Origin of the sequence: Beijerinckia sp. 28-YEA-48 (assembly GCF_900104955.1) — a bacterium.
Taxonomy (GTDB): Bacteria; Pseudomonadota; Alphaproteobacteria; order Rhizobiales; family Beijerinckiaceae; genus Terripilifer.
Map to the genome: position 1 here is coordinate 115,344 of NZ_FNSI01000001.1, position 57,671 is coordinate 173,014.

At 61.5% G+C, this 57,671-nt stretch carries 52 protein-coding genes, 1 other RNA gene and 1 pseudogene (2 of these 54 cut by a window edge); 29 read left to right on the forward strand and 25 right to left on the reverse strand.

Features of this window, described 5'->3' with window-relative positions; translation table 11 throughout:
• Nucleotides 1-312: the 5' end (the start) of a 50S ribosomal protein L11 methyltransferase gene (locus tag BLW50_RS00510; protein ID WP_090696153.1), read on the reverse strand. Its footprint begins 657 nt before the window's first position; 312 of the gene's 969 nt are visible here — the first part of the coding sequence; its start codon is at nt 310-312; its stop codon lies off the left edge, out of view.
• Nucleotides 313-471: 159 nt separating this feature from the next.
• Between BLW50_RS00510 and BLW50_RS00515 the strand changes: the two genes are divergently transcribed.
• The gene (locus BLW50_RS00515) at nt 472-1,146 is read left to right on the forward strand and encodes a dienelactone hydrolase family protein (protein ID WP_090696154.1); all 675 of its coding nucleotides are present in this window, start codon (nt 472-474) and stop codon (nt 1,144-1,146) included.
• Between the two features lie 37 nt (nt 1,147-1,183).
• The gene (locus BLW50_RS00520; protein WP_090696155.1) at nt 1,184-1,444 is read left to right on the forward strand and encodes a hypothetical protein; all 261 of its coding nucleotides are present in this window, start codon (nt 1,184-1,186) and stop codon (nt 1,442-1,444) included.
• A gap of 238 nt (nt 1,445-1,682) precedes the next feature.
• Here BLW50_RS00520 and BLW50_RS00525 read toward each other — a convergent pair whose 3' ends face one another.
• Together BLW50_RS00525 and BLW50_RS00530 are read right to left on the reverse strand one after the other, a co-directional pair.
• Nucleotides 1,683-4,010 carry an ATP-dependent helicase gene (locus BLW50_RS00525; RefSeq protein ID WP_244544425.1) on the reverse strand — a complete coding sequence of 776 codons (2,328 nt, stop codon included), beginning with the start codon at nt 4,008-4,010 and terminating at the stop codon, nt 1,683-1,685.
• Between the two features lie 198 nt (nt 4,011-4,208).
• Nucleotides 4,209-4,814 carry a hypothetical protein gene (locus tag BLW50_RS00530; RefSeq protein ID WP_090696157.1) on the reverse strand — a complete coding sequence of 202 codons (606 nt, stop codon included), beginning with the start codon at nt 4,812-4,814 and terminating at the stop codon, nt 4,209-4,211.
• 66 nt (nt 4,815-4,880) lie between these two features.
• On the opposite strand from BLW50_RS00530, the gene BLW50_RS00535 reads away from it, so the two are divergent.
• Nucleotides 4,881-5,423 (forward strand): DUF924 family protein, encoded by a 543-nt coding sequence (locus BLW50_RS00535; protein WP_348272760.1) that lies wholly within the window; start codon nt 4,881-4,883, stop codon nt 5,421-5,423.
• Here the strand turns inward: BLW50_RS00535 and BLW50_RS00540 are convergent.
• Nucleotides 5,403-6,170 (reverse strand): IclR family transcriptional regulator, encoded by a 768-nt coding sequence (locus tag BLW50_RS00540; RefSeq protein ID WP_139267403.1) that lies wholly within the window; start codon nt 6,168-6,170, stop codon nt 5,403-5,405. The genes BLW50_RS00535 and BLW50_RS00540 overlap by 21 nt on opposite strands.
• 260 nt (nt 6,171-6,430) lie before the next feature.
• On the opposite strand from BLW50_RS00540, the gene BLW50_RS00545 reads away from it, so the two are divergent.
• Genes BLW50_RS00545 through BLW50_RS00555 form a run of 3 tightly spaced genes read left to right on the forward strand, consistent with a single transcriptional unit; the run spans nt 6,431 to nt 9,955 of the window.
• Entirely contained in the window at nt 6,431-7,774 is a 1,344-nt protein-coding gene (locus BLW50_RS00545) for an MFS transporter (protein WP_210186008.1), read from the forward strand.
• Between the two features lie 25 nt (nt 7,775-7,799).
• The gene (locus BLW50_RS00550) at nt 7,800-8,855 is read left to right on the forward strand and encodes an aromatic ring-hydroxylating dioxygenase subunit alpha (RefSeq protein WP_170849906.1); all 1,056 of its coding nucleotides are present in this window, start codon (nt 7,800-7,802) and stop codon (nt 8,853-8,855) included.
• A gap of 50 nt (nt 8,856-8,905) precedes the next feature.
• Nucleotides 8,906-9,955 (forward strand): aromatic ring-hydroxylating dioxygenase subunit alpha, encoded by a 1,050-nt coding sequence (locus BLW50_RS00555; RefSeq protein ID WP_090696162.1) that lies wholly within the window; start codon nt 8,906-8,908, stop codon nt 9,953-9,955.
• A gap of 103 nt (nt 9,956-10,058) precedes the next feature.
• On the opposite strand, the gene BLW50_RS00560 is transcribed toward BLW50_RS00555, so the two are convergent.
• A complete protein-coding gene (locus BLW50_RS00560) occupies nt 10,059-11,735 on the reverse strand; it encodes an amidohydrolase (protein WP_170849907.1) in 1,677 nt (558 codons plus the stop codon).
• Nucleotides 11,736-11,765: 30 nt separating this feature from the next.
• Nucleotides 11,766-12,212 carry a hypothetical protein gene (locus BLW50_RS00565; protein WP_090696164.1) on the reverse strand — a complete coding sequence of 149 codons (447 nt, stop codon included), beginning with the start codon at nt 12,210-12,212 and terminating at the stop codon, nt 11,766-11,768.
• Nucleotides 12,213-12,354: 142 nt separating this feature from the next.
• Between BLW50_RS00565 and BLW50_RS00570 the strand changes: the two genes are divergently transcribed.
• On the forward strand, nt 12,355-13,209 hold the full coding sequence (locus BLW50_RS00570; protein ID WP_090696165.1) for a hypothetical protein: 855 nt from the start codon (nt 12,355-12,357) through the stop codon (nt 13,207-13,209).
• A gap of 29 nt (nt 13,210-13,238) precedes the next feature.
• On the opposite strand, the gene miaA is transcribed toward BLW50_RS00570, so the two are convergent.
• Entirely contained in the window at nt 13,239-14,162 is a 924-nt protein-coding gene (miaA, locus tag BLW50_RS00575) for a tRNA (adenosine(37)-N6)-dimethylallyltransferase MiaA (protein ID WP_090696166.1), read from the reverse strand.
• Nucleotides 14,163-14,221: 59 nt separating this feature from the next.
• On the opposite strand from miaA, the gene serB reads away from it, so the two are divergent.
• Complete coding sequence (gene serB / locus BLW50_RS00580; RefSeq protein ID WP_090696167.1) at nt 14,222-15,163, forward strand: phosphoserine phosphatase SerB; 942 nt, start codon at nt 14,222-14,224, stop codon at nt 15,161-15,163.
• Nucleotides 15,164-15,235: 72 nt separating this feature from the next.
• Here serB and BLW50_RS00585 read toward each other — a convergent pair whose 3' ends face one another.
• From BLW50_RS00585 to BLW50_RS00605, 5 genes are all read right to left on the reverse strand, one after another.
• Entirely contained in the window at nt 15,236-16,792 is a 1,557-nt protein-coding gene (locus BLW50_RS00585; protein WP_090708501.1) for a Do family serine endopeptidase, read from the reverse strand.
• A 193-nt stretch (nt 16,793-16,985) separates the two neighbouring features.
• Nucleotides 16,986-17,900 (reverse strand): protease modulator HflC, encoded by a 915-nt coding sequence (gene hflC, locus BLW50_RS00590; RefSeq protein ID WP_090696168.1) that lies wholly within the window; start codon nt 17,898-17,900, stop codon nt 16,986-16,988.
• Complete coding sequence (gene hflK, locus BLW50_RS00595) at nt 17,897-19,084, reverse strand: FtsH protease activity modulator HflK (RefSeq protein ID WP_090708502.1); 1,188 nt, start codon at nt 19,082-19,084, stop codon at nt 17,897-17,899. The genes hflC and hflK overlap by 4 nt, the downstream gene beginning before the upstream one ends.
• A 99-nt stretch (nt 19,085-19,183) precedes the next feature.
• On the reverse strand, nt 19,184-19,726 hold the full coding sequence (locus BLW50_RS00600; protein WP_090696169.1) for a dihydrofolate reductase: 543 nt from the start codon (nt 19,724-19,726) through the stop codon (nt 19,184-19,186).
• Complete coding sequence (locus tag BLW50_RS00605; protein ID WP_090696170.1) at nt 19,723-20,517, reverse strand: thymidylate synthase; 795 nt, start codon at nt 20,515-20,517, stop codon at nt 19,723-19,725. The genes BLW50_RS00600 and BLW50_RS00605 overlap by 4 nt, the downstream gene beginning before the upstream one ends.
• A gap of 285 nt (nt 20,518-20,802) precedes the next feature.
• Between BLW50_RS00605 and BLW50_RS00610 the strand changes: the two genes are divergently transcribed.
• The 8 genes from BLW50_RS00610 (at nt 20,803) to BLW50_RS00645 (ending at nt 31,823) form a co-directional block, all read left to right on the forward strand.
• Complete coding sequence (locus BLW50_RS00610; RefSeq protein WP_090696171.1) at nt 20,803-21,984, forward strand: ABC transporter substrate-binding protein; 1,182 nt, start codon at nt 20,803-20,805, stop codon at nt 21,982-21,984.
• Nucleotides 21,985-22,077: 93 nt separating this feature from the next.
• Nucleotides 22,078-23,259, forward strand: coding sequence for an ABC transporter substrate-binding protein (locus BLW50_RS00615; RefSeq protein WP_170849908.1), 1,182 nt, complete (start codon nt 22,078-22,080; stop codon nt 23,257-23,259).
• A 99-nt stretch (nt 23,260-23,358) separates the two neighbouring features.
• Complete coding sequence (locus BLW50_RS00620) at nt 23,359-24,228, forward strand: branched-chain amino acid ABC transporter permease (protein ID WP_210186009.1); 870 nt, start codon at nt 23,359-23,361, stop codon at nt 24,226-24,228.
• The gene (locus tag BLW50_RS00625; RefSeq protein ID WP_090696173.1) at nt 24,225-25,235 is read left to right on the forward strand and encodes a branched-chain amino acid ABC transporter permease; all 1,011 of its coding nucleotides are present in this window, start codon (nt 24,225-24,227) and stop codon (nt 25,233-25,235) included. Before BLW50_RS00620 ends, BLW50_RS00625 begins: the two co-directional genes overlap by 4 nt.
• The gene (locus BLW50_RS00630) at nt 25,232-25,990 is read left to right on the forward strand and encodes an ABC transporter ATP-binding protein (RefSeq protein ID WP_090696174.1); all 759 of its coding nucleotides are present in this window, start codon (nt 25,232-25,234) and stop codon (nt 25,988-25,990) included. The genes BLW50_RS00625 and BLW50_RS00630 overlap by 4 nt, the downstream gene beginning before the upstream one ends.
• A complete protein-coding gene (locus tag BLW50_RS00635; protein WP_090696175.1) occupies nt 25,987-26,691 on the forward strand; it encodes an ABC transporter ATP-binding protein in 705 nt (234 codons plus the stop codon). Before BLW50_RS00630 ends, BLW50_RS00635 begins: the two co-directional genes overlap by 4 nt.
• A gap of 216 nt (nt 26,692-26,907) precedes the next feature.
• Nucleotides 26,908-27,858: a sulfurtransferase gene (locus tag BLW50_RS00640; RefSeq protein WP_170849909.1), complete on the forward strand. Its 951-nt coding sequence runs from the start codon at nt 26,908-26,910 to the stop codon at nt 27,856-27,858.
• Between the two features lie 296 nt (nt 27,859-28,154).
• Nucleotides 28,155-31,823 carry an AsmA family protein gene (locus BLW50_RS00645; RefSeq protein WP_139267404.1) on the forward strand — a complete coding sequence of 1,223 codons (3,669 nt, stop codon included), beginning with the start codon at nt 28,155-28,157 and terminating at the stop codon, nt 31,821-31,823.
• On the opposite strand, the gene BLW50_RS00650 is transcribed toward BLW50_RS00645, so the two are convergent.
• From BLW50_RS00650 to BLW50_RS00700, 11 genes and pseudogenes are all read right to left on the reverse strand, one after another.
• A complete protein-coding gene (locus BLW50_RS00650; protein WP_090696178.1) occupies nt 31,817-32,095 on the reverse strand; it encodes a ribbon-helix-helix domain-containing protein in 279 nt (92 codons plus the stop codon). The genes BLW50_RS00645 and BLW50_RS00650 overlap by 7 nt on opposite strands.
• Nucleotides 32,088-32,285: a DUF4169 family protein gene (locus BLW50_RS00655; RefSeq protein WP_090696179.1), complete on the reverse strand. Its 198-nt coding sequence runs from the start codon at nt 32,283-32,285 to the stop codon at nt 32,088-32,090. Before BLW50_RS00655 ends, BLW50_RS00650 begins: the two co-directional genes overlap by 8 nt.
• A 111-nt stretch (nt 32,286-32,396) precedes the next feature.
• Nucleotides 32,397-32,999, reverse strand: a complete 603-nt coding sequence (locus BLW50_RS00660; protein WP_090696180.1) for an SspB family protein — start codon at nt 32,997-32,999, stop codon at nt 32,397-32,399.
• Between the two features lie 53 nt (nt 33,000-33,052).
• Nucleotides 33,053-33,407: a transfer-messenger RNA gene (gene ssrA, locus BLW50_RS00665) on the reverse strand.
• A 293-nt stretch (nt 33,408-33,700) separates the two neighbouring features.
• Nucleotides 33,701-34,303: pseudogene (locus tag BLW50_RS00670) on the reverse strand (TerC family protein); the annotation flags it as partial.
• Nucleotides 34,304-34,349: 46 nt separating this feature from the next.
• Nucleotides 34,350-34,667, reverse strand: coding sequence for a hypothetical protein (locus tag BLW50_RS00675; protein WP_090696181.1), 318 nt, complete (start codon nt 34,665-34,667; stop codon nt 34,350-34,352).
• Between the two features lie 346 nt (nt 34,668-35,013).
• Nucleotides 35,014-35,628, reverse strand: coding sequence for a response regulator transcription factor (locus BLW50_RS00680; protein ID WP_090696182.1), 615 nt, complete (start codon nt 35,626-35,628; stop codon nt 35,014-35,016).
• The gene (locus BLW50_RS00685; RefSeq protein WP_170849910.1) at nt 35,625-37,280 is read right to left on the reverse strand and encodes an ATP-binding protein; all 1,656 of its coding nucleotides are present in this window, start codon (nt 37,278-37,280) and stop codon (nt 35,625-35,627) included. The genes BLW50_RS00680 and BLW50_RS00685 overlap by 4 nt, the downstream gene beginning before the upstream one ends.
• A gap of 19 nt (nt 37,281-37,299) precedes the next feature.
• Complete coding sequence (locus BLW50_RS00690; RefSeq protein WP_090696184.1) at nt 37,300-38,286, reverse strand: Bug family tripartite tricarboxylate transporter substrate binding protein; 987 nt, start codon at nt 38,284-38,286, stop codon at nt 37,300-37,302.
• Between the two features lie 96 nt (nt 38,287-38,382).
• Nucleotides 38,383-39,798, reverse strand: a complete 1,416-nt coding sequence (locus tag BLW50_RS00695; RefSeq protein ID WP_090696185.1) for an FAD-binding oxidoreductase — start codon at nt 39,796-39,798, stop codon at nt 38,383-38,385.
• Nucleotides 39,799-39,894: 96 nt separating this feature from the next.
• Complete coding sequence (locus BLW50_RS00700) at nt 39,895-40,830, reverse strand: helix-turn-helix domain-containing protein (RefSeq protein ID WP_170849911.1); 936 nt, start codon at nt 40,828-40,830, stop codon at nt 39,895-39,897.
• A gap of 192 nt (nt 40,831-41,022) precedes the next feature.
• Here BLW50_RS00700 and glcF point away from each other — a divergent pair, with 192 nt between their 5' ends.
• From glcF to BLW50_RS00715, 3 genes are all read left to right on the forward strand, one after another.
• Nucleotides 41,023-42,381, forward strand: coding sequence for a glycolate oxidase subunit GlcF (glcF, locus tag BLW50_RS00705; protein WP_090696187.1), 1,359 nt, complete (start codon nt 41,023-41,025; stop codon nt 42,379-42,381).
• 19 nt (nt 42,382-42,400) lie between these two features.
• Complete coding sequence (locus tag BLW50_RS00710; RefSeq protein WP_090696188.1) at nt 42,401-43,924, forward strand: FAD-binding oxidoreductase; 1,524 nt, start codon at nt 42,401-42,403, stop codon at nt 43,922-43,924.
• Nucleotides 43,925-44,068: 144 nt separating this feature from the next.
• Nucleotides 44,069-44,362 carry a GIY-YIG nuclease family protein gene (locus BLW50_RS00715; protein ID WP_090696189.1) on the forward strand — a complete coding sequence of 98 codons (294 nt, stop codon included), beginning with the start codon at nt 44,069-44,071 and terminating at the stop codon, nt 44,360-44,362.
• Between the two features lie 254 nt (nt 44,363-44,616).
• Here the strand turns inward: BLW50_RS00715 and BLW50_RS30950 are convergent, their stop codons facing one another.
• Together BLW50_RS30950 and BLW50_RS00725 are read right to left on the reverse strand one after the other, a co-directional pair.
• A complete protein-coding gene (locus BLW50_RS30950) occupies nt 44,617-44,937 on the reverse strand; it encodes a hypothetical protein (RefSeq protein WP_244544090.1) in 321 nt (106 codons plus the stop codon).
• A 73-nt stretch (nt 44,938-45,010) separates the two neighbouring features.
• Nucleotides 45,011-47,278, reverse strand: a complete 2,268-nt coding sequence (locus BLW50_RS00725) for a KAP family P-loop NTPase fold protein (protein ID WP_090696191.1) — start codon at nt 47,276-47,278, stop codon at nt 45,011-45,013.
• Between the two features lie 325 nt (nt 47,279-47,603).
• Between BLW50_RS00725 and BLW50_RS00730 the strand changes: the two genes are divergently transcribed.
• The 10 genes from BLW50_RS00730 to BLW50_RS00775 all read left to right on the forward strand — a co-directional run.
• On the forward strand, nt 47,604-49,364 hold the full coding sequence (locus BLW50_RS00730; protein ID WP_090696192.1) for an acetolactate synthase 3 large subunit: 1,761 nt from the start codon (nt 47,604-47,606) through the stop codon (nt 49,362-49,364).
• 99 nt (nt 49,365-49,463) lie between these two features.
• Complete coding sequence (gene ilvN, locus BLW50_RS00735) at nt 49,464-50,012, forward strand: acetolactate synthase small subunit (RefSeq protein WP_090696193.1); 549 nt, start codon at nt 49,464-49,466, stop codon at nt 50,010-50,012.
• 1 nt (nt 50,013) lies between these two features.
• Entirely contained in the window at nt 50,014-50,619 is a 606-nt protein-coding gene (locus BLW50_RS00740) for a LysE family translocator (RefSeq protein ID WP_090696194.1), read from the forward strand.
• 181 nt (nt 50,620-50,800) lie between these two features.
• Complete coding sequence (gene ilvC, locus BLW50_RS00745) at nt 50,801-51,820, forward strand: ketol-acid reductoisomerase (RefSeq protein WP_090696195.1); 1,020 nt, start codon at nt 50,801-50,803, stop codon at nt 51,818-51,820.
• Between the two features lie 134 nt (nt 51,821-51,954).
• A complete protein-coding gene (locus BLW50_RS00750) occupies nt 51,955-52,812 on the forward strand; it encodes an ABC transporter ATP-binding protein (protein ID WP_090696196.1) in 858 nt (285 codons plus the stop codon).
• Complete coding sequence (locus BLW50_RS00755) at nt 52,809-53,597, forward strand: ABC transporter permease (RefSeq protein WP_090696197.1); 789 nt, start codon at nt 52,809-52,811, stop codon at nt 53,595-53,597. Before BLW50_RS00750 ends, BLW50_RS00755 begins: the two co-directional genes overlap by 4 nt.
• Before the next feature lie 30 nt (nt 53,598-53,627).
• On the forward strand, nt 53,628-54,605 hold the full coding sequence (locus BLW50_RS00760; RefSeq protein ID WP_090696198.1) for a Bug family tripartite tricarboxylate transporter substrate binding protein: 978 nt from the start codon (nt 53,628-53,630) through the stop codon (nt 54,603-54,605).
• Between the two features lie 65 nt (nt 54,606-54,670).
• Entirely contained in the window at nt 54,671-55,705 is a 1,035-nt protein-coding gene (locus BLW50_RS00765; protein ID WP_090708515.1) for an ABC transporter substrate-binding protein, read from the forward strand.
• 148 nt (nt 55,706-55,853) lie between these two features.
• Nucleotides 55,854-56,816, forward strand: a complete 963-nt coding sequence (locus BLW50_RS00770) for a fatty acid desaturase family protein (RefSeq protein ID WP_090696200.1) — start codon at nt 55,854-55,856, stop codon at nt 56,814-56,816.
• Between the two features lie 3 nt (nt 56,817-56,819).
• On the forward strand, nt 56,820-57,671 hold the 5' portion of the coding sequence (locus BLW50_RS00775; protein WP_090696202.1) for a class I SAM-dependent methyltransferase. 75 nt of this gene lie beyond the right edge of the window; 852 of the gene's 927 nt are visible here — the first part of the coding sequence; it begins with the start codon at nt 56,820-56,822; its stop codon lies off the right edge, out of view.

Sequence of the window (57,671 nt, forward strand, 5' to 3'; positions counted from 1 at the left end):
CAAGGAGGTGGCGATCCAGTCGCGCTGTTCGACGCGGGAGAAAGCCACGGTCTTGGCCGCTTCGGCGCCCACCACGCTCTCAACGAGCGAGCGGACATAATCCTCATCCGGAGGGTCGCCAAAATAGGCTTCGACGATCCAGTCGCCGCTTTTCCAGTCCTTGGTGTTGTCTTGCAGCTCGAAGGCCGATGCGGCGACATCGGCGGGATCGAACATCTCGACAATCAGGTCGGCGATGGCGCGGGCGCGCGTCTCGTCACAGACAAGTCGCATGCGGTGGGCAGCATTATTGGGGGGCAGTCCTTCGAGCATTGCGCTGTCTAGCACAGGGACTTTGCGCAGGGAACGTCCTGCCATGGCAAGGATGGAGATCAGGCAGGGGCTGGCGCGTCTCGACGGCTGGCGCGGGCCGATGCTATGTCATTTGTGACACTGGCGCGCGCGTCGGCAGGAAACACCAAGGGAGTAGCTATGGGGACGAAGATCAGTTGGAAACGACCGGACGGCAAGGAGGCCTCGGGCTATTTCGTTGCCGCCGGGGCGCCGAATGCGCCCAGCGTTGTCGTGATCCAGGAATGGTGGGGTCTGCAGGATCAGATTACCGGGATCGCCGACCGTTACGCCCGCGCCGGCTACAATGCGCTGGCGCCCGACCTCTATGGCGGCGTGGTCGTGCCCTATCATGACCGGGAAGCGGCCGGAAAACAGATGGGCTCGCTGAACTTTCTCGATGCGGTCGACCAAAGCGTGCGCGGCGCGGCGCAGTTTCTGCAAGGGTTCGGCTCAAAAGTCGCCATCACCGGCTTTTGCATGGGTGGGGCTGTGAGCATCATCGCAGCCAGCCGCGTGCCGGAATTTGCCTGCGCGGTGCCTTATTATGGGGTTCCGCCCGAGGCGGTGGTGAAGCCCGCCGATATCAAAATCCCGCTGCAATGCCATTTCGCCAACACGGACGATTGGTGCACGCCGGCGCTTGTCAACGGTTTCGAGGCCGGGTTGAAAGCGGCCGGTAAACCCTTCGAACTTTATCGATATGATGCCGAGCATGGTTTCGTGAACGAGCAGCGCACGTCGGCGCATGCGCGCGAGGAGACCGAATTGGCCTGGAGCCGCACCCTGGCCTTTTTGAAGACGCACATCGGCTGAATTGAGATCGGGACAGAGCAGGGGCTGCGCGACTATCATGGGCATCATGATTCGCGCGGCCCTTTTTCTTGTCCTGTTCGCGGTTCCGGCCTTGGCCGACGCGCCGAAGCTCGCGCCCATGCCCAAACCGTCCCTTGCGCCCATCGAGGCCTGGGGCGTGCGCAATGCCTCGTGCCTTGAATGGACCGATGCCTGCCAGACCTGCGCGCGCAGCGCGAGCGGCAAGCCGCAATGTTCAACAGTGGGCATTGCTTGCGTGCGCAAGGCGGCGACCTGCACGAAACAGGCGCCGCGCTAAAGTTCTTTCTGAGATTAGAAGGCTGTCGAAACACCCTCGGTGTCATCCCCGACAGCCGCGCAGCGGCTGAGCGGGGATCCAGAGCGAGTGGTAAAGTGCTACTTGCAGTGATGATGCAACGCTTTACTGCGGGCTCTGGATTCTCGCTCGCGCTTCGCGCGTCGGGAATGACACTGAGAGCAGTACCGCGCGCTCCTGGATTGCTTCACTGCGTTCGCAATGACGGTGTGGTGTCTGCTCACGCCGCCTGAACGAAGCCTTCCAGCACCATCTTGCGGCCGGCCTTGTCGAAGTCGACGGTCAGTTTGTTGCCGTCGACAGCCGAGACCGTGCCTGAGCCGAACTTTTGGTGGAAGACGCGGGTGCCTTTGGCATAGGCCGACGAGGCACTCGATTTGGCGACGAGTTCGCCTTCGATCGTCTGCGGCCCGCGCTTGGATGGCGTGTTCCAGTTGGATTTGCCGCGCTCGCTGAAGCCGCCGCTTTTTTGGGCGCGCTGCCAGCCGGGCGTGTTGTAGGACGAGCCGAAGGTGTCGACCGCGTTGAAGCGCGATGCGGCATAGCCGCCATAGCTTGTCTGGCCACCCTCCACCACGTCGACATGGGCTGCCGGCAGTTCATCGAGAAAGCGCGATGGAATCGTCGATTGCCAGAGGCCGCGAATGCGGCGGTTGGTGGCGAAATAGATCTTGGCGCGCAAGCGGGCGCGGGTGATGCCGACATAGGCGAGCCGGCGTTCTTCCTCGAGGCCGGCGCGGCCCTGTTCGTCGAGCGAACGCTGATGCGGGAAGAGGCCTTCTTCCCAGCCGGGTAGATAGACGGTTTCGAATTCGAGGCCCTTGGCGGCATGGAGTGTCATGATCGACACGCGCTCGCCGCCCTCCTTGTTCTCCGCATCCATGACCAGGGAGATATGCTCGAGGAAGCCGCCGAGGTCGGGAAACTCCTCCATCGAGCGCACGAGTTCCTTGAGGTTTTCCAGGCGTCCAGCGGCATCGGCCGAACGGTCCTTCTGCCACATGTCGGTGTAGCCGGATTCCTCGAGGATTTGTTCGGCCAGTTCGTGGTGCGGTTTGCCCTCGATGAGCGCCGACCAGCGGGTGAAATCATCCATCAGCGCGCGAATGGTCTGGCGCGGCTTTGGCTTCAGTTCTTCGGTCTCGATCAGCTCGCGTGCTGATTGCATCAGCGGGATTTTCTGTCGACGCGCGTGATCGTGCAGGATCTGCAAAGTAGCGTCGCCGAGGCCGCGCTTGGGCACGTTGAAGATGCGCTCGAAGGCGAGATCGTCGGCGGGCTGCGCGACGCAGCGCAGATAGGCGAGCGCGTCGCGAATTTCGGCGCGCTCATAGAAGCGTGGGCCGCCGATTACACGATAGGGCAGGCCGAGCGTGACGAAGCGCTCTTCGAATTCGCGCATCTGAAAGGAAGCGCGCACCAGGATCGCCACTTCGTCCAGCGATTGACCCTTGCGCTGCAACTGCTCGATGTCTTCGCCGATGTTGCGGGCTTCTTCTTCCGAATCCCACACGCCGGTGACCGTCGGCTTCTCGCCATCGTCGCCATCGGTGAAGAGCGTCTTGCCAAGCCGGCCTTGGTTCTGGGCGATGAGATGAGCTGCGGCGGCGAGGATATGCGCGGTCGAGCGGTAATTGCGCTCGAGGCGGATGACGGTCGCGCCGGGAAAGTCTTTCTCGAAACGCAGGATGTTGTCGACGTCGGCACCGCGCCAGCCATAGATCGACTGATCGTCGTCGCCGACGCAGCAGATGTTGCGCGGGCGATCCGGCGTGCCCTGCGCCAGCAGGCGCAGCCACAGATATTGGACCGTGTTGGTGTCCTGATATTCGTCGACCAGAATGTAGCGGAAGCGGCGCTGATAATCGGCCAGCACGTCGGCGTTCTCGCGCAACAGGCGCAGGCCTTCGAGCAGCAGATCGCCGAAGTCAGCGGCGTTGAGGATTTTCAGCCGCTCCTGATAGAGCGCATAGAGATGGCGGCCCTTGCCATTGGCGAAGGCTTCCGCCTCGCCGGCAGGCACTTGCGCGGGACCGAGGCCGCGGTTCTTCCAATTGTCGAGCTGGATGGCGAGCGCGCGCGGCGTCCAGCGCTTGTCGTCGATATTCTCCGACTGGATGACCTGGCGCAGCAGGCGAATTTGATCGTCGGTATCGAGAATGGTGAAGCCGGATTTGAGGCCGACGAGTTCGGCGTGGCGGCGCAGGATTTTCGTGCCGATGGCGTGGAAGGTGCCGAGCCAGGGCATGCCTTCGGCGACTGGGCCGGCGAGGCCGGCGATGCGTTCCTTCATCTCGCGCGCCGCCTTGTTGGTGAAGGTGACGGCGAGGATTTCATGGGCGCGGGCGCGGCCGGTGGCGATGATATGGGCGATGCGTGTGGTCAGCACCCGGGTCTTGCCGGTGCCGGCGCCTGCCAGCACCAGGACGGGGCCGTCCATGGCTTCGACGGCGGCGCGCTGTTCGGGATTGAGCGCTTCGACATAGCGCGGCACGCCCATGGCGGCTTGAAGATTGGCTTGAACGTTGGCTTGGGCGCGTGCGGCGATGCCCCCGGCGCGCGGGGTGGGCGCGCGGGTGAAATCAGGTTCGTCGGCATCGTCAAAGGAAAAGGGTTCGGCCAAGGTCCAAGCTCTGTGCAAATTCTACGGAAGGCCGGAATTTCGGCCATTTCTACGAATCAATCAGCCTAAATGTGGGGTGTCGCGGCGGGAATGTCGAATGACGCTTCCGTCGGGTTCCAGCCTTTATAGCCCCATGCGAAAGCGCGCCATGATGACCATGATCGCCACCTGTAGCACCCCCTGGCTGGCGACCAGATAGAAATAGTTGCGGGATATGGCGGCAATATGGGCCGGATCGGGGTTCGGCTTACGCAATTCGCGATAAACGCGGATTTGGCTTGGCAGCAGCATGCCGAGCCCCTGAATGGTCAGGATGGTGATGATGGTCAAAGCCGCCGCCACCCAGCCGAAGGCCGGCCAGGGCGTGTCCAGATAGCCCAGGGCCTTAGCCAGATACCAGCCGGTGGTGCCGGTGACGATCGACAACACGGGCATGATGAAAATCGTGCGTGGCGTCAGCCGCAGGAGCACGGCGCGGCGGGTCTCGAAAGGCGTCCGGCGCAGGATCGGCCCGACGACGAAGCCCATGAACAGGTCGATCCCGGTCCAGATGCCGCCGGCGAAAATATGCAGGAAAATGAGCGGCCAGAGCTGGCCCGAGGCGATGACGCCGACCATGATCACGAGGGCCAGGGCGCACCAGACCAGGTTGAAGAAATTGATCGGCGGCGCTTGCGGCGCCAAAACGCTGTTGGGGATGCCGTTGTTTGGGATGGCGCTGTCGGTCAAGGCTGGCTCCAGTGGTTCCGGGCACCTATAAACCTGCTCTCAAACAGGCACCACTGGAGACGGATGATGGATATGCAGCCGGCGGAGATCATACGGTTTTGGGAAAATGCCGGCCCGGAGAAATGGTTCGCCAAGGACGAGGCTTTCGATGCCGCGATCCGCGCCCGTTTTCTTGGCGCGCATGAAGCGGCTGCCCGGTGCGAATTTGCCGATTGGGCCTCGGATGCGCAGGGCGCGTTGGCGCTGCTGCTGTTGCTCGATCAGTTTCCGCGCAATCTGTTCCGCAATTCCGCCCATGCTTTCGCCACCGATGGTCTGGCTCGTCAGATCGCCCGCGCGGCGGTGGCGCAGGGATTTGACCGGCAGGTGGCGGAGCCGTTGCAGGCGTTTTTCTACCTGCCGTTCATGCATTCCGAATTGGCTGAGGATCAGGTGTTGTGTGCGAAGCTGTGCGACCGGCCGGGCCTCGAGGACAATCACAAGTTCGCCCTCGTGCATCTGGAGATCATCGAGCGCTTCGGTCACTTTCCCCATCGCAACGCGATCATGGGCCGCGTAACGACAGCGGAAGAACAGGCCTTTCTCGATTCAGGCGGCTTTGCCGGATGAGGGTTCCGGCGTCAGGCCATAGGGATTCCGCTCTGAGCGCGAATAGGAGGCGAATTCGCGGTTGACCGCGTCGGCGGCGGCCAAGACAGCTTTTTTCATCTCCTCGATATCGGCGCCATCGCTCACGGTGGCGATGCCGATGCTGGATTCCAGGCGCATCCACGGTTGCGCATGCAGGGAGGCCGCCACGCCGACAGCGCCACGATGCAGTTGGCCGGCGGTGACGGCCACGCCCGTGCGCCGCGCGTCCCGCACATCGTCGGTTTCCAACGGGCCTGGCTCGCGTGTCGCGAGAATGGCCACGCCGCCGGCGCCGCGATTCAACGGATAGCGGGCGCCTTGGCTGAAGGTGAGATGGACATCGGTCGTCTGCGGCGGCGTTAATAGGACCACCACCGCTTCATCGCCCTCGCGCACGAAGAAAAAAGCCGTTGCGCGGCAGGCTTCGGCCAGCGCGCGCATGTGTGGACGGATGACGTCCTGCAGACGCGGGACGAGGGAGCCGGTGAGATTGAGCGTGCCGAAGCCGAGCCGATAGCGCCCCGGGTTCGATTGCACCGCCAAAGCGTGATCCACCAACGTGCCGAGCAGCCGATAGACGGCCTGTCGGTGCAGGCCCGCGGCGCGCGCGATTTCCGCCACCGACAGGTCCTGCTCGCTCGCGGCCAGCAGTTTCAGCACCTGCAAACCGCGATCCAGGGTCATCGCCCGATCATTGGCCGTCGGCGCTGTGTCCAGCTTCGCCATCTGCTTTTCCACGCCTTAGCTTCTTGTTTTGACGCATTTTCTTCACGCGAACACGCATTCGCTTCGCTTGAAAATGCTTCCTGTTGACATTTAGAACGAGTCGAAGACACAATAACAATACATGACGTCCGATATTGTGTCAATCTTCGTTGGGAGACGGGTTGGCGGGCGGCCCTTGGAGGGGGCGCCAGGATCAGAGGTTGTGAGGGAGATGAGGGCCAAGCGCCCGTTGGGCTGGTTGGCCAACAGGGGAGGGAACCTTGAGCAGTTCAGCCACCGTTTTATCCATGGATGCGGATAAGCCGCAGACCGTTTCGGCGTCCGAGCGTCGCCGCATCCTGGCCGCCTGTTTCGTCGGCGCCACCATCGAATGGTACGACTTCTTCATCTACGGGGCGGCGGCCGCCTTGGTTCTCGCGCCGCAGTTTTTTCCGAATGTGTCGCCGCTCGCCGGCACGCTGGCGGCCTTGGCGACGTTCAGCGTCGGCTTCATCGCCCGTCCGCTCGGTGGCGCTGTCATGGGGCATTTCGGCGATCGCATCGGCCGCAAGCCGATGCTGGTGCTGACGCTCGCCATCATGGGCGTCTCGACCCTGCTGATTGGCCTTCTGCCCAATTATGAATCGATCGGCATCGCCGCGCCGATCCTGCTCGTCGTCTTGCGGTTGCTGCAGGGCTTTGGTGTCGGCGGTGAATGGGGCGCGGCCGTGTTGATGGCCGTCGAACATGCGCCACCGCGTCAGCGCGCCGTCTATGGCGCCTTTCCGCAGATGGGTATTCCAGCCGGCATCATCCTCTCCGTTTTGGCTTTCCTCGCCGTCGGTTCGTGGCTGCCAAGCGAGGCCTTCCAGAGCTGGGGATGGCGCATTCCGTTCCTGCTGTCGGCGATCCTCATCGTGGTTGGTTTCGTCGTGCGGATGACGATTTCGGAAAGCCCGGTCTTTCAGAAGCTGGAAAAAAAGCGGGAGATTGCGCGCTCGCCGCTTCTGGCTGTCATCGCCGAGCATCCGATGGCGCTGATCGCGGGAACAGCCACCATCATCGGTTCGACGACGCTGGGCTATCTCGTCCTCGTTTACATGCCGTCCTATGGCACGTCGGTGTTGAAGCTGCCGCGCAATCTGATGCTGGACTTCACGCTGCTGGCGGCGACGATCTGGTTTCTCACGACCATTATCTTCGCACGTTTCTCGGATATTTTTTCCGTGCGGCGTGTCTATCTGACGGCCGCAGCGGTGGGCATTCTCTGGGCCATCCCCTTCTTCATGCTGGTCGATAGCACCAACATCACGGCGATGACGGTGGCTTATTCGGTCACGGCGGTGGTGATCGCCGGCATGTTGGGCGCGCAATCCGCCTTGATCGCATCGCTCTTTCCGCCTGCGATGCGCTTCAGCGGCATCTCCATTGTCGCCAATGTCGGCGCCATCCTTGGCGGCGGCATCGCACCGCTGATCGCGACATCGCTCTATGCCTATTACAACTCATCGATGGCGATCGCGGTCTATGTCGGCGCCATGGTGGTCATCAGTTTTCTGGGCACGCTTTATCGCAACAAGCATCAGGATGAGTTCTTCTCATCGTCTGCTTCAGGTCGTCAGTAAAACAGCGCCTTTGAAAGGGCATCCGATGAATGTCGCTACACCTCATGCCACCAAGCCGGGCTATCCGTTGGAGTTTCCGAAAAACCAATGGTACGTCGCGGGCCATGCGCAGGATTTCGGCCGCGAGCTGATCTCGCGCTGGATCATCGGCGAGCCTGTTTGCTTTTATCGCACGCAGGACAATACGGCCGTGGCCTTGGTGGACCGTTGCATTCATCGGCAAATGCCGCTCAGCAAAGGCATTCTGCAGGGCGATAACGTGCGCTGCTCTTATCACGGCATTCTGTATGGCGATGATGGGCGGGCGCTTGAAATTCCCTCGCAGAACAGCATTCCGGACAAATGCCGTGTCCACCGCTATCCCCTGGTGGAGAGCGGTGGACTGCTCTGGATCTGGATGGGTGACGCGGAAGCGGCGGATCGCAGCCTGATCCCAGGGCATCCCTGGCTCGATGACCCGCAATGGGTTGTCGTGCGCGGCACTCTGCATATGAAGGCGCGGGCGCAATTGCTGAACGAGAATCTTCTCGATCTGTCGCACCTTTCCTATTTGCATCCAGGATCCATCGGCTCCGACGATGTGGTGAGCGCGCCGACGACGATGGAGTTCGACGATCGTTCGGTCCGTGTCACCCGCGATATGAACAACGCCATATCGCCACCGATGTTCATCCGCGCCATGGGGCTCGATGGACGGATCGATCGGCATCAGGTGGCTGAGTTTATCGCGCCCGGCTTTCACATCACCCATCTCGACGCCAAGGCGAGCGGCGTGCCGGAGACCCAGGTGTTCAGCCACAAGGCCATTCATTGCATTACGCCGGAGCGTCGCCATAGCGCCCATTATTTCTGGGCGATCACGCGCAATTATCGCATCGACAATGAGGAGGTCAGCCGGATGTGGCAGGACGGCGCTCCTAAAGTCTTCACGGAAGACATCGATGCGAGCGAGGCGATCGAAGAGATGATCGTGGCCTATGAGCCCGGCTATCCGCCGGAGCTCGATCTCAAGGTCGATGGCGGCCCGCTGCGCGCGCGCCGCATTATCGAGCGTCTGATCGCACGGGAACGCCCGGCTTAGCGCGGGTGCTCTGATCGTGGGGTTTTTTCATCGCTTCTGGGAGGAAGCACATGTATCCGTTCAATTCAGATCGAGCCTATATCCGCAATGCCTGGTATGTGGCGGCCTGGGGGAGTGAGATCACTCGCAAGCCCTTTCAGCGCACCATCATGGAAGAGCCGATCGTCTTCTACCGCACGGAGAGCGGTGAGCCAGTTGCCATGTTTGGATTGTGCCCGCACCGGACCCATCCGCTGGTCGATGGGCGGCTGATCGGCGACGATATCATGTGCCCCTATCATGGCTTTACCTATAGTCCGCAAGGCGCGTGTGTGCGCATTCCGGCTCAGGACAAAGTTCCCCAGCAGTTTCGGCAGCGGATTTATCCGCTGGTGGAACGCGGCGGCGCTGTTTGGATCTGGATGGGCGATGCTTCGGCTGTCGACATGACCAAGATGCCGCAAATTTCCGAAATCGGCATGGATGTGCCGGGCTGGAAGACCGTCGAAAACGGCATGACCAGCATCAAGGCGAGATGGTCGCTTGTCATCGATAATGTGATGGACCTGAGCCATGTCGGCTTCATCCATTTAAAGACGATTGAAGCGCCGGCGGCTGGAGAAGTGGCGCCGCAAGACGATGCGGATCAGCGTATTCAGTGCGCGCGTTGGTTGATCAATCAAAGCCCGGATATGAGCTACGCGCGGAACGCTATTCCCGACAACAGCGAGCCGCTGGACCTGGAATTGGGTTCGGTCTTTTACGGCCCCGGCCTCGTTGCTGCCTATCTGCGTTTCTACACGGCGGCCAGCAAGGGCGAGCGCAAACTGCTGAGTACAACCTATCATCTGCAATGCGTGACGCCGGAAACGCCGCATATGAGCTATAACTTCAGCGGCGTCGTTCGCAATGTTCGGCTGGACGCACCGGACTTCGACCAATGGCTCAAGACCGCCGTGAATAAAACGCGCGAAGAGGATGTCGAAGCGCTGGAAAAAATCGAACCGATGGTCGACCGCTTTGCCAATGCGCGCAGCGAATTGTCTGGCGTCGGTGATGTCAGCGCCATTCGCGTCAGGCGGCAGCTCGCAGCGCTTCTGGCGCTGGAAGAAGCCGCCTAGAGCAAATCACGTTTCGGTAGAAACGTGATTTTGCTTAGGTCCTCTTATTTGGACACGTCTTCACAGCTCGACGATTCCGTCGAGCTGCGAAACGCTATAGCGCTTAGATGCCCGTGCGGTGAACGACCTTGCCGCCCAGCATGGTCATCAGCGCCTTGGTGTCGCGGATTTCCGCCGGCGGGATCGTCAGAATATCCTTCGACAGCACGACGAGATCGGCAAGCTTGCCGGTCTCGATGGAGCCGCGTTCCTTTTCGACGCCCATCAGGATGGCATTGTTGATGGTGTAGAGCGTCAGCGCCTCGCGCGGCGTGATCGCCTGTTCGGGGCCAAGCGCATAGCCGTTCAGGGTCTGGCGCGTCGTCATCCACCACATGGATTGGAAGGGATCGAAGGGCACTACAGGGCCATCCGAACCGCCGCCGGTCATGATCTTGGCATCGAGGATCTTGCGGATCGGGATCGCATAGGCAGCGCGCTCGTCGCCCCACCAGCGGCGCTGATTGTGGCCGAGCAGCACCGCATGATCTTGCACGGTCGCCATGATGCCGATGTCGCTCATCGTCTTGAGCGCCGCGTCACTCGGCAGGAAGATATGCATGATGGCCCAGCGCAGGTCGCGGATCGGTCGCGTGGCATTGACCTTTTCATAGCCGCGCACGACGACATCGATGGTTTCATCGCCGACCGCATGGGTCTGCGCCTGCAAGCCTGCGTCGGCGATGAGCTGCAGGGCTTTCGCCCATTCGTCTTCGCCGCCCGGCGGCAGCAGAAGGAGGCCGCGATAATCCTTGTCCGGCTGTTCGCCGGGGACGATCCGATAGGGCTCGCGCAAGCGCGCGCCTTCGACGCCGCCATCGAGCAGGAATTTGAAGCCGACGAAGCGCAGCATGTCGTCATTCTTCATGCTGCGCATGGCCAGGCCCTTCTGCACCTGTTCCAGCCCGACAGCACGATAGAGCAGGTCGGTGCGCACGGTCATCTCGCCATTGTCGCGCAGGCGCTGATAGAGGCCGGCGATGCGCTCGTCGATGCCGGGTTCGACGACGCCGACGATGCCGAGCGCATTCAATTGCTGCATCTGCGCTTTCAACAGCTCAAGGAAACGCTCGGGCGGCGGTGGCGGCGGCTGCACCTTGCGGGCGAAATAGGCAGCCGATTCCAGCAGCACGCCGGTGGCCTCGCCGGTTGTGGGATCGCGCACGATGACGCCGCCCGCCGGGCTCTTCGTCTCCTTGGTGATGCCCGCGAGTTCCAGCGCCTTGCTGTTGATCGTCACCACATGGCCGCCACGGGGGATGATGACGGGATGATCGGGCGCGGCCTTGTCGAGTTCGAAGCGCGTCGGCAGGCGTCCCTCGGCGAGCAGGCTTTCGTGCCAGCCGGAGGAGGCGACGATCCATTGGCCCGCGGGCGTTTGGGCGGCGCGCTCGGCGATGCGCTTTTGCACATCGGCCACGGAGCGGGCGTCGATCAGTTGCACGGCCGGCAGATTGGTCGCGGCGAAGGATTGATGCAGATGGGTATCGGTGAGGCCTGGAATGACGACACGGCCGGCGAGGTCGATGACCTGTGTCGTCGGGCCCGCTTGTTTCATCACGGTCGCTTCGTCGCCGACGGCGCTGATGCGGCCGTCGCGGATGGCCACGGCCTCAGCCGTTCCGAAGGCCTTGTCGATCGTGTAAATCTTGCCGTTGCGCAGGATCGTGTCGGCGTTTTGCGCCTGCGCGGTGAGAGTGGCGAAGGCGAGCGCGCATACGCCGATGCTCAGATGAGCCATGAAGCGGATCATGTGGTTTGACCTTTGCGATCAGGCGATCGAGGCGGTGGCGGCGATGAGGCGCGGCGGCTCTCCGCTTGCGGCTGCGAGCCTGCCAGTGACCTCGATCAGGCGCGTCATCACGGCCTCGGCGGGCGCATCGGCCTCGATGCTGATGTTGGCGCCGGCATCGTGGATCATGCCGCAGAGTTGGCAGGGCGCGGCTGGGCCTTCGTAGAGATCGAAACGGCCGTCCGTCGTCACCGGCGCATAATAGCCCCGCAGGGTGACGTGCTCGCCATTGGCGGCGAGGGCGTGCGCACTCGCATTGCCTTGGGCGTCGACGAGGTCACCGATCTTGAGGCTGTTCTGATCGGCGGCGCGGACCGGGCGCGCCAACAGCGGCAGTGCCGCTAAGGCGAGGAGGAGATGGCGACGGTCGACCGAGGGGGTGATGGCGTCACAACGGAATGCGGAGTGACCAACGGACTGTTTCATGGCGTTCTCTCCTCGCTATTGAGCGAAGTAGAGCCCCAGGCGACGGGTCCGTCAATGGTCAAGGTCGACTCAGGGGCGGGTTGAAAATGTTTGCAGATGCGAACATGATTTCCCTCGACGTGGCGAAGGTGGGGCTTCAGCGATGGCAGTAATCCGGAATGCGCTTCTGGCGCTGGTGGGGATGATGCTCCTGGCAATGCCAGTGGCGGCGGAAATTCGGATTGCTATGGGTTCTGTCCTGGTGATGAATCCAGGTGATACCGCGCCGGGCCAAGTCGCCAGTTTCGAGAATGCGCTGCGGTCCGCGATCGCCGCAGCCGTGGAGAAGGCGCAGGGGAGCGGACGCTGTGACGTCAAGGCCGTCGATGTCAGCGAGCAGGCGATCAAAGGACGCCAGACAGAGGAAATGCTGCAGAGAAAAGGCTATTCGCAGAAGAATGGACTTTCGGACAGCAAGGTCGTCGTATCCGACGCGGTGAATGGCGCTGCCGGTTTCGATAACGATGGCGGTCTCGACTATGTACTCGAAGTCACCAATCTTGTGACCAACAAGACGGTCGCGTGGCTCGAGGGCAACGTCAAGAACAGCCGTCTCATTGAAACCGCGGACAAGATCGCGGCCGATCTCGTCGATCAGATGTGCAAGAAGAAGGTCTATCACTACACCGTGCAGGCCCACGATCTAGTGATCGATCATATGATCTGTGATCTGACCAAGCCTTTCACTCTGAGTCCGAAGGGCAAGATGTCGGGCCTGCGTTACACGTTCACGCCGTCGGGGGAGAACGGCGGCGGTTACTCGCTTGGGGGCTCGGCGGGTGGCGTGCCCTGGTCGGGGGGCGGCACCTATACGCAGGCGGTATCCGATACGGGCGGTACACTCACCATGAATGGAACGTGGAAAGTCTCGTCGCCGGTTGGCGGCTTCAGCCGCAATGCTTCGATCCCAGGCCGCTTGGAGGCCGTAACCTCGACCCAATGCGCGAGCGTGGACTGACGACAGGACAGGCGCGCGTCAATCGCGCTCTAGGAAAATCGCGTTTCGATAGAAACGTTCCGCACGAGCCCTTGCGCCGCTTCGACACTCATCCATTCGAACTCAGGCAATTGGTGGCGGAACCAGGTGAACTGGCGTTTGGCATAATGGCGCGTGTCGAGCTTGCCTTTGGCGATCGCGTCTTCGCGGGTCATCGTACCATTGAGAGAGGCAATGAGACCCGGCACGCCATGGGCGCGCATGGCGGGCAAAGCTGGATCCAGCGCGCGGGCCGCCAGCGCTTCGACCTCGTCGAGCGCCCCCGCCGCCATCATCGTATCGAAGCGACGGTCGATGCGGTCGAAGAGTTCGGTGCGTTCGGGCGCCAGGAAGAGGCAGCGACATTGGGTGGCGTCGAGCAATGGCGCGGCGCGTTTCTCCTGAAAACTCTTCAGAGGCTGGCCGGTCGCCTCGAACACTTCGAGCGCGCGCAGGATGCGTTGCGGATCGCTCGGGCGCAGGCCCGCCGCTGTCAGCGGATCGAGGGCTTTGAGGCGCTCGTGCAAGACGGCCGGCGGCAGACCCTCGGCTTGCGCCCGCACGCGGGCGCGCACCTCGTCGGGCACTTTCGGGATGTCCGAGAGCCCGCGCAGCAGCGCCTTGAAATACAGGCCGGTGCCGCCGCACAGGATCGGCAGGCGACCTTCTGCGCGCACTGCCTCAAGGGCTGCAACCGCGTCGGCGATCCAGAAGCCGGTTGAATAATTGGTGGCGGCATCGACATGGCCGAACAGGCGGTGGGGGAGGGCTGCTTCCTCCTCGACCGTCGGGCGGGCGGTGATGATGCGCAGATCCCGGTAAACCTGCATGGAATCGGCGTTAATGACCGTCCCGCCCAGGCGTTGGCCGAGCGAAATCGCCAGGGCGGACTTGCCGCTTGCCGTCGGGCCTGCGATGAGAACAGCCGAAACCAAATCTTTGCTCCGTAGCGGCCTAGGCACCTGCGTCCTGCCGCCTCTCTGATGGATGCCCTGTGGAACCCTATATCGCAACCCTGATCGCCAAACCCGGTAGCAAGGCCCTCAGCGCCGACATCGTGCGCAAGGCCGCCCGCATCGTGCCGCATGGCACCGTCGCGGCCTGGCTCGCGCCCGACGAGGCTGTGGATATCACCTTCGACCTGGGCGGCACCCGCATCGAGCCGAATTCCGATATCGAGCACGAACTGATCTCGTCCTATGCCGAGGATATCGCGCATGAGGTCAAGGCGCTGCCGGTTGACGTGGTGTGCCAGCGCAATGGTCATCGGCGCAAGAAATTGTTCCTGGCCGATATGGATTCGACCATGATCGGCCAGGAATGTATCGACGAACTCGCGGCGTTCGTTGGCATGAAAGAGCATGTGGCGGCGATCACCGAGCGCGCCATGCGCGGCGAGATCGATTTCGAGCCGGCTTTGCGTGAGCGTGTCGCCCTGCTCAAGGGGCTTTCCGCCAACGTGGTCGACAAGGTCATCGCCGAGCGCATTACTTTGACGCCCGGCGGGCGCGAATTGGTGATGACCATGCGCGCCAACGGCGCCTATACGGCGCTGGTCTCCGGTGGCTTCACTTTGTTCACCGGTCGCATCGGCAAGATGATCGGCTTCCATGAAGACAGGTCGAACGAGCTGATCGTTGAGGATGGCAAACTGGCCGGTCTGGTGCGTGAGCCGATCCTCGGGCGGGAGGCGAAACTGGCCTCGCTGATCGAACTGCGCGACGCACGCGCGATCGCGCGCGAAGACACTCTGGCGGTGGGCGACGGCGCCAACGATCTGGCCATGCTCGGCGAGGCGGGGTTGGGCGTTGCCTTCCATGCCAAGCCGGCGGTGGCGGAAGCCGCCCATGCACGCATCGACCATGGCGATCTGACGGCGCTGCTCTTCATGCAGGGCTATCGCCGCGATGAGTTTGTCTCCGGCGCCGTGCAATAAAAATGGCAATAAAAAATCGCCCCGCGTGAGGGTCACGCGGGGCGATAAATTTAAGTCAGATGCGGTGGAAGCTTATTCCACCGGCAGGGCGACGAAGCGCACTTCGCCTTGGGAATTGGCGACGAGGAACAGCGCCGATTTACGCCCCTGTTCCTTGGCTGCCTTCATCTTGGTGGCGATGTCGGTGGGCAGATTGACGGCTTCCTGGTTGATTTCCACGATCGTATCGCCGGCCTGGATGCGCTTGTCAGCGGCCGGGGAGTTAGGATCGACATTGGTCACCACGACCCCTTTGATGCCTTCCTTGATCGAGAACTTCGTCCGGTTGGCGTCGTTGAGGTTGGAGAACTCCATGCCGAGCGCCTTCTGCGTGGTCGTGCGCGGCTCGGGTACGGTGTCGTTGCGGCCGGGATTGAGCGCGGCCTGACGTTCGCCATCTTCGAGGCGACCGAGCTTGACCTTCAAGGTCTGCTCCTTGCCGCCACGCACGATCAAGACATCGACATCCTTACCAACCGCGGTGCCGGCAACAATGCGCGGCAGGTCGGCCGAGGTCTTCACTTCGGTGCCGTCGAACTTAACGATCACGTCGCCGGCCTTGATGCCGGCTGGTTTCGCCGGGCCTTTGTCATCGACGCCGGCGACGAGGGCGCCACGCGCCTTGCCGAGGCCAAGGCTGTCAGCGACATCATCATCGACGGACTGGATCTTGACGCCGAGCCAGCCGCGGCGGGTCTCGCCGAATTTCTGCAATTGCTCGACCAGCGGCGCGAGAATGTTGGAGGGCGAGGCGAAGCCGATGCCGACCGAACCGCCCGACGGCGACAGGATGGCCGTGTTGACGCCGATGACTTCGCCATCGACGTTGAACAGCGGGCCGCCTGAGTTGCCGCGATTGATCGAGGCGTCGGTCTGCAGATAGTCGTCGTAGGGGCCGCTGTTGATGTTGCGGTTACGAGCCGAGAGGATGCCGACGGTGACCGTGCCGCCCAGGCCGAACGGGTTGCCGACCGCCATCACCCAGTCGCCGACGCGGGTTTTGTTGCTGTCGCCGAACTTCACCGCCTTCAGCGGCTTCTCCGGCTTGACGCGCAGCACCGCCACGTCGCTCTTGGAATCCTTACCCAGGATTTCCGCCTTCAGGCGGGTGCCGTCGGTGAATATCACCGTCACGTCGGTGGCGTCGCCAACCACATGGTTGTTGGTGACGATGATGCCGGAGGGATCGATGACGAAGCCCGAGCCCAGCGAATTGGAGCGGCGCTGCGGCCGTTGCTGACTATCGTCCTGGCCCTGGCCTTGCCCCTGGCCACGACGGCGGAAGAATTCCTCGAACAGATCGTCGAAGGGGGTGCCGCGCGGAATGTTGGGGCCAATTCCAGGACCGCTGCGGCGATCGGCGACCGCTTGCGATACGGAAATGTTGACGACGGCGTCAGAAACCTGCGCCGCCAGATCGGCGAAGCTGTCCGGCGTGCCGCGGGCCAAGGCCGGCAGCGGCGCCAGAGGAAGGAGGGCGGCCGATCCCGTGCCAAGGGCGATCAGCAGTGCCGCGGACACCCGCCGCAGGCGCGGGGCCAGGGAACGCGAGGCAGGGGCGCCTTTCGCTGGGATCACCGGTTTGGTCATCGACATCATCTCCTCGATTGGCTCATCGCAATTTTGAGCCGATCCTGTTTTAACTTACATTCAGGCGGAAAAACGGATGTGTTTCGGCCTGATCACGGGAATGTCAGTTCCATATAGGACGTTCGGCGCAGACTTGAAGCCAAGTCTGCGCCGAAACGGGTGTCTTACTCAATGAGTGGGGTCAAAGACCTGCTCAATTGCTGGGTTTCGACCCGGAGGCCGGAGCCGCCACGCCGCTGGGGCGGTTGAAATAGCGGAAAAACTCCGTATTCGGGCTGATGACCATGCGGGTCTCACCCGGTTTCAACGCTGCTTCATAGGCTTGCATGGAGCGGTAGAAACCGAAGAAGCCCGGGTCCTTGCCAAAAGCTTCGTTGAAGACACGGTTACGCTCGGCATCGCCTTCGCCTCGGGTCTGGTCGGCTTGGCGCTGCGCCTCGGCGCGGAGGACGACAACGTCGCGATCCGCCTTCGAGGTGATGCGCTGCGCCTGTTCGGCACCCTGGGCGCGGTAGTCGGCCGCTTCCCTGGCGCGTTCCGTCTGCATGCGGCGGAAGACCTGTTCGGAAATCTGTCGCGGCAGGTCGGCGCGGCGGATGCGCACGTCGTTGATCTCGACACCGAACTTGGTCGATTCCTGGTTCACCTGATCGCGGATGCGACGCATCAGGTTGGAGCGGTCGTCGCGGACGAGCTGAACCATGGTCGCTTCGCCCAGCACGCGGCGCACGGCCGAGTTCAGGATCGAGGCGAGTTGGTTGTTGCCGCCGTTGATCGTGCGCACCGAACGATAGAACTGCAGGATGTCGGTGATGCGATAACGCAGGAAGGCGTCGACTTCGATGCGGTTGTTGTCGGAGGCGAGCACTTCCTGTTTCGGCGTTTCGAGATCGAGGATGCGGTTGTCGAAATAGACCACGTTCTCGATAAAGGGCGCCTTGAAGTGCAGGCCCGGCTCCTTGACGACGGCGCGGCCGGGAACCGGCTCGCCGAAGCGCAGCAGCAGGGCATATTCAGTCTGATTGACAGTGAACGTGGCGCTGTAGCCGACGAAAATCAGCGCCACGAGAACGATGAGGCCGGCAAAGCCGAAGACGGACTTGTTCATCGACGGGGCGCTCCCTGCTGCGGTGCAGAGGTCGGCGCGGCCGTGCTTGCCGCCGACGAATCGAGCATTTGGCCGAGCGGCAGAACCGGCACGACGCCGCCCTGACCCTGGCCAGCGCCCTGATCGAGAATGATCTTGTTGGCGCCTGCCAAAACACGCTCCATGGTTTCAAGATACATGCGCTCGCGCGTCACATCGGGCGCAAGGCGATATTGGTCGTAGACCTGGGTGAAGCGCGAGGCCTGACCGCGTGCTTCGGCAACCGTCTGCTCGCGATAAGCTTCGGCTTCCTGAAGAATGCGGGCCGCGCCACCGCGTGCTTCCGGCACGACGCGATTGGCATAGGCTTCGGCTTCGTTGCGCAAGCGATCGAGGTCCTGTTGCGCGGCGGTGACGTCGCGGAAGGCCGCAATGACCTGCTCGGGCGGATCGACCGAGAGCAATTGCACCTGCAGAATCTGCACACCGGCCTTGTAATCGTTCAGCACGCGCTGGGTCAGATCCTGAGCCGCCGGTTCGATCACTTTACGTTCGGCGGTGAGGATCTTCTGGATCTGCGTGCGGCCGACGATCTCGCGCATGGCGCTTTCGGAAACCGCCTTGATGGTCTCGCGCACCTCACGCACGTTGAAGGCATATTCTTCCGGCTTGGTCGGGTCGATCTGCCAGATGACGCGGAATTTCACGTCGGCGATGTTTTCATCGCCGGTGAGCATCAGGCTTTCTTCGGGCACATCGCTCTGGGTCTGATTATTCGGACGACGCGGGTCTTCGCGGGTGCGGAAGCCAATGTCGATGCTGTTACGGTCGGTGACGCGCAGCTTGATGACGTTGCCGATCGGCGCGGGCCAATTATAGCGCAGGCCGTTCTCGGTACGGTTGGTGAAGCGGCCGAAGACGGTTTCGATACCGGCCTCGTTCGGCTGCACCGTATAAATACCACTGGCGAGCCAGATGACCGCGGCGGCCGCCACGACGAGCGCGATACCGGCGCCGCCCATGAAGCCACCCGGGACCACCTGTTTCAGCTTATCCTGGCTACGGCGCAGCAATTCCTCGAGGTCCGGTGTCGGACCGCCGCCGCCGGAGCCACCGCCCGACGGACCTTGTCCCCACGGACCGGGATTATTGTTCGGACGCCAGGGTCCACCCCCACCCCCGCCGCTTTGATTATTCCAGGGCATGAACTTCCCTTCGTTTCCCCAAACCGCCCAGCGCGGCAATTGCGCAAAGCCCAACGCAAATAAGCGCTATCGGGCTAGTTTTCAACGTATAAGCCGGATTTACGATCGTTCGTAGGTGACGAAGGTAAATGGTGCCTGGTCGTTCGGGCCGAGTTCCAGCCCTCCGGGCCCATGGGCGGTGCGTTGGACCAGACGCCAGGCGCCGGCGTCAACCTGGGGGAAGTACGTATCCCCCTCGGGGGCCAGATCGACTTCGGTAATTTCGAGCCGGGAGGCGAGCGGCATGGCCTGGGCGTAGATCTCGCCACCTCCGGCAATGATGATTTCGTTGGCGCCCATGGCCGCGGCGCGCTCGTGCGCGATCTCGAGGGCTGTTTCGAGGGTCGGGGCCGTCAGGACACCGGGCGCGGTAAAGGCGGGATTGCGGGTGATGACAATGGTTTCGCGGCCGGGCAGCGCTTTGCCGATCGACTCGAAGGTCTTGCGGCCCATGACCATCGGCTTGCCCCAGGTCAGCGCCTTATAGCGCTTGAGATCGGTCGACAGCCGCCAGAGCAAGCGGTTGTCGCCGCCGATGACGCGGTTGCTGGCAACCGCGGCGACGAGGACGATGGGAAGTGTACCAAGCTTGCCCGCGTTCACACCGCCACCGGCGCCTTGATCAGCGGATGCGGATCGTAATTCTCGAAAGCAATATCGTCATAGTGGAAGTCGAACAGCGACTTCACGGCCGGATTGAGTTTCAGGCGCGGCAGCGGCCGGGGCTCGCGCGTCAATTGCAGGCGGGCCTGTTCGAAATGGTTGTTGTAGAGATGGGCGTCGCCGAAGGTGTGCACGAAATCGCCAACCTCAAGCCCGCTCACATGCGCGATCATATGGGTGAGCAGGGCATAGCTGGCGATATTGAACGGCACGCCGAGGAACACATCCGCCGAGCGCTGATAGAGCTGGCAGGAGAGGCGGCCGTTGGCGACATAGAACTGGAACAGGCAATGGCACGGCGCCAGTTTCATCGCCGGCAGGTCGGCGACGTTCCAGGCGGAAATGATCAGGCGGCGCGAATCCGGATTGCGCTTGATCTCGCTGAGCAGCGCCTTGAGCTGGTCGTGGGGCTGGCCGTCGGCGCCCGTCCAGGAGCGCCATTGATGGCCATAGACTGGGCCGAGGTCGCCGTTGGCGTCTGCCCACTCGTTCCAGATGCTGACGCCGTGGTCGTGGAGATAGCGGACATTGGTGTCGCCGGCGATGAACCAGAGCAGTTCATGGACGATGGATTTGATATGGACGCGCTTGGTTGTGACCAGCGGAAATCCTTCGCTGAGATCGAAGCGCATCTGATGGCCAAACACCGAGCGGGTGCCAGTGCCGGTCCGGTCGGATTTGTCCGCTCCCGTTTCGAGGATGCGGCGCATGAGATCGAGATAAGGGCGCATGGTGTCCAGGCAAATGGAATTCGGCAAATGGAATTTGCGTCAGTCTAGCGCGAGACAGGCATTTCGTCGCGGCCGATGGTTGGGCAGTTCACAAGGGTTTCGCCGCGACCAAGTGGCACGCCGCCCACTGTGGAAAATGTCAAAGACCGATGAAAACTTGGTCATTTCTGGCGATTGACAGCGCCTAGATAGCCGTTTCAACTGCCCTTGTATTCGTCGGGACGAATTGAGGACGGCTGGTCATCGAGGGGGTGACGGGCTGTTCATCGTCGACGGGAGGGGACTATGAAACGCACTTTGATCGCGTCCGCGGTGGCGGCGCTCGTATCGCTGTCGTCGGCTGCCTATGCCGATGTCGTCAAATTCGGCATCATCGCACCGTTTTCCGGGCCGTTCGCGGTCTGGGGCACGCAATTCAAGGATGCCGTCGATGCTTTTCAGAAATTGAATGGCAAGAGCGTCAACGGCCACGAAATCCAAGTGATCTGGCGCGACGAAGGCGCCGGCGATGCCTCGAAGTCGCGGCAGTTCGCGGAAGAACTGGTCCTGCGTGAAAAGGTCAATGTCCTCGGCGGGTTCGCGCTGACGCCGGACGCCTTGGCGGTCGCCGAAGTGATCTCCGAATCAAAGACGCCGACGATCATCCTCAATGCCGCGACCTCGATCGTCACGCGTAAATCGCCTTATTTCATCCGCGTCAGCATGACGGTGGCGCAATATATCTCGCCGCTCGGTGGCTGGGCGACGCAGAACGGCATCAAGTCCGCCTATGTGATGGTCAGCGACTATGCGCCGGGCCATGATGCGGAAGGCGAGTTCATCAGCGGTTTCGAGAAGGGCGGCGGCAAGATCGTCGGCAAGGACCGTATCCCGCTGAATGTCACCGATTATGCGCCCTATATGGAACGCGCCTTGCAATCGAAGGCCGATGGGCTGTTCATCTTTTCGCCCGCCGGCGCGCCGTCGGTGGCCATGGTGCGTGAGTTCGAGCGTCGTGGTCTGAAGACGGCCGGGATGAAACTGATGGGCTCGGGCGAGATGCAGGAAATCTTCCTGCCGTCGTTCGGCGATTCAATCATAGGCGCGATTTCCTCGACCCACTATACCGAGTCGAACCAGCGGCCGGAGAACGTCGCCTTCCGGAAGGTGTTGAACGAAGTGACCGGCAAGGACACCGTTCCCGACATGGCCTCCATCGCCGCCTGGGACGCCATGGGGCTCGTCTATTCCACGGTGAAATCGCTTGGTCCGAAATTCACGGGCGATCAGGCGATCGACTTCATGAAGAACCAGACGATCAACAGCCCGCGTGGTCCGGTCAAGTTCGATCCGAAGGAACGCGACATCATCCAGAATGTCTATGTCCGCGAGGTCAAGAAAGTCGACGGCAAGTTGATCAATGTCGACATTTCGACGACCGAGGGCGTTCGCGATCCGTGGAAGGACAACAATCCGAACGCCAAATAGCCCCAGCAAGAGCGTTGGCAAATGATCCTGCCTGATCGTTTGCCTCATCGTCTTGCTGCATGGCCTGGTGAAGTCTTGCTGGAGAGGAAGAAGATGAAACGTGCCTTGGTCGCGACGGTTGTCGCGGCGATGATGTTTGGTGTGTCGTCAGCCCATGCCGACGTGATCAAGTTCGGCATCATCGCGCCGTTTTCCGGGCCGTTCGCGGTTCTGGGCAAACAGGCGAAGGAAGCGGTCGAGGCTTTTCAGAAACTCAACGGCAAGACGGTCAACGGCCATGAAATCCAGGTGATCTGGCGTGACGAGGGCGCGGGTGACGCGGCCAAGTCACGGCAGTTCGCCGAGGAGCTGATCCTGCGCGAGAAGGTCAATGTGCTCGGTGGTTTCGCGCTGACGCCGGATGCCATCGCGGTGGCCGAATTGATCACCGAGGCGCAGACGCCGACCGTCATTCTCAACGCGGCGACGTCGATCATCACGCGTAAATCACCTTATTTTATCCGCGTCAGCATGACGGCGGCGCAATATATCTCGCCGCTCGGTGGATGGGCGACGAAGAACGGGGTCAAGACCGCCTATACGATGGTCAGCGATTATGGCCCGGGTCTCGATATGGAAGGTGAATTCACGTCCAGCTTCGAAAAGGGCGGCGGCAAGATCGCCGGCAAAGATCGGGTGCCGCTCAACGTCACCGATTTCGCGCCCTATATGGAGCGCGCTTTGCAATCGAAGGCCGATGCGCTGTTCATCTTCGCGCCGGGCGGCGCGCCTTCGGTGGCGATGGTGCGTGAGTTCGAGCGTCGTGGTCTGAAACAAGCGGGCATGAAGCTGCTCGGCTCGGGCGAGATGCAGGAAATCTTCCTGCCGTCCTTCGGCGATTCCGTGCTCGGGGCGATCTCGTCCAATCATTATACCGAATCGAACCAGCGGCCGGAGAACATCGCTTTCCGCAAAGCGCTCAACGATTCCACCGGACGTGAGGCGGTTCCCGATATCGTCGCCGTGGCCTCGTGGGATGGCATGCAGCTCGTCTACGAGACGGTGAAAGCTCTTGGGCCGAAATTCAGCGGCGACCAGGCGATCGATTTTATGAAGAAGCAGACGATCAAAAGTCCACGCGGTCCGATTTCCTTCGATCCGAAGGAGCGCGACATCATTCAGAATGTCTATGTCCGCGAAGTCAAAAAGGTCGACGGTAAGGTCATCAATGTCGATATCGCCACGTTCGAAAATGTTCGCGATCCGTGGAAGGACAATAATCCGAACGCCAAATAGCGCGTCCATCAGGGGCGCGCCCAGCGGCGATCGCAAGAGTCTTTATCGCATGAGCCTTAGTCGCGTGAGCCTTTATCCGATGCCAGCAGGGGAGTTCCAGTGACGCAGTTCTTGACGATCCTGTTGGACGGGATGTCCTACGGGATGGTGCTCTTCATCATCTCGGTTGGATTGACCGTGACGATGGGACTGATGCGGGTGGTCAATCTTGCCCATGGCGCTTTCGCCATGATTGGCGGCTATATTGCCGCTGTCCTGGTTCTCAAACTGGGCGTCCCGTTTCTCCTCGCGTCGCTGCTCGCTGCTGTCGCCGCAGGTCTTCTCGGCGGCGTCGCGGAATTGACGGTCTACCGTCCGCTCTATCGCAAGGGCGAGCTGCCGCAGGTGTTGCTCACCATCGGCCTGTGCTTCGTGGCGATTGCCGCGCTAACCTTCTTCGTGGGGCCGACGCCGCTGCCGGCCATCGTGCCAGCCTGGCTCGACCAGATGGTCGATATCGGCTTTCGCCTCTATCCCGCCTACCGCTTGTTCCTGATCGCGGTGGGCGCCGTGCTGGCTTTCATCGTCTGGCTGATCATCGAGCGCTCGCTGTTTGGCGCACGTTTGCGCGCGGCGGTGGATGATCCGCAGATGGCGCGGGCGGTGGGCATGGATGTCAATCGCATGTTCACCGTCACGTTCGTTGGCGGCTGCGCCCTGGCAGGCTTCGGCGGCGCGATCGGTGCGGGCGTGCTGCCACTCGAGCCGTTCTATGCGCTGCGCTATCTGGTCTATTTCCTGATCGTCGTGGCTGTTGGCGGCATGGGCAGCTTTCGCGGTTCGCTGCTGGCGGCGCTTTCGATCGGCATCATCGACACGGCCGGCCGCTATATCGTGCCGCAGTTTGGCGGCTTCCTGCTCTATCTCCTGGTGTTCGGTCTGTTGTTGTGGCGGCCGAACGGTCTCTTGCCGCCGAAGTCAGTCGCATGACCCAACTCACGCAAGCTCCCGCCACCACCGCTCCGGCGCACACGTTCAAGCCCAGCATGCTCTGGCATGCTTTGCCCTGGGCGTTCGCCATCGGCATTTATTTCATCGCCGACGGCTATCATGGCCTCGGCACCAATATCATGATTTGGATCCTGTTCGCCGTGTCGCTCGACCTGGCGCTGGGCTATGGCGGCATCATCACGCTGGGCCACGCGGCTTTCTTCGGCGCGGGGGCTTATTGCGCCGGTGTTTTCGCCATTCACGTCAACCCCGATCCGATCCTTGGTCTGTTGGTGGCGACGGTCTTCGCCGGGCTGATCGGCTTTATCACTGGCATGCTGATCCTGCATACGCGCGGCGAGACGCTGCTGATGCTGACCTTGGCTATCGCCGCGATCTTCTACGAGGCGGCCAATCACGCACGCTGGCTGACAGGCGGCGACGATGGCCTGTCGGGCATTCGCGTCGCGCCCGTGCTCGGGTTGTTTCGTTTCGATCTCTGGGGCAAGACGGCCTATCTATATACGCTCTCGGTGTTGTTCGTCTGGTTCATCGTCGCTTTCGTGGTGGTGCGCTCGCCTTTCGGCCGTTCGCTCGATGGCATCCGCCAGAACACCAAGCGCATGCGGGCGATCGGCACGCCGGTGTGGTGGCGGCTTGTCGCCATGTATGCCTTGTCGGCGGCCATGGCTGGCAGTGCCGGCGCGCTGATGGCGCAGACGACACGCATTGTTGGCCTATCGTCGCTGGAACTGCTGACATCGGGCGTCGTCGCGGTGATGCTGGTGCTGGGCGGCGAGCGGCGGCTCTATGGCGCCTTCATCGGCGCGACGATCTATGTGCTCGTGCAGGATCTCGCCGGCGCCATCAGCCCGTTCATCTGGATGTTCGTCATCGGTCTGCTGCTGATCGTGATCGTCCTGTTCTTCGAAGGCGGATTGATGGGCATCATCGATGACATTGTCGGCAAGTTGAAAGGCCGCGAGCGCAAGGATCAGCGCCCGTGAGCGAAGCCGATCCCATCCTCAAAGTGCGCGGCCTGTGCAAGAATTTCGGCGCGTTGGCGGTGACCCAGCACGTCGATCTCGATCTGGCGCGCGGCGCGCGCATCGGCCTCATCGGGCCGAATGGCGCCGGCAAGACCACATTGGTCAATCTGCTCACCGGCATGCTGTCGAACGATGCCGGCACGATCGTCGTCGATGGCCAGAACCTCGAACAGGCTAAGCCTGAAACACGGGTGCGCCACGGTCTGGTGCGCACGCATCAGATCAATACTCTGCTGATGGAGACGAATGCGCGCGACAATGTCGCCATCGCCGTCGCCGAACGCGAGAAATATGCCTGGCGCATGCTGCGCTACGGATCGCAGTGGCGAACCTGTCTGGCTGAAGCGCAGCACTATCTTGAGGAAATGGGCATCGGTCATGTGGGCGATCGTCGCGTGTCGGAAATGCCCTATGGCGAGCAGCGTCTGCTCGAGATCGCCATCGGCCTGTCGCTGAAGCCGCGCATTCTGCTGCTTGACGAACCGGCCGCCGGCATTCCTTCCACCGAAGCGCATGTCATCCACGATGCGCTTGAACGTTTGCCGCGCGACATCGCGATCCTGCTCATCGAACATGACATGGATCTGGTGTTCAAATTCGCCAAAGAGATCGTCGTGCTGGTGATGGGGCGGGTGTTGACCCGGGACGTGCCCGCCAATATTTCCGCTAATGCCGAAGTGCGTTCGGTCTATCTGGGACGGAGCGCGGTATGAGCATCGGTATCTCAGCGCAAAATCTGGTGGCGGGCTACGGGCCGACGATCGTGCTTGATGGCCTGTCTGTTGATGCGCCAGCCGGGACGACACTGGCGGTGCTGGGGCGCAACGGCGTCGGCAAGACGACCTTGCTCTGCACCTTGATGGGGCTGACCAATCGCACCCAGGGCGCGATCCAACTTGGCAAGCGCGATATCACCGCGCTGCCGACCCATCAGCGGGTGCATGCCGGCCTCTGTTATGTGCCGCAGGAACGACGCATTTTTCCTTCGCTCACGGTGGCGGAAAATCTCGCCGTCTCGGTCATTCCGGGCGGCTGGACGCCGGAGGCGGTGTTCGATCTTTTTCCCAGCCTTGCCGCGCGCCGCAACAATGCCGGCAATCAGCTTTCAGGCGGCGAACAGCAAATGCTGGCGGTCGGCCGGGCCCTGGTTGGCAAGCCGGACGTGCTGCTGCTCGACGAGCCGATGGAGGGACTGGCGCCGATCATCGTCGAGACGCTGTTTGAGGCGCTCGGCCGCATCCGCAAGGAAAGTGGCATGACCATGCTTCTGGTTGAGCAAAAGATTGATCTCGCCATGGATTTTGCTCAGGACGCCATCGTGCTTGATCGCGGCAAAGTGGTCTGGACCGGCACAACTGCCGCGCTCAAGGCTGATGAAGAGGCGCAGCACAACTACCTCAGCGTCGGCGTTTGAGCGGACGGCGATAATTGACGTCATGATCACGTGAAATTGAAGCTTTAACCGGCCGATGTCGCGCACTACATTCCGGTGCCGCACACTACATTAGGGTGTCCGCCGTATGCGGCGCCCCGGCGTCTGAGGCAAATCGCGTTTCGATAGAACACGATTTGCCGAGGATTTCTATTTGACGCGTCTGCGAGACGCTATGGCCGGCATTGGAGTTCCATGATGCCTCGGATTCTATCAAACCTGCTGCTGGCAGTTGCATTGCTGTTTGGCGCCTTTGTCGCGCCCGCTTTGGCCCAGCCGTTGGTCGATGTCGAATGGGCCAAAGCCAACATTGGCAAGCCCGACGTTGTCTTTCTCGATCTGCGCAGCGGTGGTGGCCTGACCAAACAGGGCTATCTCAAGGAACACATCCCCGGCGCGATCTTCACCGATTACGCCAAGGACGGCTGGCGCGAGAAGATCGATGGTGTCGAGGGCATGCTGCCGCCGCCCGAGAAAGTGGCGAAGCTGATCGGCTCTCTGGGCATCAGCAATTCCTCGCATGTGGTGATCGTGCCGATGGGGCGCGCCGCGGTGGATATGGGCGCGGCGACGCGGGTCTATTGGACCTTCAAGGTTCTCGGCCATGACAATGTTTCGATCCTCGATGGTGGCTATCAAGCGTGGATCGCGGCTGTCGACGAGAAGACCAAACAGCCGATCAACCCGCTCGCGTCAGGCGGCGCGGAACTGCCGCCAACCACGTTCATCCCGCATTTCCGCAAGGAAATGGTGGTTGACCGCAACGATGTGAAAAAGGCCATGGATGCCGGCGTGCCGCTGATCGATAACCGGCCGAACGATTTCTATCTGGGCATCACAACGAGCCCGGTGGTGAAGCGCGCCGGCACGATCCCCGGTGCGAAAAGCCTGCAGGAAAGCTGGCTGACGAAGAACAATGGCGGATCGTTCCGCTCCAAGAGCCAGCTGGAGGCGCTCTACAAGCAAGCCGGCGTGCCGGTGCAGGGTGAGCAGATCACCTTCTGCAACACCGGCCATTGGGCTTCGCTGGGCTGGTTCGTGTCGTCGGAAATCCTCGGCAATAAGAACGTCAAGCTGTACGACGGCTCGATGGCGGAGTGGTCGCAGCATCCCGAGCTGCCGGTCGAGCGGAAATTCAAACTGGACTGAGCCTCTCGAAGGCGCGCCTTGTCACCGCTTGCCGCGATGCGCGGTTGGCGGTTTTGGCCCATGGCGTTTTTCGCCGAGGCCTTCCGACCACGCTTGCCCGCAGCATCGCAAGAGACGTCTCCCTGGAGCACATCGCGTTTCGATAGGAGTGCGATTTTGCTTAGGATGCTAATTTTTGACGCGTCTTTGTGGCGTTTGACTTCGTCAAACTGCAAAACGCTATAAAGCCAGAAATGCGTTATAAGTCGGGGATGTACGACGAGCTGTAACCGCAACCGACAGGGCGATCTGGCGATTTGGCGTTTTTTCGAGAAATCCTGACCATCGTGGCGATGCTGCTGCTGGCGGTGCTGACGGCGCTGCTGGTGGGGCCGTGGTTCGTCGACTGGAATGCCCAGCGTGAGCAGATCGAGGCGCTGCTCGGCGAGGCGACCGGTCTGACGGTGTCGATCGGCGGCGACCTCGACGTCAAACTGTTGCCGATCCCTCGGATGCACCTGGCGCAAGTCTCCGTGCGTCCAGCCCAGGGCGGGGAGGTCATCGCCACGGCCGCCGATGTCAGCATGGAAATGGCTGTCGCGCCGCTGCTGCACGGGGCTTTCCGTTTCGTCGAAATGCGCATCGCCCAACCACGCATTACCTTGGCGGGGGATGGCAGCGGCGGCGTGATCCTGCCGCCGCTTTCGGTCAGTGCCTCGGCGGATGTGTCGTTTGAGCGCCTCTCGATCAGCGACGGTACGGTCGTCGTGACCCGTCCTGGCGCCCCGGCGCTCACCTTCGATCAGCTGACCCTCGATACCGATAGTCCGGCTCTGGAAGGCCCGTATAAAGGCCAGGGCTGGGTCCGTGCTTTCGGTCGGGTTCTGCCCTTCCGTTTCGGCACGAGCGTTAAGGACGCGAGCGGCCTGCGCGCCAAGCTCATCGTTGAGCAGGCGGAGCCGCCGGTGCGGGCCGAACTCGATGGCCTGGTGACGCTGTCGGCCGGCAAGGGGCGCGGGCAGGTTCCAGGCTTCGAAGGCGCGTTGACCCTGGCGGGCACGGTCTCGCCCACGGGCGAAGCGGTGTCCTGGCGCGTCAACGGTCCCGTGCGGCTGGAAGATGGCGCGTTGCGGCTGGAGCCAGCGGACATTCGCCTGGGCGCGGAAGGGCGCGCCATTGCGGCCAATGGCGCGGCTTCGCTGACGCTCGGCGATACGGTCCAGGTCTTCGCCAAGCTGACCGCGGCGCAAGCCGACCTCGATCTCTTCGCCAACGAAAAGCGTGATCCCGCCGCCGGCATGGCGTTGCTGCGCGACATGATCGGCGCTCTCTCCGCCCAGGGCTCGGCCGTGTTGCCAGGCATGGCCTTCAATTTCGATGGCTCGGTGCCGGTGTTGATCGTCGGCGGGGAGACCGTGACCGATGCGCATCTGCGGCTGGAGCGACCGGCCGGGCGCACCAGCGTTGATCTTGGGCTTGAGGCCGGTTTGCCGGGCCGCGCCGAGGTGAAGGCCTCGGGCGTTTTGCAAACCGGCGCCGCCGCGCGCTTCACCGGGGAGGGCGCGTTGAACCTGCGCGATCCCCTGCGCTTTGGCCAATGGCTCGGGCGCGGCTGGCCTGATTTCGCCATGAAGCTCGATGCTATCGCCCCGCGCGCACTCGATGTCCGTGGCGCGGTCGAGATATCGCCGGCGGCCATCGCTGTGCAGGACATCAAGATCGCCGCCGATCGATCGACGCTGACGGGCTCGGTTGCCTTCACCCAGCCAGTTGGCAACACGCGTGGCAAGCTCGTCGCCAATCTCTCTTCGCAGGCGCTCGATCTCGAAGGGCTTCCCGACATCGGCACACCGTTGCGATCGGCCACAGGGCTCGATCTTGATCTGTCGCTCGATGCGCGTGCCGTGCGTATCGCGCGCTTTGGCTCCGGCATGGTCGATTCCGGACGTATCCGCATCAGGCTGTCGCGCATAGGCGACGTGCTGAAGCTCGACGATGTGACGATCGACAATCTCGGTGGCGCCAATCTGTCGGCGCGTGGCGAGAGCCGACCGGGCGCGGCGCGTCTTGAAGCGCGGCTCGATGCCGATCGTCTGGTTGAACTGGCGGCGCTGGTGCGCCGGGTTGCACCAGGTCCTTTGGCTGAGGCTTTCGCCAGCCGCGCGGTGGCTTTGTCGCCCGCCCGTCTCACGCTGAATGCGGAAGGCACGGATGTCGCGCCGGCTGCCATCGCCAGTTTGAAACTGGACGGCACGGCACGCGGCACAAATATCTCTGGCACGGTCAGCCCCGGCAGCAACGGCCGCGCCGTCGCGGCGCAGTTCAATTTCGACAATGCCGACGCGCATATGCTGTTGCGGCAGATGGGGTTTGAGACCGTGGCTCTGTCGCGCTTTGGCGCCGGGCGTGTGCAGGTGCAGGCCAATGGCCGCAGCGACGGTAGCTATGGCACCAAGGTCGATGCTTCTCTTGCCGGCACCACGCTTGCCTTCGATGGCACCGCGACGCCGCGCGCCGGTACATTCGAGGGCGATGGTCGCGTGCGGCTTGCAAGCGGCAATCTGGCGCCGCTGTTGCAGATCCTCGCGCTGGCCTTGCCGGATCCAACCGCCAGCGTGCCGGCCGATGGCAGCGGCATGTTGCGGATCAGCGACGGCGGTTTCGTTCTCGCCGATGCCACGGGCAAGATTGGTGGGTCGGCGGTTTCGGGGCGTCTGGAACGGGCTGCCGGCAATGCGCAGCTCACCGGCGCGCTCGATGTCGATCGACTGTCCTTGGCGTCGCTCGCCAGTCTCGTCTTCGGCCCCGCACAGCCGCCGCGCGCCGGTCAGCGCTGGGCCGATCTCAAATTCGCGCCAGCGCCGATCGATGCGCCGAAGGCGAGCCTTGTTGTCAAAGCCGGCCAGTTCGAGCCCGGCGGGGGGCTCGCGCCGGGGCCGGCGCAGTTCCGTCTTGGCCTCGATGCGGGCGCGCTCGCCTTCGACGACCTGCGGCTGAAAACCGGCCCGGCCACGGTGTCGGGTTCGCTCAATCTGCGCCGCGACCGCGATCAGGGCTCGCTCTCGGGCAAGCTTGCGATCGCCACGCCGCTCGCCGGCCATTTCGACATGGAAGGGCAGGCGGACGGCACGTTCGAATTCGCCGGTTCAGGCACCAGTGAAGCAACGCTGATCGGCGGATTGGGCGGCCATGGCGCCGTCAATGTTTCGGCGCTGCGCATCGCCAATGCTGATTCCGCCGCTCTCGATCAGACGATCGCGGCGATTGAACGCGAACAGCTCGCCGTTGAGCCGACCAAGGTGGAAGCGCAGATGCAGAAGGCGCTGGCCGCCGGTCCTCTGGCGCTCGACAAGGTGTCGTTGGATGCGACCATAGCGGGTGGGGTTTTGCGACTGCAATCGCCAGTGTTTGCGACGCCGGCGGGACCGCGCGGGCAGATCGGCGCCAGTTTCGACCTCCGCACTTTCGGCGCCGAGGCGACGCTTGATCTCGCCTCGATGAAGCCGCCGAAAGACTGGTCGGGCGATGCGCCGCGCGCGCGGCTCGTGCGGCGCGAGATGGACGGCAGGGTCGAGCGGACCCTGGAAATAGCGCCCCTGGCGAATGGGCTTTCGGGCCGCGCCATCGAGCGGGAGGCGGCGCGTGCGGCGGCTCTGGAGGCCGATATTCGCGAACGGGCGATGTTCAACCGGCGACTGCGGGCGCAGGAATTCCTGAAGCGCCGCGAGGCCGAGATCGCCGCTTGGAAGCTGGAACAGGCGCGCCTCGCCGAGGAAAAAGCGGCCAAGGCTAGAGAGGCGGAACGGCAAGCAGAAAGGCAAGCGCAGGAGGCCGCGCGCGCCAGGGCCGAGATGGAGCGCCGCGTCCAGGACGTCATCCGTTCAGCACCGGTTGCGCGCCCGCCGATCGAAGTCGTGCCGCGGCCACAACCGCACCCACCCGCCGTCGCGCCGCCGCGAGACCCTTCGCCGTCTGGAATCTATTGAGGGAGCGGCGCCGTCTGCAGTTTCGCCTGCGTCTGGCGCAGGACGAAAACGCGCAGCGCCGAGGATAGATTGGCTTCGCCACGTTTGTCGTCGATTTCCCCGACTAGGGCCGCGAGCGATAGGTTGCGTTCGCGCGCCAGTTCTTTCAGCGCTTCCCAGAACGGCGCTTCGAGCGAGATCGAGGTGCGATGGCCCGCGATCACCAGCGAATGTTTGGTGACGGGGGCGAAAGGCGCGTCGAGAGGCGCGTCATGGTCCGGGCTGTCAGTCATCGGCGCGTCTGTCGCTGGTTTCGCGGCGATGGCCATCGATGCGTTTGTCATCGAGCGCACGCAGCGCCTTGGTCTGGAGTTTTTCGACCTTGGTGCGTCCTGAGGCCAGACGCGCCGCTTCGGCCGCACGGGTTTCGTCATCTCGCTGCTTTGCCTTGCGGGCCCGTCGCAGATTGATGATATCGCCCATGGTCGCCTCTCGGCTTATCGCCTTTTGCAGTTTGCTTCAGTCAAACGCCCAAAGATGCGTCAAAGCAAATATCCGAGGCAAAATTGCGTTTCTGTCGAAACGTAATGTGCTTCAGGTCTTCTTGCGGAAAGCGTCGATGGAGACAACCTTGCCTTGCTGGTTGTCCTCGATCGGCTCCGGCGCAGATTCAGGCTCGACCTTGCGTGCGGCGGGCTTTTCCGCCTTCTCGGTCTTGTCTTTTTTAGCGGCTGTTTTGGCCTTGGCCGGTGCCGGCTCGGCGGCTTCCGTGGCGTCGGGTACAGCGGCGAGGGGCACGGCGGCAAGCGTCGGTGCGGGCGCGGCTGCCTCGGTGGTGGGGACGCGCGGCTCGAATTTCACGCCGAAGGGGCCGGTCGGATCCTCGAAGCCGCTGACGGCGTCGAAGGGCACGATGAGCCGCTCGGGAATATTGTTGAACGACAGGTTCACCTCGAAACGCGTCTCGTTGACGGTGAGGTCCCAGAACTGGTGCTGCAGGACGATGGTGATCTCTTCGGGATATTTCGCCTTCATCCGCTGCGACAGCTGCACGCCTGGTGCATTGGTGCGGAAGCTGACGAAGAAATGATGTTCACCCGGCGTGCCTTCGCGCGCCGCGTCGGCGAGCACCTTGCGCACGACGCCCCGCAGCGCGTCCTGAACCAGAAGATCGTAGCGGATAACGGGGCCTGTCATTCAAAAACCTTTGCACCGGACGGTCACCGGATGCACCGGCCCATGGAAATGAAAGTGGAGGCTTCTGTTGCCAGGCGCCTCCGAGCCCCGCCTGTAAGTGCTACCCTACAGGGCTTGGTACCAGTATCGGCACCGCATTACGCGGCGACGGCCACCGGAGCATAGTTGTCATTGGCAACTATAAGTTTGACCCGATAACGGCGGTATCATGCCGGGCAAAAGAGCACCTTTTACACCCCCGTCGAACCTATTTCGCCCCCGCCGAAAACCACCGCGCGGATGGTTTTGGGTGGAGGCGCCGGGTACCGCCCCCGGGTCCGGATGGCTTATTACGATGTCCGTTTATCACCATAGTCTCCTTGCGGAGACGGATTGAATATAGGCGTCCGGCCGCCGAATGGGAAGAGCACGAAAGAAAACAGCCGGCTGCGGGGCAGCCGGCTGTGGTTCTGTCCACATTTTTGGAGGTTTATGGCGTCTCACAGCTCGGCGAAATCGCCGAGCGCCATGAAGATGCGTCCAAAAAGAGGTTCCAGGCAGATCGCGTTTCTGTCGAGACGCGATTTGCTCTAGCCGGCGGAATGTCGCCGGCGGTAGGAACTGGCGAAGGCGATTATGGCAATCAGGCCCAAAACACCCCCCACGATAAAGGGCACCATGGCCGCGACATCGGGACTGACGAAGCGGGTGGCCAGGGGCGTGATTTCGTTCCAGCCGCGCCACACCATTTCGAACGCCACATAGACGATGATGGCGAGGCCGGCGTAGCCGATCCAGCGATGACGCTGCAGCAGGCTGGCGATCCAGGTCGCAGCGAGACCCATCAGGGCGATCGACAGAGCCAAACCGAACACCAGCACCCACGGATGCTCGCGCGCCGCCCCGCCGACGGCCAGCACGTTGTCGAGCGACATGGAGAGGTCGGCGACGATGATTTGCCACACGGCCGCGCGGAAGGTTTTGCGTGGCGCTCCGCTATCGGTCGCGTGAGCACCTTCGTCTTCCTGGCTATGTCCGGCGCGCAATTCGCGCCACATTTTCCAGCTCACCCACAGCAGCAGGATGCCGCCTGCCAGCAGGAGGCCGACGATCTGTAGGAGTTGCGTGGTCATCAAAGCGAGAACGATGCGCAGCACCGTCGCGGCGACGATGCCGATGACGATCACTTTGCCACGTTGTTCTTTCGGCAGTCCGGCAGCGGCCAGGCCGATGACGACGGCATTATCGCCGGCCAGCACCAGATCGATCATGATGACCTGGAAAAGCGCCGTAAGGACGCCTGGTGCGAAGAGTTCCTCTAACATCAACTGTACCTGCATCAACTGCTGGCGCTATCTCACGCGCCTGTTGCTAAAACCAATGCGCGACATGATCGGGATCTCCGAGCATGCTGGCGGCGAGGCCGACGAAGATGAGCGTGGCTGCGAAGATCAAAGCTGGAAGCCGATGTTCGGGCTGCCGCGTCCAGGCATAGAGACCAGCAAGCGCTGCGAGCACGATGGTGCCGAGGCTGAGCGCCGGCAGGAACACTGTCGGCGGCACTGTGATGGCCGCGACAAGGCCGATCCCGGCCGTGATGGCGATCGCCCAAAGGGCCGCTGTCACCAGATGCGGATCGTCCTGATGCCCGATCGATTTTCCTAAGCTTTGCGAATGCAATAGAGCCATGGTCGCCTCCCTCGAAGGCAAGCAAAAACTGGCCACACGTTTCAGTTCGCCGCTTTCATGAAAGCGGCGTTCCTGGCGCGTCGACAGTTGCTTGAGGAGGAGTCTAGGAGGGTGACCCGTGTTTTTGTATTCGCAATGATTGCGCCGTGAGATTACCCGTTACGATAACGGCGATCCTCGTGGGTAATCATACGCTGTAAATATACGGGCTCTGCAAATATACGGATCATGGCGTTTTGCAGTTTGACTTAGTCAAACGCCACAAAGACGCGTCAAACAATGATGCGTCAAACAACGTTCCCTAGGCAAAATTGCGTTTCTGTCGAAACGCAATTTGCTCTTTGCCCTACGGCGCGATGCGACCGAGGCGAATGGCCAGGCGAACCAGCGACGCGACGTTGTCGATCTGCAGTTTGTCCATGATTTGAGCGCGATAGCTCTCCACCGTGCGCGATGAAATGCCGAGCGTTTTGGCGATCACCGGGCTGGTATGGCCTTCGACCACGAGATCGAACACTTCGCGTTCGCGCGTCGTCAGATTGTCGAAGCGGGTTTCGCTTTCGCGCGAATTCTTTTCGGCGGCGTTGATCTGCGCCGCGCGAGCGAGGCCGCGATTAATGGCCGCAACGAGCTTGATGTCGTCGATTGGCTTCTCGATGAAGTCTTCGGCGCCGGAGCGGATCGCGGCGATGGCCATGGGAATGTCGGCATGGCCGGAGATGAGAATCACTGGGATCGCGGGTTTGCGATCGGCGAGACGGCGCACCAGTTCGACGCCGTCCATGCCTGGCATGCGCACATCGCTGACGATGCAGGCAAATTTTTCGCCGGTCGCGGCGTCAAGCAAGGCGTCGGCAGTCTCGAACAATTCAGTGACATAGCCGTAGACGCCAAGCAGTTCGCCCAGGGCCCGGCGCACCTCGGCCTGGTCGTCAACGATGGCGATTCTGGCTCCACTCACGTGTCATCTCCCGATTGATCAGCCGGCAACCAGAACCGAAATTCGGTGTCGCCGGGCTCACTACGTTCTAGCCATATTCGGCCCGCATGCGCCTGCGCAATATTGGCGCAGACCGCCAACCCCAGTCCCAGGCCGTCGGCGCGGGACGTAAACAGCGGTTCGAACAGCCGCTCGGAGGCGGAAGGATCAATACCTGATCCGTTATCCTGAACAAGTACCTCGATGCGGGCGGGGTTGCTGGTGGTGGTAGCGGCAATGCGGATGCGACCATCGGTCCTGCCGGTCGAGGAAATGGCGTCGATCGAATTGGCGACCAGATTCATGACGATCTGCTGGATTTGGATGCGATCGCACTGCAACTGCATCGGGCCAGAGAAGCGTGGCGGTTCGATGACGACACCTTGCTGGGCGACAAGCGGGCGCAGCAGGGCCAGCGCATCGGCGATGATCTCGCGCATATCAGCCCGGCTCTTTTCCGGCTCGCCGCGCTTCAGGAATTCGCGCATGCGGCGCAGGATTTCGCCGGCCGTGTCGATACTTTGCACGACACCGCGCAGATTGTCCTGCAAGCGGGAGAGGTCAATGGTGCTTTCCTGTTCGCTGCGCACGGCGGCGGTTCGCGCCAGGGCGCGCGCTGCCGTGAGCGGTTGGCTGATCTCGTGCGCCAGGGTCGACGTCATGCCCGAGACGAGATGGAAACGGTCGGCACGGGCAGCGCCGCGTTCGGCTTCCTTCAATCGTTCGGCCGCATCGGCGGCAGCGCGCGCGGCGGCGTCGCGCTCAGTGACGATGGAGCCGATCAGAAGCGCGGTCGCGGTCAGCACGATCATGCCGCTTTGATAGACGGTGAACAGGCGCTCGTCGGAGCTGCTGTTGGACATGATGGCGTCGGCGACAAAGGCGACTTGAACGCAGGCGAGCGTCATGCACGCGCCGTCGATGCCGTAGATCAGCGCTACGGTGATCACGGGCAGGAACAAGAGATAGAAATACGACGTGCCGACGGTCGGAAAGGTTTGCAGCACTAAGCCAATGAGCACTCCGGTGGCGATGGCGATGATCGGGGCGCTGAGGTTCGACAGGCGCGGCTTTTGTTCAAACAGGCCGGCCCTGATCTTGGGCCAGCGCAAGACCAGTGGCGTCACCACGCCGACGCCGATGAGTTCGCCGATTAGCAAGGGCGTGGTGACGAAGGGAATGTCGGCAAGATTGATATCATCGGACAGAATGAAGGCGACGGTGACGACGATCGAGGTCAAGGCGGAGGCCAAAAGGCCGCAGCCGAGCAGAACGCTGATATCGCCGATGCGGGCGAGGGAGGGATCGAAATCGAAATAGCGCTTCGCCGCAATGGTGGCCGCTGCATAGCAGAGCGTGGTGCCGACGGCGACGACGCCGATCATCGGCCAGCCGGGGGCGCGATCGATGAAAATCGATTCAGACAACATGATGCTGGCCAGCATGGCGATGCTGCCCGCCGTCACATTGCGGAACATGATGCCGAACAGGAGCCCAATGCCGGGGCTCCAGGCTGTGACATGCAAGCCTTTATGCTCGTGGATCTCACTGATCCATTCGAGCGCCACGAAGGCCAGGGTCAGAACGGCAATCTCTGACCACTTTGGCAGGCTCGGAAAACTTATCTTCGTCATCGGTTCGGGGAAACCCGTGCTATTTGCCGTCTTCGGCCTTGGCGCCGGTGGCGCGCACCACTTCTTCCCACTTTTTCGTCTCGCTGGAAACATAGGCATTGATTTCGGCCAGGCTGCCGCCCAGCGGGCTCATGCCGGCGCGGTTGATCAATTGAGCGGTGTTGCCGCTTTTCAGCGCCGCATTGGCATCCGCGTTGATCTTGGCGACGATGGCATCGGGCGTCTTGGCTGGCACAAACAGGGCGATCCAGGTGGAATCTTCCACGTCGCCGATACCGGTTTCCGCCATGGTGGGCACATCGGGCAGTTCCGGCGTGCGCTTGGCGGCGGTGATGGCATAGCCCTTCAGCTTGCCGGCCTTCACCAGTTCAATGGCCGGCGTCATGGCGACGACGCCCAATTGCACATGGCCGGCCGTGACCGCGTTCATCGCCGGTCCGGCGCCGGTAAAGGGCACGTGGCGGATATCGACCTTGCCGATGAGGCGGAAAATGCGCTCGGCGGACAGATGCGGCGTCGTGCCCGGGCCAGGCCCTGCATAGGCGAGGGGCTGGGTCTTCGCCAGCGTCAGCACATCGGCCAGGGTGGCGGCGGGCAGATCTGGCGCGCCGACGACGATGTTGGGCGTGGTGGCGACCAGGGCCGCCACTTTGAAGTCCGAGGCGGCATAGCCAGGGTTGGGATAATAGCTCAAATTGACCGAGAAGGAGCTGGTCGAGGCCAGCACCGTATAGCCGTCGGCTTCGCCGCGGGCGACGGCGACGGTGGCGATATTGCCGCCGGCCCCGCCGCGGTTTTCGATCACCACCGCCTTGCCCCAATGCTCCTGCAGCGCCTGGCCGATGATGCGCGCGCCGACATCGGCCGGGCCGCCTGGCGCGAAGGAAACAACGAAGCGCACGGGACGATCCGGATAGGTGGCTTGCGCCATGGTGGCGCTCGTTCCGAACCCGAACAGGATGAGGCCACCGCAGAGTGCCGCCTGCATCGTCCTGTGAACCGCCATGTCGTTTCCTCCCTGATGTGTTGAAGCCAGTTGTCTTGAAGCAGGACGCGCGGCCGACCGACCCTCCGTCAGCCAGCCGCGCGTGACTTTAAGCGATCAGACGCTGACCACTTTGCCGGGATTCATGATGTTGAGTGGATCGATGGAGCGTTTCAGCGTCCGCATCAATTCGAGCGTCGCGGGCGAATGCTCCTTGAGGAGATATTTCATCTTCGCCTGGCCAACGCCGTGCTCGCCGGTGCAGGTGCCTTCCATGGCGATGCCACGCAGCACGAGGCGCTCAAGGAATTGCTCGGTGCGGGTGACCTCGTCCTTGTCGTCCATGTCGACCAGCAGGTTGACGTGGAAATTGCCGTCGCCGACATGGCCGAGGATCGGCGCCACGAGTTTCGACTCGGCGAGGTCGCGATAGGTTTCCTCGACACAATCGGCCAGGCGCGAGATTGGCACGCAGACGTCGCTGGCCAGCGTCTTGGCGCCGGGGCGCAGGGTGAAGCCGGCCCAATAGGCATCGTGGCGCGCTTGCCAGAGCTTGGTACGATCTTCGGGTTTGGTGGCCCAGGCGAAATCGCCGCCGCCGAATTCCTGGGCGATTTCACCGAAGCGTTCCGCTTGTTCCTTCACGCTCGCGTCGGTGCCGTGAAACTCCAGCAGCAGCAGCGGCTCTTCCGGCAGGCCGAGCTTGGAATGCAGGTTGACGGCGTGCACCATGAGTGCGTCCAGCAATTCGATACGCGCCACCGGCAGGCCGCTCTGGATGGTGGCAATGGTGGCGTCGCAGCAGGCGCGCACGGACGGGAAAGTGCAGACGCCAGCCGAAATCGCTTCGGGAATGCCGTAAAGACGCAGAGTGATCTCGGTGATGACACCAAGCGTGCCTTCGGCGCCGATGAAGAGGCGGGTCAGATCATAGCCGGCCGAGGATTTCTTGGCGCGGCTCGCCGTCTTGACGATCTCGCCGTCGGGCATGACCACGGTGAGGGAGAGCACATTGTCCTTCATCGTGCCGTAGCGCACCGCATTGGTGCCAGACGCACGCGTCGACACCATGCCGCCGATAGAGGCATCGGCGCCGGGATCGATGGGGAAGAACAGGCCGGTGTCGCGCAGATATTCGTTCAGTTCCTTGCGGGTGATGCCCGGCTCGACGACGACGTTGAGGTCTTCCGCGTGAACGGCGACGACGCGCTTCATCTGCGACAGATCAATGCAGATGCCGCCGTAGGGCGCGTTGACATGGCCTTCCAGCGACGTGCCGGTGCCGAAGGGAATGACGGGCACGCGATGGAGGGCGCAGAGCTTGACGATCTCGACCACTTCCTCGGTCGACTGCGCGAAGACCACCGCGTCAGGCGCCTGGTTTGGCGTCCACGTGAGGGTATGGCCATGCTGCTGGCGCACGGTCTCATTGGCCGAATAGCGATTGCCGAATTTTTTCGACAGGGCGTCGCGCACGGCGTCGATGGAAGCCTGGGGCGGACGCGTGGTGGCGATGGTCTGGTGCGTGTTCAAGAGCGCTTCCTGATGTCGGTGTCGAAGAGCGACCTTAGAGGGGTTGGCGCGGCGGAACAATCCGCTTTGGCCAGGCGGCTGATTTGGCCAAATGGCTTAATTCGGGCGGTTGCGCCAGGCGCTGGCGCTCACGCCAAAGCGGCGTTTGAACAGCCGGCAGAAATGCGAAAGGTCGTTGAAGCCGGCGCGATAGGCGATCTGGGAAATGTTCTGGTTGCCCTGGCGCGGATCGCTCAGCGCCTCGCGGCAGGTTTCGAGGCGCCGTTCGACGATCCAGTCGCCAAAGCTCTGGCCGGTCTTTTCGAAACGCATATGCAGCGTGCGGAGCGAAATGCCGAAACCGCGCGCGACGAAGGCGGGGGAAAGCCGTGGGTCGAATAGGTTGCTGCGACAGAAGGCGAGGATGTTCTCCAATTGCACGTCCTGGTCGGGCCGGCCGGTCTCTTCGGCCCGGGTCGAAAGCGCCAGCAGGTTATAGAGATTTTCGACGAGCAGATTGGCTTCGATGCTGGGTAAGGTGTCGCTACCGACCAATTGGCGGATATGTTGCCTTGTCATATCCAGATAGGGCGCGCGCGCATCGATCTTCAACGTGCGCGATCGCTTGAGCCAGGGAATACGCGGTTCCAGCACGCTGCTGGGCACAATGGCGATGAGCCGTTGGACCGGCGCTTCGAACCGCATCTCGAACGGCCGGCGGCTGTCCATGATGGCGATTTCGCCAGGGTCGAGAGTGAAGCGCGTCTCGTCCTGGGCGATGAGGCTTTGCCCCTCCACTTGCAGGCTCACCAGATAGGTCGGCTCGTCCTCGCGCCGGATATGCTGGGGCCGGCGCAGGATGCGGTGCCGTTGCGAGTGGAATTGCGCCACCTTGAAGGCGCCATAGTTGCGCGCGGCGATCCTGGCTTGAAAGTGTGGCGGCGCTTCGCTTTCCGGCGAGACGTTGAGAATGGTCCGGCAGACGATTTCCCGCCAATAGGCGAGGCGGTCCACCGTTCGCATCGTCTCGCTTGCCCATGTCGTGCTGTTCACAGCCATCTCTCCGGAGCCGGAACAGCAGCTTACACCAAGTTTCAAAACGGAAATATCCATTCTGCAATTTCATCCGGGGCGTAAAATCCGGGTTGCGCTGGTGGTCAAATCGGCTGCGCGCTCGTCCAAGCCTGGCGGGCCCATTTTTGCGAGGCTGGCGCGTTAATCAAACGGCGTCGCCAGTGGCATAGAATGCGGACAAATTTCACCCCTGAGCAATTGCAGAGGCCGGAGATCGCGGAGGCGAACGGTATTCTCGAAACCTGTGTCCACTATGGGTTTTGCACCAATGCCTGTCCCACCTATGTGCTGACCCGCGACGAGAACGAGGCGCCTCGCGGCCGCATCGACCTGATCCGCGAAATGCTGGAACTGGGCGGCGCGCCGAAGCCCGAAACCGTCGGCCATCTCGACAATTGCCTGTCTTGCCTCTCCTGCATGACCACCTGCGCGGCGAAGGTCGACTATGTGCATCTGATCGACCGGGCCCGCGTCCATATCGAGGAGAACTATCGGCGTCCTGTCGGTGAGCGGCTTTTGCGTAGCGCGCTCGCCCGCATTTTGCCCTATCCGCGGCGTTTTCGATGGGCGCTGGCGCTGGGCCGCTGGGGCACGCATTTGCGCGGCATGATGCCCGCCCTGTTGCGGCCGCTTCTCGACATGGTGCCCGTGGAGACGTCGACGGAGATTCTCGCGCCGCAGATTTTCAAGGCTGAAGGCGTGCGTCGCCACCGCGTCGCGCTGTTGGCCGGCTGCGCGCAGCAGGTGCTGAACAGCCATATCAATGCCGCCACCATTCGCCTGTTGCAGCGCCACGGCTGCGAGGTGGTGATTACGGCGGGCGCTGGCTGCTGTGGCTCTCTCACCTTGCATATGGGACGCGAGGGGGACGCCAAGGCATCGGCGCGCGCCAATGTTCTGGCCTGGCAGCGGGAGATCGCGCAGGGCGGTCTCGATGCGATCATCGTCAACGCCTCGGGCTGCGGCACGACGGTGAAGGACTACGCCCATCTGCTGGCGCGCGATCCCGACATGGCGGCGCCGGCGCGCGCGATCGCGGCCTTGGCCTGCGACGTCACCGAGTTTCTCGCCCGGTTGGGACTGCAAGCACCGGTCGAGCCCCGCGCCTACAAAGTCGCCTATCACGATCCCTGTTCCATGCAGCATGTGCAGAAGGTGATCCGGCCGCCGCGCGATCTATTGCAGGCGGCGGGCTACCGCGTGCAGGACATCGCCGAAAAGCATTTCTGCTGCGGCTCGGCTGGCACCTACAATCTGTTGCATCCGGCGATGGCCGAGCGGTTGGGCCAGCGCAAGGCCGGCCATATCGCCAGCGCCGATCCCGACATTCTGGCGACGGGCAATATCGGCTGCATGACGCAGATCGGCCGCTATCTGCCGCTGCCCGTCGTCCACACGGTGGAACTGCTCGATTGGGCGACCGGCGGGCCAAAGCCAGCGGCTTTGCTGGGCCGCGTCCTGCGGGCGCCACCGCCAGCCTCCGTAACAACCAAGACGTCAGCATCTCCAGAGACGGACGGTTTCTGGTAGCGGGATAGAGGAGAAACCCATGGATCCGGCATCATTTGAGGCTTTCCTTGGCGCTGTGGCGCACAGCGTCGGCGCTGATGCGATCAATGTCAGTCGCGAGACGATCACGCGCTATGGCGAGAACACCATGCCGGGTGGGGATCGCCCGCCAGCGGCGGTGCTGTCTCCGTCGACGACCGCGCATGTGCAGGCGATTGTCCGGGCCGCCAACGCTCACCGCATTCCGCTCTACCCGATCAGCACCGGCAACAACATCGGCCTCGGCAGTCGCTCGGCGACATTGGCGGGCCAGGTGGTGATCGATCTCGGCGCGCGGATGAACCGCATTCTCGAAGTCAACGAGCGGCTTGGCTATGCGGTGGTGGAGCCTGGCGTCAGCTATCAGATGATGCACGACGAGCTGGTGCGGCTCGGCAATCGCTACATGGTCGACGTGACGTCGGGGCCGCCGCAAGGCGGCATCATCGGCAATGCGCTCGATAAGGGCGCTGGCTATGGGCCTTATTTCGATCACTTCGGCACGGCCTGCGGCATGGAAGTGGTGCTCGGCAATGGCGAAATACTGCGCACCGGTGACGGGGCTTTGGCGAGCGACACGCTGACCAATTGGCATACGTCGAAATATTCCTATGGGCCTGTGATCGATGGCCTGTTCGCCCAATCGAACTATGGCATCGTCACCCGCATGGGCATGTGGCTGATGCCGCGCCCGCCGGCGGTGCGCAGTTTCCATTTCGCCTTTCCCGATGATGGCGATCTCGAAGAGATCGTCGAACTCTGCCGCCCGCTGAAAATGTCGAATTTCGTGCCGACGTTGTTTCGGGTCGCCAATGATGTTTATCTCTGCGGCTCGGAGGGCGAGAGCGCCGAATATCGCTCAAGCAATGGCCGCAAGGCGGTCAGCGATGAAGGCCGTCGCGCCTTGCGCGCCCGCCATGGCCTCGGCGCATGGACGGTGTCCGGCGCTTTCTATGGACCCAGCGCCGAGGCGGTGGAACCGATGATCCGCCGCGTGCGCGATGTCTTCGAGCGCTCCGGCAAAGCCAAATACATCCCACATGACGAGGCGCAGGCGATCGGGCCGCTGCAAGTGGCGATCAACGCTTTCTCCGGCGTGCCAAGCCATGGCGAACTCGGCCTGTTGAAATGGCGGCCGGGCGGCGGCAACACCTGGTTCCTGCCGGGCACGCCCATGGACGGCAAGGTGGCCAATGAATTCCAGGCCCTGTGCCGCAAGATCTATGGGGATCATGGCCTCGACTACATGGTGATGAACGTGTGCAGCGCGCGCTTCGCCCGTGGCCTGCATGTCATCGTCTTCAATCGCGAGGATGAGGACGAGTGCAGGCGCGCCGACGCCTGCTACAAGAAGATGTCGGAAGCGGTGGCGAGCCGTGGCGTCTTCGTCGGCCGCGCGCCGATCGATTATCACGCTTTCCACATGCAGCAGACGGCGGCGAGCTTCCAGGGTGCCTGCAACGGCATCAAACAGGCGCTCGACCCCAATGGCGTGATCGCGCCGGGGCGCTATGGCATCGGGTAGAAGCGTTGCGAGGCCTCGGTGTCATCAAGTCAGTTGAATATGCCACAGCCTTGGTGTCATCCCGGACGACTGCGCAGCAGGCGATCCGGGACCCAGGGGCGTGTGGTAGAGTGAGGGCCGACGAGGCCATCAAGAATCCACCCCATGCAGCATTCTTATTGGGTTTATATTTTGGCGAGCGGTCGCAACGGTACGCTTTACACGGGCGTCAGCAACGATCTAGCCTGGCGCGTTTATGAGCATAAAACGAAAGCCATCCCTGGCTTCACGGCTCGCCATGATGTTTCGAAGCTCGTTTGCTACGAAGAGCATAGCGAAATCGATGATGCGATCGCACGCGAGAAGAAGCTCAAACGTTGGCGGCGGGACTGGAAACTGCAACTGATCGAAGCGGTCAATCCGCAGTGGAATGATTTGTATGAGACATTGAATCCCTAAAGCTGTCGATGGGTCCTACCACGCGCCCCTGGTTCCCGGATCGCGCTTTCAGCGCGTCCGGGATGACACCAAGGTTTTGGGAAAACGATGGACGTTGAAGAATAGTCCAGCACCTCGGTGTCATCCCCGACAGCCGCGTAGCGGCTGAGCGGGGATCCAGGGGCCAGCGGACAAATGTGGCTTGAGGGTTCAATAGCCCAGGCAGCGTTTGGCAGGAGGCGGATGCGCGCGGCGATCCATCTGTCGGGCGGCTTTCACGTGCTGATGGCGAACTCTCCGGTAACAGGATTCTGGCCGAACAGGTGCGCTTGCTGGTGGCGCACACCAGCCTCATCGTCAATCTGTTCGAAAACCAGGCCGGCCTCGCCGGCTGGCACGACCACCACGACGATCTCATCGGTCCTTGCGAAGCCGGCCGCGTTGACGAAGCGGTGGCGCTGATGCGCGCACATATCGTCGAGCTGGAGGAAAGCCTGGCGCTTATCGCAGGCGGCCGGTGGCGTTCGATAGCTGGGGGTGTTTGCGGTGGAGTGAGGGGGGAAGAAGGCCGAGACTGACAAGACGACGCAGACCAATGCAGTAGCTTACAAGAAATTGCGGATATAGCGGATGTCCGAATATCGGCCGTTGTTGAAATCAAGATGGATTTCATTGAGGCATGTCCGGAGAGCGTGAAGGCGGGACAGAAGCCGAAGATGGGGTGAGTGCTTGTTGATTTGACGATTGACCGTCGGCTGTATGGCCTTCGTTTATTTGTGTCAGTATTTTTGTTGTTCCTTTGACAATGGCCTTAAGCAGATTTGCCTGGTCTTCGGTGATTTCTGAGCTAGTTAGATGTTTTTTTGCTGCTTCAAACAAAATAGAGAGATCGTAGAACTCATTGGGAGGTTGCTCCCGCATTGTATATCGTCGTGGAGTTTCTCCGATGCTGTACGATACGAGTCCTATCGCAGTCTTTGCCGTGAATATGGCATTTTCCGTCATACCTTTGGAGAGCCACGCTCTGGGCGCGTCGTTTCCTCTTAATTGACCCCAAGCTCGTACGATATCGAAGTAGAATGGTGCTTGCGCAAGAGTCCCATCCGCTTCTGCTGCCTCGATTTTTGATATTAATATTTGCCCTAGCTGCTCAAAGTCATTGGATGTGATTACAAGCGCTTCCTTTGACTGAGCTGCAAATATGTTTAGTTCTCGCCCTCTATCAGCATAAATGTCTGCCATAAAAGCTGGCGAGGTTGCCGAACCAAATGCCTCGATGAGGTGCCTACCTGCCTGTTCTAGCCCCCATTGTTCCAGTAAGTTTCGAACGAGAAATCCGACCTGTGCTCGAGGAGACAATTCAAACATATTGCCGTCCGATTCCATTTTAATTATATCTTCTCCAACCGAGAAAATTGCATCGAGAAGAGCTTGTGTCGGCTGGGGAGGATTACGAGAGCGGAACTGCACCCGTAGTTCCTCAAGAAGCTTGGAAATCATTAATTCATGGCGACTATTCTTTTTGAACAAATAGGTACGAAATACTTTTTCAATGTTGGTCGAGTTATTCTCTCGTTCGATTAGAGTCGTTACTAGAGAGTTAGATATTGCGTCAGGAGATGGATGAAGCCCAAAGTAGGTATCGTATCCAGCCTCACTGCCAATCCCCCGTCGCTTTGCAACTTCAATATCGGTTTCTCCGCCAAAGGAATTTTTGTCTCCAAGCAATTTTTCTAAGTGAGGAAACAGAACCGAAAGGATGCGTAAAATCTGCGGGCTGACGTCACCAACAATGCGACGCTTCAGAATTTCGATAGCTTCGTTTTTTAGTTCATCATCTGCTAGAATAAAACGGCCGTCATTAAAAATGAAGTCGCGATTATCTCTGAGCCAATAAAAGGCTGCAGCATCGAATAAGCGTAGACCTTCCATCGCCAATAGGTCTTGGCGATCCAGTTCTCCTTCAATCGCGGGCCACGCAAATTTAATCGCATTGGCAGTTCGTATTATATCTCGAGGAGATTGAATCCAGCGTCGTATGCCGTCTCGTATAATAAATTGCCATCGAATTGAATCTGGAGTGTCTTGGAGAAGAAAGGCTATCTCCTCGTCCAACAAGGTGAGCAATGCGTTCTGTGAAATTTTGGGGAGTTCGATTTCTTGTTGGACTATTTTCTCTGCAAAACGCGGGCCCGGGCGGTTTGTCGTTTGATCCAGCGCGGCCCAAATGATTTCGCGATCGTATGATAGTAGGTAAACGACATTTGGTAGGCGCCCAATACTTTTTACCATCTGCATAATGGCTCTAACATCGTCGTCATTCAGACGATCAATGTCATCAATGGTAACGACAAAGCGCCTATTGCTTCGACCAAGTTGTTCTTTAAGGCTTTGATATGCGGCTTGTAATGATGGTTCCTCGAGGAATTTGCGAATTAATGCATTGATGGATTTCTTCGCTAAACCTTGTGCGAGCTGTGACGCAGTGCCGCCAGTTGGGTCTACGCTGAGAGCAACAGTGGCGGCGGCATCAACCAAGTTGTCCGTCTTGCCATGTAAAAAGTGCACGAGCCACTTCCATAGCCGCGCAAATGTACCCTCTTTCGGTCCTAAGTTTTCCGATAAAATTTTGAAGAACGCTACAATAAGGTCTTGGTGGCCAGATACGATCCACGGTCTGAAGTCTATGTGAGAAATTTGATCGTCTTCATTCTCTGCATTGTGCTTTTTGAGGTATGCTAAAATGAAATTGATTGCAGTAGATTTTCCACTTCCCCATTGGCCGTGTAAGCCAATTACGTAACCATTCGGCGCAGCCAAATCGATCAAAACTCGAGAGATGCGTTTCGCAAATGGCGCGTAGCCTAGTCGGTCATCCTGCCACGGGTTTTCTTTTGGTAGATCGTCGCCGAAGACGTGCTTTTTGTCTGAGGTCATTTTTGGGATCTCGGCGTTAGATGGCTGCCAAGTATCGTAAGGGGAATATTTTCAGGAAGGCAGGGACACACATTAACTATCCCCAGCTTGACCTCCCCCATTCCTTCCTCTAAAAACAGCCCCCACAACCGGAGTGCCTCACGTGGCCCGTAAGCTTATTGTAGTATTGTCAGCGCCGCAGCAGGGACGGGGGTAACCCCCGGCACTCCCTCCATAGGCGCTGATCCCGAAGGCCCCCTCAGAGGGCCTTTTTTGTTGCCTAAATTCCAAGAAACCACGAATAAAACCGCAGAGAACGACCAGAATTAAGCCGTTGGAGCGTATCATGAGCAAGCAGATGACCGGCGCGGAGATGGTGATCGAGGCCCTGAAGGATCAGGGGGTCGATACGGTGTTTGGATACCCGGGCGGCGCCGTCCTCCCGATCTATGACGCCATGTTCCACCAGAATTTCGTCAAGCACGTTCTGGTGCGCCATGAGCAGGGCGCGGCCCATGCGGCCGAGGGCTATGCCCGCTCCACCGGCAAGGTCGGCGTGTTGCTCGTCACCTCCGGCCCCGGCGCCACCAATGCGGTCACCGGCCTCACCGACGCCTTGATGGATTCCATTCCCCTGGTCTGCCTGACCGGCCAGGTGCCGACCCATCTCATCGGCTCGGACGCTTTCCAGGAGGCCGATACGGTTGGCATCACCCGCCATTGCACCAAGCATAACTATCTGGTGCGCTCGATCGAGGACCTGCCGCGCATCCTGCACGAGGCTTTCCATGTGGCACGCTCGGGCCGGCCGGGCCCGGTTGTCGTCGATCTGCCGAAGGACGTGCAGTTCGCCACCGGCGCCTATCAGTTCCTGCAGAACATCGAGCACAAGACCTATCGTCCCCGGTTGAAGGGCGACGAGGCCAAGATCGAGGCCATGCTGGATTTGATGGCCAAGGCCAAGCGGCCGGTGTTTTACACCGGCGGCGGCATCATCAATGCCGGGCCGAAGGCGTCGGAACTGCTGCGCGAATTCGTCCAGCTGACCAATTTCCCCATCACCTCCACCTTGATGGGGCTCGGCGCCTATCCGGCCTCGGGCAAGAACTGGCTCGGCATGCTGGGCATGCACGGCACTTATGAAGCCAACAACACGATGCACGATTGCGACCTGATGCTGTGCATCGGCGCGCGTTTCGATGACCGCATCACCGGCCGGCTCGATGCCTTCTCGCCGGGCTCCACCAAGGTGCATATCGATATCGATGCATCGTCGATCAACAAGAACGTCAAGGTCGATATCGGCATCATCGGCGATTGCACCCATGTGCTGGAACAGGCGATCGTCAGCTGGAAAGCGCGCAAGCTGAAGAGCGACGCGGCGGCTTTGGCCGAATGGTGGAAGCAGATCGACCTCTGGCGGGCCCGCAAGTCATTGGCGTTCCGCACCTCGAAATCGACCATCAAGCCGCAGCTTGCTGTCCAGCGTCTGTATGAACTGACCAAGGGCCGTGACACCTTCATCACCACCGAGGTCGGCCAGCATCAAATGTGGGCGGCGCAGCACTACCATTTCGAGGAGCCGAACCGCTGGATGACGTCTGGCGGTCTGGGCACCATGGGCTATGGCCTGCCGGCGGCGGTTGGCGTGCAGATGGCCCATCCCAAGGCCTTGGTCATCGACATCGCCGGCGAAGCCTCGGTGCTGATGAACATGCAGGAGATGTCGACGGCGGCACAGTATCGGCTGCCGATCAAGATCTTCATTCTCAACAACGAATATATGGGCATGGTGCGCCAGTGGCAGGAACTGCTGCATGGTGGGCGCTATTCGGAAAGCTATTCGGCGGCGCTGCCGGACTTCGTCAAATTGGCGGAAGCCTATGGCGCCAAGGGCATCCGCTGTGACGATCCGGCCAAGCTCGACGACGCCATCCGCGAGATGATCGATTTCCCCGGTCCGGTGATCTTCGACTGCCTCGTCGACAAGGAAGAGAACTGCCTGCCGATGATCCCGTCGGGCAAGGCCCATAACGAGATGATCATGCCCGACTTCGCCAGTGATATCGGCTCGGTCATCGACGAAAAGGGCAAGATGCTCGTTTAGGGTTCGGTGCGGAGGGGGGCTCCGCGCCAAAACTGAGGAACAACCCCATGCAAGCGGCATAACTGGGCGCTTAGCCCGACTTTTTAACGGAACAAAATCATGAGCGTCCCGGCTTCTTTGTCCCCCTATTCGTCCTCCACCGGCAAGGCCAACACCGTGCGCCGGACCTTGTCGGTGCTTGTCGACAACGAACCAGGGGTTCTTGCCAGGGTCGTGGGACTGTTTTCGGGACGCGGCTACAATATCGAGAGCCTGACGGTTGCAGAAGTGGCCCATGTCGAACATTGGTCGCGCATCACGATCGTCACCTCGGGCACGCCCGAGGCGATCGAGCAGATCGGCCATCAGCTCGAACGCATCGTGCCGATCCATAAGGTGACGGACCTGACCCTGCGCGGGCGCGCGATCGAGCGCGAACTCGCCATGATCAAGGTGCGCGGCAAGGGCGACAATCGGGTCGAGGCGTTGCGCCTGGCCGAGGCTTTCAAGGCGAAAGTGGTCGACGCGACGATCGAGAGCTTCATCTTCGAGCTGACCGGCAATTCGACCAAGATCGACGATTTCATCGAGATCATGCGGCCGCTTGGTCTGGTCGAGATCGCGCGCACGGGCGTCGCCGCCATCGAGCGCGGCGCTGAGGCCGGTTAGTGTGACCACCGAACTCGCTCTCGCGGCGGCTGCCTTCTGCTTCGCGGGGGCGCTGACGCCCGGACCTAACAATGTGATGCTACTCGCCTCGGGCGTGAACTTCGGTTTCGCCCGCACGGTGCCGCATATGGTCGGCGTCGTCGCCGGCTATGCCTTTCTGATCCTGGTGATCGGCATGGGGCTGGGCCAGACGGTGGTGGACCATCCCGTCGCCTTCGAGGCGCTGCGCGTCGCTGGCGCCGTTTATATGGTCTGGCTGGCCTGGAAGATCGCCACCACGCGCGGCGGCCCCAAGGACGATGGCCGCGGCTCGCCGCTGACCTTCTTTCAGGCGGTGGCCTTCCAATGGGTCAATGTCAAAGGCGTGCTTCTGGGGATCAGCGGCGTCGCCGCTTTCACCCGGCCGAGCGACTTTACCGTCACCTTCACGGTTCTGCTGGTCCTGGCGACGTTGGCGACCCTGGTCTCGGTGCTGGTCTGGACGTCCTTCGGAACTGGCCTGCGCCGGCTGCTGGCCGATCCGCGCAAGGCCCGCGTTTTCAATGTGGTGATGGCAGTGTTGCTGCTCGCTTCGCTCTATCCGATGCTGGTGGAGGTGCGATCCTAACCCAAAAATCACCCGGGCAGGCGCCCCCGGCCATGCGGCCGCCGCCTGTCACCTTTGACGCAGGCTCCGGGGCCGCATAGAACGGCGCCCGAACGGGGCCGGACGGCATGGAATTCTGCAATCCCGCTTTAGAAATCCCCGCGCGGCCCCGCCGCGCACCAACCCGAGGAAGACGCTGACAATGCGCGTTTATTACGATCGTGATGCGGACATCAATCTGATCAAGGGCAAGAAAGTGGCCGTCGTCGGCTACGGCTCGCAAGGCCATGCCCATGTGCTCAACATGCGCGACAGCGGCGTCAAGGACGTGGTCGTTGCCCTGCGCAAGGGCTCGCCGACGGCCAAGAAGGCCGAGGGCGAAGGCCTGAAGGTGATGGACGTCGCCTCGGCCGCCAAATGGGCCGATGTGGTGATGATGCTGACGCCGGACGAACTCCAGGCCGACATCTACCGCGACGAACTCGCCGCCAACATGAAGAATGGCGCCGCGCTGCTCTTCGCCCATGGCCTCAACGTGCATTTCAACCTGATCGAGCCGCGCAAGGACATCGACGTGCTGATGGTCGCCCCGAAGGGCCCCGGCCACACGGTGCGCGGCGAATATCTCAAGGGCGGCGGCGTGCCGTGCCTGATCGCCATCCATCAGGATGCCTCGGGCAATGCCCATGACCTCGGCCTCAGCTACGCGTCGGCCATCGGTGGCGGCCGCGCCGGCATCATCGAGACCAACTTCAAGGAAGAGTGCGAGACCGATCTGTTCGGCGAACAGGCCGTGCTCTGCGGCGGCCTCGTCGAGCTGATCCGCGCTGGTTTCGAAACCCTGGTCGAAGCCGGCTACGCGCCGGAAATGGCCTATTTCGAGTGCCTGCACGAAGTGAAGCTGATCGTCGACCTCATCTATGAGGGTGGCATCGCCAACATGAACTACTCGATCTCGAACACCGCCGAATACGGCGAATATGTCACCGGCCCGCGTATCATCACCGCCGAGACGAAGGCCGAGATGAAGCGCGTCCTCACCGACATTCAGTCGGGCAAGTTCACCCGCGATTGGATGCTGGAAAACAAGGTCAACCAGACCTCGTTCAAGGCGACCCGCGCGCGCAACAACGCCCACCAGATCGAAGAAGTCGGCGCCAAGCTGCGCGCCATGATGCCCTGGATCACCAAGAACAAGCTGGTCGATCAAGAGCGTAACTAAACTACGCAACTAAAGTACGCTTCTCTGCCGCCGTCGGGCCTGTTACAGCAAATCTCGTTTCGACAGAAACATGATTTTGCTGCGGGTCCGGCGGCGAGCGGGGAGGGACTGTTGCGGGCAGGGAGCGTGACCAGGTGAGCGCAGATAAAACTGCCGCTGCGGTATCCCTGTCCGGCGTCGCTATCTCCTTCGGGACCGGCGCCAAACTCTATCGCGCCGTGGCCGATGTCGATCTGACCGTTCAGCCTGGCGAATTCGTCGCCATCGTCGGGCCCACAGGCTGCGGCAAATCCACTCTTCTCAATGTTGCCGCCGGCCTGCTGGCGCCAAGCGCCGGCACCGCTGAGGTCAGCGGCCGCAAGGTCGAGGGCATCACCCGCGCGGCGGGCTATCTGTTCCAAGCCGATGCGTTGATGCCGTGGAAGACGGCGCTCGCCAATGTCGCCGTCGCCCTGGAAGTGGCCGGTGTCGGCCGCGCGGAAGCGCGCGAACGGGCCTTGGCCTGGCTGGCGCGGGTGGGCCTGAGAGGTTTTTCGGAGCGCTATCCGCACCAGCTTTCGGGCGGCCAGAAGAAGCGCGTCGCGTTGGCGCAGATGCTGATCCGCGATCCGGCTATTTTGTTGATGGACGAGCCGTTCGGTCCGCTTGACGCGCAGACGCGCGCCCTGATGGGCGATCTCCTGCTGTCGCTTTGGCAGGCCGACCGCAAGGCGGTGCTGTTCGTCACCCATGATCTCGATGAAGCCATCGCGCTCGCCGACCGGGTGGTGGTGATGTCGGCGGGGCCGGCCTCGCACATCATCGCCGATCATCGCATCGATCTGCCGCGCCCGCGCGAGATGGTCGACATTCGTCTCGATCCGCGTTTCCACGCCCTGCAAAGCGCCATCTGGCGTGACCTGAAGGCGGAAGTCATGCGCGCCTATGGCGATGAATTCGCCGCCCTGGGCTTGGGCAATATGGGTTTAGCCAAAACGACAGGTGCGCCATGAAACGCACGACGCTGCTCGCCTGGCAGATCGGACTGGCCATCGCCATCATCGCTGTCTGGCATGTGTTGACCACCTATCCTGTTATCTCCGAAGTGAAGCAGGCGCGCTTCTTCTTTTCGACGCCGGTCGATGTGGCGCTGCGGGTGTGGCGTTTCTTCGCCACCGGCATGATTTGGCGGCATCTGTGGATCACGCTGCTGGAAACGCTGCTCGCCTTCGGCATCGGCTCGATTGCTGGCATCGTCATCGGCTTCTGGCTGGCGCGTCAGCCGCGCGTCGCCGCCGTGCTCGATCCGTTCGTTAAAATGGCCAATGCCCTGCCGCGCGTCGTGCTGGCGCCGATCTTCATGCTGTGGTTTGGCCTCGACATCTGGTCGAAAGTGGCGCTCGGCGTCACCCTGGTGTTCTTCATCGTCTTCTTCAACGTCTACCAGGGCGTGAAGGAAGTGAGCCCGGTGATCCTGTCGAACGCGCGCATGCTCGGCATGAACGAGCGGCAGCTGTTTCGCCATGTCTATTGGCCTTCCGCGTTGTCGTGGATGTTCTCGTCGTTGCACACGTCGATCGGCTTCGCGCTGGTGGGCGCGGTGGTCGGCGAATATCTGGGTTCGGCCGCGGGGCTCGGCTATCTGATCCATGAGGCGGAAAGCACGTTCGATATGACCGGCGTTGTCGCCGGTATGGTGGTGTTGTCGGTCGTGGTTGTGCTGATTGACTGGCTGGTTACACTGATCGAGGTTCGGTTGCTGGCCTGGCGGCCGGAAGGGACGGCCCAGGGCGCTTGAGGGAGCGCGGGCCAAGCAGGAGGGAAAAGAATGAAGCGTCGCAGTCTGTTGGCTGGTGTTCTCGCCGTTGGTTTGGCGTCAGCTTTGAGCGTGCCGTCCTGGGCGCAGAATTTTCCGACGCGTCCCGTAACCGTCGTCGTGCCGTTCGCCGCCGGTGGTTCAACTGATATCGTCGCGCGCGTCATTGCCCAAAAAATGAGCGAGCTTCTTGGCCAGTCGGTGGTGGTGGAAAACCGCGCTGGTGCTGGTGGCAGCACGGGTGCTGCCGCCGTGGCGAAGGCCGCGCCCGATGGCTATACGCTGCTGCTGGCGACCGTTGCGACCCATGCCATCAATCCGGCGGCGTTCAAGAAACTGCCGTTCGATCCGGTGAAAGACTTTGAATCGGTGGCGCTGCTCGCCTATGTGCCGAACGTTCTCATCGTGACGAACAACCTGCCGGCCAAGGATGTGAAAGAGCTGATTGCGTTGCTGAAAGCCAATCCAGGCAAGTACAGCTATGCCTCGTCGGGTGTCGCCACGCCGCTGCATCTCTCGGGCGAGTTGTTCAAAACGCTGACGCAGACGGAATACGTCCATGTGCCCTACCGCGGCGGTGGTCCGGCGCTCGCCGACCTGATCAGCGGCCAGGTGCCGATCATGTTCGACAATCTGCCCTCGGCCATCGAACAGATCCGCGGTGGTGGCGCGCGCGCCTTGGCGGTGACGACGAAGGAGCGCAGCCCGGCCGCGCCCGATGTGCCGACGATGATCGAAGCCGGTGTGCCGGGCTATGAGACCTATACGTGGAATGCTTTCCTGGCGCCGGCCAAGACGCCGAAGGCGGCGATCACCGTTCTCAACGATGCGGCGAATAAGGCCGTGCGCGATCCGCAGGTGAAGCAGAAGCTGGCCGATCTCAGCGCGATGGCTGCAGGCTCGACGCCTGAAGAACTCGATGCCTTCATCAAGGCGGAACTCGCCAAATGGGCGCCGATCGTCAAGGCGGCCGGCGTCTCGTTGGACTAAGCGCCTGGGTTAAGCGAAGAGAGCGGCATCGCGGAAAAGCGATGCCGCAACAGCGGGAGGAAGAGATGACCATGTCGAAGACGTTCGGATTGTTGGTGGCGGCATCGGTTGCCGTTGTGACGTTCACGACGCAGATCAACGCGCAGGCGCAAACGGCGCTGGAAAAGCCGAACATCAAGCTCGGCGTCGGCGGCAAGGCGCTGCTCTATTATCTGCCGCTGACGATTGCCGAGCAGAAGGGCTTCTTCAAGGACGAAGGGCTGAACGTCGAGATCCAAGATTTCGCCGGCGGCTCGCGTTCGCTGCAGGCGCTCGTCGGCGGCTCGGTCGATGTCGTGACCGGCGCCTACGAGCACACGATCCGCATGCAGGCCAAGGGGCAGGACGTTCGCGCCGTGCTCGAACTCGGCCGCTTCCCCGGTATCGCCGTGGCGGTGAAGAAGGGCGTCAAATGGGACGGTCCGGCTGATTTCAAAGGTATGAAGATCGGCGTTACCGCGCCGGGCTCATCGACCAATATGCTGATGAATTTCATCATGGCGAAGTCAGGGCTAGCGCCATCGGACGCGGCCTATATCGGTATCGGCTCGGCGCAATCGGCCCTGGCGGCGATCCAGAAGGGCGAGATCCAGGCGATTTCCCATCTCGAGCCGGTGTTGTCATTCCTTGAACGTTCCGGTGATGTGCGCGTCGTTTATGACACGCGCACGGAGGAGGGCACGCGGGCGTTGTTTGGTGGCTCCAATCCGGCGGCGGTGGTCTATCTCAAAGCGGACTTTGCCGAGAAATCGCCGCGCACCACCCTGGCCGTGGTCAATGCGCTCTACAAGGCCTTGGTCTGGCTGAGGACCGCGACCCCGGCCGACATCGCCGCTACCGTGCCCGAGCAGTATCTGCTGGGCGACAAGGAGCTTTACATGCTGGCGGCGAAGAATTCGCAGCCGTCCTATTCGCAGACCGGCCTGATCCCGCGCGAAGGCATGCAATCGACCTTCGACATGCTGGTGAAATTCGACCCGGAAATGAAGGACGCTCAGGTGGACCTTGGCCGGACCTTCGACGACCGCTTCGCCAAAAAGGCAGCGGAGACGGTGAAATAGCTGTTTTGGAAATAGCTGTTTTGATGGCAGCTTCCCGATCCCGGCCGCCAGGCTTGGGGATCGGGTTAAGCCCGTATTAATGGCCCCGCGCTAACCTGACGCCCGCCGCGATCGTGCCCGATCGCGCCCTGCTGCGCGGGACAGGCCCTTGACCGACGATATAGCCCTTTACGCGAACCAGCGCGCGGCGTTGCGGAATGCGGCCGGTGTGCGGCTCATCGATTTTACGCGCACGCTGCAGCCGAAGTATCGCGTCGTTTATCGTGACATTGGGTTAGGTTATCTGGCTCTCATCTTGTCCTGCGTATTGACGGCAGCTTTGCCGTCCGTTGGCGTGCCATGGTTGCTGGCGGCGGTGATCGGGGCCGGGTTGATCGGTTCCGCGATTGCTTATCTGCAACTGTTCATACATGAGGGCGCGCATTACAATCTCGCGGCCGATCGCAGGCGTAGCGACCTAGTCTGCGATCTGCTTATCTCGTGGATGGCCGGTACAACAGTCGCCAACTATCGTTTGGTGCATTTCCGCCACCATCGCGAACTTGGTAAGCCCGACGATAGTGAACATACCTATTTCTTCGCGCTTGATCCTCTGTTCATTTTGAAATCATTGACGGGATGGCGGGCGCTGGAAGTCTTGCTGTTTCGTCGTGGCATCGCGGTGTCGCCAAGCGAGGGGCGCAGGCCTGGAGTTTCTTGGCCGGTGATTTTGGGCGCATTCTTCCATCTCGCCGTTGTCGTCTTGAGCCTTGCCTTCCACCAATGGTCCTTGGCGTTTGGTTGGATCGGTGGCGTCGTGATCGTCTTTCCCTTCCTCGGGGCCTTGCGACAGTTGCTCGAACATCGTCGTCCTGATGCGGGAGCTCATGTCGATTACTTTCGAGAAGCACACGGTGCCTACAGTCGCCTGTTTAGCGATGGGCCGATCGACGCGATTGTCGGTGGCGCAGGATTTAACCGGCACCTGCTGCATCATTGGGAACCGCAGTTGTCCTATACCAATTTGCCAGAGCTGGAGCGGTTCCTGCTAGAGACGCCGCTCCGCGATCATCTAGTGTCGCGTCGAAGCACGTATTGGCGCACGTTCCGTTCGCTGCTGACCGCTGGATGAAACATGAGCGATGATTCTGTAGCGTGTCCGTTGTGCAAGAAAGGGGGCGCTTCGCTTTGGGCCACCGCGCACGACATTGAATATTTCACCTCGACGAACGATTTCGATTTCTATCGCTGCGAAGCTTGCGACGTGCTGTTCATTTCGCCGATGCTGAGCAGTGATCTTTCCACGATATATCCGAAGAACTATTATTCGTTCGCAGGTCAGAAACCGAGCTTGGTGCAACGCATAAAGCAGGTTTTGGATCGCCGCGCATTTCGCGCTGTGAGCGCGGAAATACCCGGCCAGGATCTTGCAGCACTTGATGTCGGCGGTGGTTCCGGTTGGCTGCTTAATCAGTTGCGGCAAGTTGACGATCGGTTCACCCACACATGCGTTGTTGATATCGACCCCGGGGCGGGAGCTCTAGCTGAAGCGGCGGGACATCGCTTCGACCTCGGATCGATCGAGGATTTTTCAGCCAATCGCTCTTTCGATCTGGTGTTCATGTTAAATCTTATCGAACATGTGGCCGATCCTGAGCGTGTTTTACGTAAGGCCGCGGATATGCTGTCGGCTAACGGGCGCCTACTTCTGAAAACGCCAAACTTTGACGCCCTCGATGCCAGGCTCTTTCGCCACCATTCATGGGCTGGGTTGCACACGCCTCGGCATTTTGTGCTCTTTACACGCGAAAGCCTCGTCGATCTTTGTCTCCGCAGTGGTCTTGAGGTGGTTTCATTCCATTATACCCAAGGTGCGCCGTTCTGGAGCGTTTCTGTCCTCGACCTGCTCCGTCGCGCGGGGCTTGTGAAGGTCGATGCAGCCCGGCCTGCCGTGATGCATCCGCTTATTCCTCCGCTCCAGGCGTTA

What these genes read in the sequence shown, in the direction of transcription:
- BLW50_RS00585 (WP_090708501.1), bottom strand. Translation starts at nt 16,792, where the DNA reads ATGACCAAACCGGTGATCCCAGCGAAAGGCGCCCCTGCCTCGCGTTCC.
- ilvC (WP_090696195.1), top strand. Translation starts at nt 50,801, where the DNA reads ATGCGCGTTTATTACGATCGTGATGCGGACATCAATCTGATCAAGGGC.
- BLW50_RS00765 (WP_090708515.1), top strand. Translation starts at nt 54,671, where the DNA reads ATGACCATGTCGAAGACGTTCGGATTGTTGGTGGCGGCATCGGTTGCC.
- BLW50_RS00570 (WP_090696165.1), top strand. Translation starts at nt 12,355, where the DNA reads ATGGCAGTAATCCGGAATGCGCTTCTGGCGCTGGTGGGGATGATGCTC.
- BLW50_RS00555 (WP_090696162.1), top strand. Translation starts at nt 8,906, where the DNA reads ATGTATCCGTTCAATTCAGATCGAGCCTATATCCGCAATGCCTGGTAT.
- BLW50_RS00565 (WP_090696164.1), bottom strand. Translation starts at nt 12,212, where the DNA reads ATGAAACAGTCCGTTGGTCACTCCGCATTCCGTTGTGACGCCATCACC.
- BLW50_RS00520 (WP_090696155.1), top strand. Translation starts at nt 1,184, where the DNA reads ATGGGCATCATGATTCGCGCGGCCCTTTTTCTTGTCCTGTTCGCGGTT.
- BLW50_RS00685 (WP_170849910.1), bottom strand. Translation starts at nt 37,280, where the DNA reads ATGACGAAGATAAGTTTTCCGAGCCTGCCAAAGTGGTCAGAGATTGCC.
- BLW50_RS00535 (WP_348272760.1), top strand. Translation starts at nt 4,881, where the DNA reads ATGGATATGCAGCCGGCGGAGATCATACGGTTTTGGGAAAATGCCGGC.
- ilvN (WP_090696193.1), top strand. Translation starts at nt 49,464, where the DNA reads ATGAGCGTCCCGGCTTCTTTGTCCCCCTATTCGTCCTCCACCGGCAAG.
- BLW50_RS00710 (WP_090696188.1), top strand. Translation starts at nt 42,401, where the DNA reads ATGGATCCGGCATCATTTGAGGCTTTCCTTGGCGCTGTGGCGCACAGC.
- BLW50_RS00755 (WP_090696197.1), top strand. Translation starts at nt 52,809, where the DNA reads ATGAAACGCACGACGCTGCTCGCCTGGCAGATCGGACTGGCCATCGCC.
- BLW50_RS00725 (WP_090696191.1), bottom strand. Translation starts at nt 47,278, where the DNA reads ATGACCTCAGACAAAAAGCACGTCTTCGGCGACGATCTACCAAAAGAA.
- BLW50_RS00540 (WP_139267403.1), bottom strand. Translation starts at nt 6,170, where the DNA reads ATGGCGAAGCTGGACACAGCGCCGACGGCCAATGATCGGGCGATGACC.
- BLW50_RS00635 (WP_090696175.1), top strand. Translation starts at nt 25,987, where the DNA reads ATGAGCATCGGTATCTCAGCGCAAAATCTGGTGGCGGGCTACGGGCCG.
- BLW50_RS00550 (WP_170849906.1), top strand. Translation starts at nt 7,800, where the DNA reads ATGAATGTCGCTACACCTCATGCCACCAAGCCGGGCTATCCGTTGGAG.
- BLW50_RS00675 (WP_090696181.1), bottom strand. Translation starts at nt 34,667, where the DNA reads ATGGCTCTATTGCATTCGCAAAGCTTAGGAAAATCGATCGGGCATCAG.
- BLW50_RS00560 (WP_170849907.1), bottom strand. Translation starts at nt 11,735, where the DNA reads ATGGCTCATCTGAGCATCGGCGTATGCGCGCTCGCCTTCGCCACTCTC.
- BLW50_RS00690 (WP_090696184.1), bottom strand. Translation starts at nt 38,286, where the DNA reads ATGGCGGTTCACAGGACGATGCAGGCGGCACTCTGCGGTGGCCTCATC.
- BLW50_RS00760 (WP_090696198.1), top strand. Translation starts at nt 53,628, where the DNA reads ATGAAGCGTCGCAGTCTGTTGGCTGGTGTTCTCGCCGTTGGTTTGGCG.
- hflK (WP_090708502.1), bottom strand. Translation starts at nt 19,084, where the DNA reads ATGCCCTGGAATAATCAAAGCGGCGGGGGTGGGGGTGGACCCTGGCGT.
- BLW50_RS00715 (WP_090696189.1), top strand. Translation starts at nt 44,069, where the DNA reads ATGCAGCATTCTTATTGGGTTTATATTTTGGCGAGCGGTCGCAACGGT.
- BLW50_RS00615 (WP_170849908.1), top strand. Translation starts at nt 22,078, where the DNA reads ATGAAACGTGCCTTGGTCGCGACGGTTGTCGCGGCGATGATGTTTGGT.
- BLW50_RS00660 (WP_090696180.1), bottom strand. Translation starts at nt 32,999, where the DNA reads ATGACAGGCCCCGTTATCCGCTACGATCTTCTGGTTCAGGACGCGCTG.
- BLW50_RS00610 (WP_090696171.1), top strand. Translation starts at nt 20,803, where the DNA reads ATGAAACGCACTTTGATCGCGTCCGCGGTGGCGGCGCTCGTATCGCTG.
- BLW50_RS00730 (WP_090696192.1), top strand. Translation starts at nt 47,604, where the DNA reads ATGAGCAAGCAGATGACCGGCGCGGAGATGGTGATCGAGGCCCTGAAG.
- BLW50_RS00605 (WP_090696170.1), bottom strand. Translation starts at nt 20,517, where the DNA reads ATGCGCCCTTATCTCGATCTCATGCGCCGCATCCTCGAAACGGGAGCG.
- BLW50_RS00655 (WP_090696179.1), bottom strand. Translation starts at nt 32,285, where the DNA reads ATGGGCGATATCATCAATCTGCGACGGGCCCGCAAGGCAAAGCAGCGA.
- BLW50_RS00625 (WP_090696173.1), top strand. Translation starts at nt 24,225, where the DNA reads ATGACCCAACTCACGCAAGCTCCCGCCACCACCGCTCCGGCGCACACG.
- BLW50_RS00650 (WP_090696178.1), bottom strand. Translation starts at nt 32,095, where the DNA reads ATGACTGACAGCCCGGACCATGACGCGCCTCTCGACGCGCCTTTCGCC.
- BLW50_RS00640 (WP_170849909.1), top strand. Translation starts at nt 26,908, where the DNA reads ATGCCTCGGATTCTATCAAACCTGCTGCTGGCAGTTGCATTGCTGTTT.
- glcF (WP_090696187.1), top strand. Translation starts at nt 41,023, where the DNA reads ATGCGGACAAATTTCACCCCTGAGCAATTGCAGAGGCCGGAGATCGCG.
- hflC (WP_090696168.1), bottom strand. Translation starts at nt 17,900, where the DNA reads ATGAACAAGTCCGTCTTCGGCTTTGCCGGCCTCATCGTTCTCGTGGCG.
- BLW50_RS00515 (WP_090696154.1), top strand. Translation starts at nt 472, where the DNA reads ATGGGGACGAAGATCAGTTGGAAACGACCGGACGGCAAGGAGGCCTCG.